The following is a 57,671-nucleotide window of genomic DNA, read 5'->3' as shown; positions in this document are numbered from 1 at the left end:
CCAGAAGAACAGACAATGAGCTGTTTATCGCGGAAAAAGATCTGACGCTTTTCACTACAGGTCTTTTACCGGTTCTTCAGGAATATATGAACGTGAGTTTTGACGGATTTGATCCATCAAGATATTCCCCTGATGTGCCTAAGTTCAGGGTATATGTGGATATGCCGGATCATCTCACTATTTCCTGTGATGTTCAGGCAGTATATAATTCCGATACCATAAATGAAGAGATCTATCATATATTTGCGACGGATTATCCGGAGAGTGCTTCAGATAAGGAATCAGAAAAAGAAATAAAGATAAAAAGAGACCTGTATCAGGAGAATCAGACAGCTAGGAGTATAAGCCCCTTCTTTGATGAGCTTGATAGCAAAAAGGGCCTTCTTTTACTAAAGGCTGATGATTACAGCGAAGATAAAATATATGGCTTTTTGACTGAGAGCCTTCCACAGCTTGAAAGGCTCTGCGAGGTATATCTTTCTGATGCCATCCACAAGATAAATATAAAAGCTGCGCCAAAGGTGAATTTCGGTGTTTCTTTTGTTTCAGATCTTTTGGAAGTATCTATAAATCCAGAGGATATTTCGGTAAAAGAACTGGATGAGATACTTCATAAGTATGACAGAAAAAGGAAGTTTTTTAAGCTTAAAAACGGAGATGTAATTGACCTTGCCAGCAAGGAAATGGGAGTTATTTATTCTCTTTCCGACGGCCTTATGCTATCCAAAAAGAATCTTGAGGAGGGCCATGTTGCCGTTCCGCGGTTCAGGGCACTGTTTTTGGAAGATCTATCTGAGCAGAGCAGAGACTTCGACTATAACTATATCAGTAAGAGCAGGGATTTTAAGGACCTCGTTAATTCGTTTGCCGGTGATTATGAAAAAGAATTTACGGTACCTGAAAGCCTTAAGGGGGTACTTAGAGACTATCAAAAGACAGGATTTTTCTGGCTTAAGGCTTTAAAAAGGAATGCCTTTGGCGGAATACTTGCCGATGATATGGGCCTGGGAAAGACTTTGCAGATATTGTCACTTCTTTTGTCCATAAAAGAAGATAAGGAAAAGAACGGCGACAAACATCGCTGCAGCCTTATAGTGTGCCCGGCATCCCTTGTCTATAACTGGCAGCATGAGATAAAAAAGTTCACACCACAGCTAAAATGCGAGCTTGCAGTAGGAATAAAGCCTGACAGGGAGAGAGTTACATCTGAGATTGATGAAGAAAAAACTGATATTATCATAACTTCCTATGACCTTCTAAGACGTGATGCAGAGCTTTATAAATACTTATCTTTTGAGTGCATGATAATTGATGAGGCTCAGTTCATCAAAAATCCAACCACCCAGGTGGCAAAGACTGTAAAAGGCATAAAGGCGTCATTTAAGGCGGCGCTTACCGGAACTCCTATCGAGAACAGATTGAGCGAACTTTGGAGCATATTTGATTATTGCATGCCGGGATATCTTTTTAACTATAAGAGCTTTAAGGAGCGCATTGAGATTCCGGTTACAGTTGATGGTGACAACGAAGAGATGGAACATCTAAAGAGGATGATATCTCCATTTGTTTTAAGGCGCCTTAAAAAAGACGTGCTGAAAGACCTTCCGGATAAGCTTGAGGAGACAATTGTTGCTCAGATGACAAAGCCTCAGGAAGAACTATACAGAGCCCATGTTCAGAGGGTGAAGCTTTTAGTTAATTCTAAAGATGAAAAAGAGGTTACAAGAGACAGGATTGCGATTTTGGCTGAGCTCACAAGACTCAGGCAGCTATGCTGCGACCCGGGACTTATCTATGACAACTACGATGGCGGCGCAGCTAAAGTGGATCTTGTGATCGAAATGATAAAGAGTGCGGCTGAAAGCGGACACAAAGTTCTTTTATTTTCACAGTTTACGTCAATGCTGGACAGATTGGTGCAGAGACTTGCAAAAGAGGATATAAAGCATTATCTTTTGACGGGGGCAACTAAAAAAGAAGACAGAATAAAGATGGTTGATGCATTCCAGGAAGATGATACGCCCGTGTTCTGCATATCGTTAAAGGCGGGTGGAACAGGACTTAATCTCACAGCAGCCGATATAGTTATCCACTATGACCACTGGTGGAATGTGGCAGTTCAGAATCAGGCCACGGACAGAGCCCATAGAATAGGGCAAAAGAATGTGGTTACTGTGTATAAGCTTGTTATGAAAGATACAATCGAAGAGAGGATCATAAATCTCCAGAACAGAAAGAAGGAACTTGCTGATCAGCTCCTTAATTCTGACGCTTTGAGTACGCCAAAACTTTCAAAAGAAGAGCTGCTTGAATTGCTTGGATGAAGGGCATGATTACAATACATTAATTGTAGAATTAATTGTTAAGATTTAGATTTTACAGTTTTTTATTAATGATATCAGTGGCGTTGCGTTATAATATAATTACTTTTTAGAGAAAAATGCAATCTTTTGAAACAGGAGGGGATATCGATGTCAGGAAGAGAAGATCTTATAAATCAGCTTGCAGCAAGCATGGGTGCTGGGGATTTTGCACAGACAAAATATAAAGAATCAAAATATGATGCTCAGACAGGAACGCTGTATTGCGATGGAATAATGATCACAAAACCTGTCATTGAGAAGGCTGAGCAGCATTTTAAAACTCTTAAGTCTAAATGCAGCTACAATGACCCTGCTTCCCGTGAGATGGCTATGATCTATCAGGTAGCCATAGAAGGAATCAATATGATCAGGAACAGTGGTCAGCAGACCATGAAGGAAGACAGAAGCGGAGAGTAATTGTTTTTTGTGGGGGAACGCATTAGATTCATGACTAGATTTAGACTACTCGTGGGGATTGCTTTATTCATAGCAGTAATAGGGGTGTGCCTTTTGCTTTTTAATACAAGGCAGGCGGATGAACCGGTGGCACAGGAACGACTTGTTGTGGTTTCACCCCATCCTACGGAATTCATTATCCCTCTTGTTCAGGAATTTGAGAATGAGACAGGGATTTCTGTTGAAATAATCAGTAGCGGCACTTCAGCTGCAATTTCAGATATTGTTTCCGGAGATGATATAGACCTTCTTTGGGGAGGGTCTATTCTTTCTGTTGGCCCATATAAAGATTTTTTTTATGCCTATAATACCCTGAATAAATCGGTGTTTTCTGAAGAGTGTAAGAACGTAAGCGATGAGTTTACGTGTTTTTCTGATGTTCCAAGCATCATAATGGTAAATAATGACATTATTGGAGACATTGAAGTTAATGGCTACGAAGATCTCTTAGACGAGAGACTTAAAGGGAAAATTGCCTTTGCTAATCCCTATAAATCCTCATCTTCCTTTGAACAGCTGGTAAATATGCTCTATGCCATGGGAAATGGAAATCCTGATGAAGGCTGGGACTATGTTAAAAAACTGATCGGACAGCTGGATGGAAACATGCTCGATAGCTCGTCTGAGGTGTATAAAGGTGTCGCAGATGGAAGGTTCCTTGTGGGACTTACCTTTGAGGAAGCAGCGGTAACCATGCTAAAAAGTGGAAAGCATATAGGGATCATATACATGAAGGAGGGCGTAGTTTCAACGCCTGACGGAATATACATAAATAAGGATTCAAAAAGAATCGAGCAGGCAAAGCGGCTTGTTGATTTTCTCACATCAAAAGATGCCCAGATGTTCATGGCTAAAAATCTGGGAAGACGCTCTGTCCGCAAGGATGTGGACCCGTCAAATATGGTCATTTCCTATGATGAGATGAAAAAGATAACCGTGGATAAGGAGAAGGTTATCGCAAATAAAGATATTTGGACAGATAAGTTTTTAGAGCTTTACGAGGAGGCTGCGAATGAGTAAGAATGTAGGCTCCTTTCAGGAAAACATAAGAAAGACTTTCATAAGATTTTCCATTGTTCCTGTAGCGGCAATAGTAATGGCTGTTTTTGTCCTGTTTGCAATAGTGTGGATACATTTCATGGAGGATTCCAATAAATCCGATAACGCTGCATCATGTAACGAGATAAAAAGAATCATGAATATTTACTATGAAATGATGGATGATGTAGATGACATTCTTGCGGAAGAAAGTTGGGATAGTATCTTTTCTGCGCTTTATAACAGGACTGCTTCATTTGGGGATATCGGAAATCTTATTATACTTTCCAGTGACAGAAAAGTTCTTTTTTCAAGCAAAAGAACTACTCCTAAGTTCTTGATTGCTGAAGAATACGCTAATTGGGGCGTTTGGAACAGCATAAAAAAGAATGAAGGGAAAACTGCAACCGTTTTATACGGTAAAAATCTCTGCATAGGAAAAGGTGTTTATGAAGGAAATACCTTGAAATATGCTATTTGCTATATTGTCCCAAATGAAGTTGTTTCAGGTGCAATAGTTGTCCAGGACAGATTTGTTATTTTAACTGACAATAGCGGATGGGTTTATGCCAGCAACACCAAGATGATGCAGGATGCGTACGGCCAGATAGACAGCTCTTTTTACAACAGGACAGGATATGTGAGGCAGGCCGGGAAACTGTATTATGTCTTCTCGAATAAAACGGACAAAGGCCTTGTGCTCTACACGATCAATGATATTTCAAAGAGCATTGAGCTTATCTGGGTAATGGTCGCCATAGTAATAATTATTTTTATTGCCATTGCTCTTATTACCATACGCAGTACATCCAAGAGTTCAAAGGAGTACACAAAGGACATAAAGAAGATTGAAGATGCCTTTGAAGAAGTGCAGAACGGCAATTTTGACGTGAGCCTTGATATAGACAGCAGCACAGAGTTCATGGTAATTGGAAATGACTTTAACAAGATGCTTCAGGGCCTTAAGGACCAGATAGAGCAAAACAAAGAACTGGCAGAAAACGCTGCTTTTTCCCAGGTTAAGCAGCTTGAAAGTCAGTTTAATCCGCATTTTCTTTTTAACACTTTGGATAATATCAGATTTATGGCAAGGATTGATGCAGCAGCTGCCGACAAGATGATCGTTTCTTTGTCAGGTCTTTTACGCTATAGTATCAGAGAGGTTCGTGAAGAGGTCACGGTAAAAGAAGATCTGGATAACCTCCAGTATTATCTGAATATCCTGCAGATAAGGTTTAACAAGCGCTTTGCATATGAGCTGGATGTGGCAGAGGATATAATGGAATGCCTTATTCCAAAGCTTCTCATACAGCCGCTTTTGGAGAATGCTGTTAAATACGGCTTTGGCACCAAGGAAAAGCTGTGCGTCAGCATAAGAGGCTATCAGATGCAGGAAATGCTGGTGTTTATATGTGAAGACGACGGCGCAGGAATAGAAGAAAAGCAGTTAAAAGAAATACGTGATAACCTAAAGGAAGACAACAACACAACGATGCATTATGGGCTTTACAATATCCACCGCAGGATACGCCTGATGTATAAAGGGGATTACGGCCTTGATATCTCTAGTGTTAAGGATAAGGGGACAATAGTAAGGCTCACTATTCCAAAGCACATCTGATGATAGGGGAAGGCTTTTGACGGAGTAAAAAACATAGAATGAGGGATTATGTATAGAGTATTGATTGTTGAGGATGAAGATATCATAAGAAAAGGCATAGCCTATACCATGGACTGGGTAGGCATGGGCTGTACCATAGTTGGCGAAGCTGCAAACGGCAGGGAAGGGCTTGAGAAGATAAAAGAGCTTGAGCCTGACATAGTGCTTGTTGATATCATGATGCCTGTAATGGATGGCATCGAGATGATAAGGCGGGCAGGGGAGGATGATGGTAATAGCGATCTTAAAACGATCATTCTTACCAGCTATGCGGATTTTGATTATGCCAAAAAAGCTATAAATCTTGGAGTTTCTGCCTATCTTATGAAGCCAGTAGACGAGGAAGAGTTAAAGGCCAGCATAGCCAAAGTGATATCTGAGATAGAGAAGGAGCATCGCCTTGAGCAGATAGAGCAAAAGAGCTCAGATGTATTCATAAAAACTGACAAAGAAAATGATTATATCCAGCAGATCCTTGATGAAACCAAGCTCCATTATTCGGAAAAGATCAGCATAGAAATCTTTTCCGACCGATTTGGAGTTTCTTCAAGCTATCTGTCACGCAAATTCAAGGAATCCACAGGGACCAGCTATCTTGATTTCCTGAATAAATACCGGGTTCAGCAGGCAGTAAAGCTTCTTGAAACCGGTAAATACAAAGTTTATGAAGTATCCGATCTTACGGGTTTTTCCGACTACAAACACTTCAATACAGTATTTAAGCGCTACACCGGCTCTTCGCCTTCAGAGTTTGTGAAGTGACACATGTGCCACCTCAGGCATCATTTATTGAGCTGCTTTATCTCGTTTTTGTTTTTGTACATTTCTTTGTCAGCACGCTCAAAAATCTGGGATAGTGTTTTGTCGCCTTTCGTATATTTAGAGAGACCGGCTGCGACTACAACATCGCCTTTGTACTGATTTTTGATGTTGTGCTTTTTAAAGTTGGTCATGATAGCTGAACAGTTAAGGTAATCAGGACCTTGGATTATTGCTACGAATTCATCACCACCAATTCTAAATACAGGGCTGCGCTTGAAAAAGCTACAAATGGTGGAGCAGCCTTTCCGGATGTATTCGTCACCAGCCTGATGACCCAGAGTGTCATTTATCTGTTTGAGACCATTTAAGTCAAATACCGCAAGGGCAAAATCTTCGATGGTGCCGTCTGAGATCATTTCATTCATCATGAGCTCTGTTTCGGCATATGCATGTTTGTTCTTTATGCCCGTAAGCTCGTCGATGATGGCTTTGCTTTCTGCAGCATAAAGATTTTCGTTGTATTCCTGCTCGCGTCGTACAACTTCATCAATATCAAGAACGCCGACGACCAGCTTTTCGTCTCCGCCTTTTTTATCCATAACAGCTCTCATAGCAACATATATAAAGGAATCACCATATAAAAGCCTGTGACGGTGTTCGAAAACACCGGCAGACCGTACATGTTTCATCACCTTTTTTTTGGTAAAAGCAGATAATATATCATCCACATCATCCGGATAGGCAATTTTAGGAGTGATTTTTATCATATCCCCAAAGAAATCATCGCCTTCTTCAGGAAGCTCTGAGGCAACACGTTTGTTTGTTGGAATATATTTCTTATAGTGACCTGTAACAGGATCAACGGAGAAAATGTATATGTAATTGCCTGAGAGAGCGCCGATCCTGGAGTATATTATTTCTTCTTCCTTGGCATGCTCAAGTACTTCACGGGCTTTTATCTGATTATCAACGTTGTTAATGCCGATAATTACATGATTTCCTTTTCCCTTAACTTTTACCGCTTTAACAGTGACAAAGGTCGGGACACCCTTAATAAGCATTCTTGTAACAACGGAATATACTCCATTCTTTTCAAGTTCGCTTGCTACTATTTCTTTTGTGAACAATTTTTTGAACTGTTCTTTATCCTCTTCAATGATCGGAGGATCAAAGTCGTCCTTGTCCAGGTCAAAGAAATAAGAACCTTTTCTTTCAAAAGATATATCGCGACTCTCGCCATGGGAAGAATACTCGGTAAAAGAATCGTTATCCAGATCCACAAAGAATAGTGTTATATAATCCTCGCTGAGTGCTCTTGCTATGTAGTTGTAAGTCAGTGAGTCCTTACTGTCGGGGTCAGAAACAGACAAAATTACTGTAGCAACAGCTGCGTCACCGGTAACAGGATTTACTGCAATCCTGAACATGAGCAGCTGAACGATTCTTCCGTCATTCATTCTGTCATCGATTATCACTCTTCTTCCATCCGCTGCGCACTGCCTGGCGGCATTAAAAGAGTAGTAACCAACTCCCGGATTTATTGAAGAGTAGTCAATCTCATTTATTTCTTTGAACTCAGGAAATTTTTTTAATATAAAATTTCGAAAGCTCTTATTGCATCTGACAAATGTTGCTTTATCCTTACCTATTGAAAAAATTACCATAGGAGTAGCATCGAAATAATCGGAAAGGGGCTTGTCATCATTCTGAGAAAGTGACAGGTCATAGAGGTTTATTTTTCCTACCTGTTCAAAGTAAGAGGACTCTTCGGGATTCTCAAAACCGATCTGTATGCCTTTTTCATTTCTTTCGACAATGTCTGATAGTGATACCGGATGAACATAGTAGAAGCCCTGAAGCTTGGTACATCCTATCTCTGTCAAAAAGTCTGCCTGTTCCTTTGTTTCAATTCCTTCAGCAACAGTATCTGTTCCAAGTGAAAGTGCAGTCTTTACAACCTCGGTGAGGAGTATTTGGCCGGCTTCGTCTTTGCCAATCAGATGAGTAAAAGCATCATTTATCTTAAGAAGGTCAAAATGAATCTTTAACAGGATCAAAAGAGATGCGTAGCCACTTCCGTAGTTATCCATCCAAACTTTGATGCCGGCTGACCTGAAGCGATCTATGATATCTTTGTAATAATCCATGTCTGAAGAAATATCTTTTTCAGACAGTTCAATGCAGAGTTTTTCCCTTGAAAGCCCTGACTTATCAACAAGTTTTATGATCTCAGATACCATGTCACAGCATTTAAAATCTGTCCCGGACAGATTTACTGATTCGGGAACAATAAAAAGATCATGTGATGCCTGGCTTTTTAACTTTTCCAAAACCCGGTTTACCATGTAAAGATCTAGTTTATAGGTCAGGTTATGCTTGTCAAGTATAGGGACAAATAGAGAAGCGGGATAGATATCACCATCTGGTGTTTCCCATCGTGCAAAGGCCTCTTCGTCGGAAACTCTGCCGTTTGCAGCGCGAATCAAGGGCTGATGGTAAGCTTTTATCCATTCTTCTTCCAAAGCCCTGTCCAGGTTATCCAAAATATATTTTTCAAAATCAGAATTATTGCCTTTACTTGATTCCAACGCGGTCTCCTGAATATTTTGAAAAACAAACATGTCACATAATACCAAATTAATTTTATCACAAAAATGACAACAACACAGAAAAAATGGTTCAGAAAATCGGATATTAAAACAGAAATTTAGGTATAGCTAAAAACTTAAATGATTTATGCTTTTTTTATCAAATGTTTATTTCATTTGGAAAGGAGAAGGAAAATGAAAAAGAAATTAGCGTTGGTATTGGCAGGACTTATGACGTTAGGCCTTATGGGCTGTGGCTCTCAGAGTCAGCCTGCAGCTACAGAGACTCCTGCAGCTGAGACAAAGACTGAGGAGACAGCTCCTGCAGAGACACAGGCAGAAGCACCTGTAGAAGAAGCAGGTGGCCTTGATGCGATCATTGAAGCTGCAAAGGCAGAGGGGGAACTTATTGTCTACGGTTCTTGTGAGGAAGAATATTTAGCAGCTGCATGTGAGCATTTCCAGGAACTTTATGGAATCAAAGTTCAGTATCAGAGATTATCAACAGGTGAAGTACAAAGCAAGATTGAAGAGGAAAACGGAAATCCTTCAGGAGATGTATGGTTTGGAGGAACAACAGATCCTTATAACGTAGCAGCTTCAGAAGGACTTTTGGAGCCATATGAGGCAGTAAATGCAAGCCATCTTTTGAGTGACAAATACCGCGATGCTCAGGGCCAGTGGTATGGAATCTACAAAGGAATCCTTGGATTCATGGTAAATAAGGATGAGCTTTCACGTATGGGTATTGATGAGCCGGCCGATTGGAAGGACCTTCTTGATGAGAAGTACAAAGGCCTTATCTGGCTTTCAAACTACAATACAGCAGGAACAGCAAAACTTGTTATCAATACTATGATCCAGAAATATGGACATGACGAGGGTATTCAGTATCTTGTTGATCTTGATAAGAATATCGAAGTTTATACAAAATCAGGTTCTGGCCCATCAAAGAACGTTGGTACAGGTGAGTGCGTTGTAGGTATTGGCTTCCTTCACGATGGAATCACACAGATCGTTGACAACGGATATGGCAATGTAGGACTTATCATTCCTTCATCAGGAACATCTTTCGAAGTTGGCGCAACAGCTATATTTAAGGGATGTGCACATCCAAATGCAGCTAAGCTTTGGATCGAATATGCACTCAGCCCTGACTGCGTAGAACTTGCTGCACAGAACGGCTCATATCAGTTCCTTGTAATTGATAATGCAAAACAGCCTGAAGTAGCAGCAGAGTTTGGTCTTGATCCTGAAAATGTTATGGATTACGACTTTGAAGATGCTAAACAGAATACAACTACTTATGTAGAAGAAGTTATGACTGCACTTGGAAGTGCTGCAGACGATCGTTTCAAGACAGAATAATGTGTTTATTTGGGGCGGATGTCATACATCCGCTCCATTTTTTGAGTTAACAAGGAGGACATAACAATGGCAAAAAGTCAAAGTGCCAGCCTTGACAGGAAAAAGCTTATGGCAGACCCAATTATGGTCTCAACCATCGTGCTTTTGATTGTTTTTTTGACTGTATTTATTTTGTATCCGCTGGCAATACTGCTTGTGGATAGCTTTATTTCTGAATCGGGATTTACCTTAGACACATTTAAAAGAGTTATGGAACTGGCAAATTTTAGAAGGGCCATAACCAATACTTTAAAAGTAGGATTTTTGGTGGGCATTGCATCTGCCCTTATCGGACTTTTATTTGCATATGTGGAGGTCTATGTAAAGCTCCGCACAAGATTCATGGAAGGACTCTTTAAGGTGGTATCAATGCTTCCTGTTGTTTCACCGCCATTTGTTCTTTCACTTTCAATGATCATGCTTTTTGGAAAAGCAGGAATCATAACACGATTTCTTTTGAAAATTTATGACAACAGCGTGTATGGCTTTTGGGGAATTGCGATAGTACAGACGCTTACCTTTTTCCCTGTCTGCTATATGATGCTGAAAGGTCTTTTGAAAAATATCGATCCATCCCTGGAAGAAGCTGCAAGAGACATGGGAGCTTCAAGATTTAAGGTATTCATGACAGTGACATTCCCTCTTATCCTTCCGGGTCTTGGAAATGCATTTTTAGTAACATTCATTGAGTCTATAGCAGATTTTGCCAACCCAATGATCATCGGCGGATCATATGATACTCTTGCAACAACCATATATCTTCAGATAACAGGTGCATATGATAAGCAGGGAGCTGCAGCGATGGCGGTAGTTCTTTTGGCAATAACACTTGTGATGTTCATTGTCCAGAAGTATTACCTTGAGGCTAAGAGTACCGCTACACTCTCAGGAAAGGCTTCAAGAGAAAGAATGCTCATCACTGATAAGAGTGTAACAGTTCCTTTGACAATCCTCTGCTCAGCACTGGCAATCTTCGTTATCATCATGTACATCTGTGTTCCTTTCGGAGCAATGTTCCGTACATGGGGATATGATTTCCATCTGACATTTAAGTGGTTTGGACTTGTCTTTACAAAGTATAAGGGCCTCAAGGCCTTTAAGGACAGCTTTATCCTGTCACTAATTTCTGCACCGATCACAGCTCTTTTGTCCATGATCATTTCTTATCTTGTTGTAAAAAGAAAATTCAAGGCAAAGGGCTTTATAGAAGCTGTTTCAATGCTTGCAATGGCTGTACCCGGTACTGTTCTTGGTATTGGATACATAAGAGGCTTCTCAGGCGGCCTCTTTGGAACCGGAATCCTTCAGGGACTTTACGGAACAGGTGCTATTCTTGTTATCGTATTTATTGTTCGTAGTCTTCCCACAGGAACGCGAAGCGGAATATCAGCCCTTCGCCAGATTGACAAGAGCATTGAAGAATCAGCTTATGACATGGGAGCAGACAGCTTCAAGGTGTTTATGACAGTGACACTTCCACTTATCAAGGATAGTTTCCTTAGCGGATTTGTTACATCATTTGTCCGTAGTATTACAGCTATCAGTGCGATCATACTTCTTGTTACACCGTCTTATCTGCTTATTACGGTTCAGATCAATGAGTTTGCAGAAAAAGGATCTTATGGCATCGCCTGTGCTTTCGCCACAATCCTTATCTGCATAACCTATGGAGCTGTTTTGATAATGAATATGATCATTAAGCGATTTGGAACAAGTAAAAGAGTGATGGAATGAACCCTGGTGGGGACGGGGTTCGTGGTCCATTTTTTGAAAACATAGATGGAGAGGAATATTATGGCAAAAGAGAAAAAAGGCGTACGCCTTGAACATATTTCAAAAATTTATAAAGATCCAAAGACAGGAAAAGATTTTTATGCAGTAAAGGATGCAAATATAGAGATAGAACCTGGAAGCTTTGTGACACTGCTTGGACCTTCAGGCTGTGGAAAAACTACAACCCTTCGAATGATCGCAGGATTTGAGAGCCCGGATGAGGGAGAGATTTATCTTGGAAATGAGGCTATCAATGCCTTAACACCCAATAAGAGAGATACTGCAATGGTTTTCCAAAGCTATGCGCTTCTTCCTCACTACAACATTTTTGACAACGTAGCTTATGGACTTAAGCTTCGCAAGATGGACAAAGATGTTATAAAGAAAAAAGTTACCGATATATTGGCGCTTGTTGGACTTGAAGGTATGGAAAACCGAATGACAAATCAGCTTTCAGGTGGACAGCAGCAGAGAGTTGCCCTTGCAAGAGCGCTTGTTATTGAACCGGGAGTTCTTTTGTTTGATGAGCCCTTATCAAACCTTGACGCCAAGCTTCGTGTATCCATGCGTACTGAAATCCGCAGGATCCAGCAGGAAGCAGGAATTACCGCTATCTACGTAACTCATGACCAGAGTGAGGCCATGGCTATTTCTGATAAAGTAATCATTATGAACAAAGGCCTTGTTGAGCAGATATCAACTCCTCAGGAGGCTTACTACTACCCAAATAACAAGTTTGTAGCTGATTTCATCGGCGAAGCTAATTTCATGAATGCTACCGTGAAAGCGCAGGATACAGTTGTTATTGATGGAGCAGAAGTCAAGTGCGCAACAGGAAATATGGAGATCGGAGCATCCTGCAGTGTTGTACTTAGACCTGAAGGAGCATATCTTGGCGATACAGGTGCTATTAAAGGAAAAGTTATGTATTCCTGCTTTATGGGCGCATACCAGGATTATCACATCCAGGTTGCGGATGCTCTTGTTAAGATCCAGGAGTACAACCCAAAGAACCGCAAGATCTATAATGTTGGCGATGAGGCTTTTCTTAATTTCCAGGAAAACACACTTTACGCACTGTAAAACAAAAAGTGAGAGTTATTATTATAAATACAGCAAGGAATGAAATAGATTCTGTCAATCCCCGAATGTATTATAATAATTATCACAATATCTTTTGGATATTATTTTATGGGGAATGGAGTGAGTTTTATGAACGGAATGACTATACTTGAGTTTTTAGAAGGAACCAGTGATATTGCTGTAGCAATAAGGCTTATTATGGCAACGCTCTTTGGATGTCTTGTGGGTTGGGAGAGAGTAGTCAAAAGACATAGCGCAGGCATTAAGACTTTTGCGCTTGTGAGCCTTGGAAGTGCAGTTACCACGGCGCTTAACATCTACCTTGCCATGATACCCGGGCTTTCAGCTGATACCAGCAGAATCCCGGCAGGCGTTGTAAGCGGCATCGGCTTTTTGGGAGCAGGAACTATCCTTGTTACAGGTCGTAAGCAGATCAAGGGACTTACAACTGCGGCAACCCTCTGGGTCACAGCCTGCATGGGAATGGCCATTGGTGGCGGATACCTGGTAGTTGGCACTGTCTGCTTCATACTGATAATGATAGCTAACGTTATCCTTATGCAGCTTAGCAAAGTGGTTGAAGAATACAGCAAGTACTTAAGTCTTTACATTGAGGTCAATAAGAACGCAGGTGTAAAAAAGCTGTCGAAATGGATATCAGATCAGGGCTTTGAAATCAGCAGTATGACAAAGAGCAAAGAAAAGACTCTTCTTTCATCTGATGCTGCACTTATCGTAGATATCGATTTAGATAAAAAGAGATCCCATCGGGAAGTTATAAATGCTCTGAATGAGCTTGATTTTGTAAGTTACGTGGAAGAAATCTGATCATCAGAATTGCTGGTAAAATAGCGAAAGATCAGGAAAAGGCTGTGATTGACACAGCCTTTTTCATTTTGTAAAATAATAACGCATGCTCTTTTAAATAACATAATTATTTTACTGTTGGGGAGGGATACCATGTCCAGAAAAGCAACCATAACGCAAAAAGAAATCGTAAATGCGGCATTTAAGATCACAAGGAAAGAGGGCTTTGAGCAGATCACATCGAGAAAACTTGCTGCGCAGGCAGGATGCTCTACACAGCCTATTTTCCGTATCTACGAGAATATGGATGCACTAAAGATAGATGTTTATAATAAAGCGGCAGCATATTATGAAGATTACTACAATGACAGTGCAAAGACCCATGAGACACCATTCGTTGATCTCGGACTTGCTTACATTGGTTTTGCACAGAAATATCCACATCTTTTCAGACTTCTTTTTCTCTCTGAAAAAGACAAGGATACAAAGAGTATGTATGATCTTGTAAATGGATCAGCTGAGAATGTTGTAAAGGAGATCAGCAAGGCTCAGAGCATGGGGGTAAAAAATGCACAGCAGCTGTTTATGCAGATGTGGGTATTTATCCACGGCGCGGGATGCATGGCTGTAACAGGTGATTTTGATCTTGATGAAGCTGCTTCAGTAGAGATGCTTGAGTCAGCTTATAAGGCATTTAGTCTATGAAGTTCGAAAATGATGTTGATGTTATCACCCGAATAAATGAATGCTATCCCAAGATGAGTAAAGGTAAGAAATCAATTGCGCTCTACATCTGCGATCACTATGAACAGGCAGTTTTTATGACGGCAGCAGAGGTTGGCAAGATTGTTGGCATGAGCGAATCTACAGTGGTAAGATTTGCCATGAGCCTTGGGTATGATGGATACCCTCAGTTTCAGAAGGCACTTTCTGTCTGGGTTAGCGACAAATTTGGTTCAGTTGAGAAGGTTGGACGTAAGTTTGGAAAAAGCAGTGACGGAGAAATCCTGCAGACTATCCTTAGATCTGATATGTCCAACATTGAGCAGACTATAAATAATATTGATGTTGCGGCATTTAAGACAGCGGTTGATATTATTTTAAAGGCTAAGACGGTTTATATCGTGGGACTTAGAAGCTGTGAGCCTTTGGCGGATTTTTTACATTTTTATCTGAATATGATCAGAGGCAACAACGTTCTTATAAAGACTACAAGTGTTTCTGAGATGTTCGAACAGATGATAAGGATCAACGATAGGGATTGTATAATAGGCATAAGTTTTCCAAGGTATTCCATGAGAACCTTAAAGTGCATGGAGTTTGCCAATGACAGAAATGCCAAGGTTATAACTATCACAGATTCTGTTCATTCACCGATGAATCTGTATTCTTCCTGCAATCTTTTGGCAAAAAGTGAGATGGCATCAATTGTTGACTCACTTGTGGCACCCCTTAGTGTTATAAACGCTTTGGTTGTCGCTCTTTGCATGAGAAGACCTGCTGATGTAAAGGCGGATCTTAAAATGTTAGAAGAGGCCTGGAACAATTATCAGGTATATTTAAACGATGAAATAGACTTTGCTTCTGATGCGCCAATGATAGGACTTCCGCTTCAGAACAGGCCTAAAGAGTCAGAGCAAGAGGATTTTTAATGAAGAAAATTGCAATAATTGGCTGCGGAGCAGCCGGTATGATGGCGGCGCTTTCTGCAGCTTCTGGCGGCAGCAGCGTCACTATTTTTGAAAAAAATGAAAAGCCCGGAAAAAAGATCTACATAACAGGAAAAGGCAGATGTAATGTGACAAATGCCTGTGCTGTAGAGGACTATTTTGGCTTTGTACGCAGAAATGCGAGATTTTTATACAGCGCTGTTTATGGTTTTGATAATAGTGCAGTTATGGACTTTTTTGAGAATAACAACTGTCATCTGAAAATAGAGAGAGGAGAGAGGGTTTTCCCTGTATCTGACCACTCTTCAGATATCATAAGGACCTTGTTTGATGCTGTTAAAAAGGCAGGAGTACAGGTGTTATTTGATACAACTGTTTTATCTGTCGAGGCATCAGGTGGAAGAGTGAGCGCCGTGACTTATTCATCAGGTGATGACCCGATCACAAGAGAAGAGTTTGACTCTGTGATCGTGTGCACCGGTGGAATGTCTTATCCTTCAACGGGTTCTACAGGCGATGGTTATAGATTTGCAAAAGACTTGGGACACAGCATCGTTACGCCTGCTCCTTCACTTGTACCTTTTGAGATAAAGGAAGGCTGGTGCAAGGACCTTCAGGGACTGTCACTTAAAAATGTCGGACTTAAGATGTTCACTTTTGGCAGCAGGTCTGCCAAAAGGAGAAAGCCTGTCTATGACGGCTTTGGCGAGATGCTCTTTACCCACTTTGGGATCAGTGGTCCACTTGTTCTTACAGCAAGCTGCTATTATGATAAAGAAAAACAGTATGAGCTCTTCCTTGACTTAAAGCCCGCTCTTAATGAAGAACAGCTTGATAAAAGAGTTTTGAGGGATTTTGAGGAAGGCCTTAATAAGAGCTTTAAAAATATTTTGGGAGGTCTTTTCCCTTCAAAAATGATTCCTGTTATGATAAAGTTGTCAGGAATTGATTCTGAAAAGAAGGTTAATGAGATCACCAAGGAGGAAAGGCTCACCTTTGTAAGGCTGATAAAGAGCGTTCCTATGACTATAACAGGAACAAGAGGCTTTAATGAAGCTATCATTACAAAGGGCGGAGTCAATGTAAAAGAGATAAATCCTTCCACTATGGAATCCAAGATTGTATCAGGCCTTTACTTTGCAGGAGAAGTTATAGATGTAGATACCGAGACCGGAGGCTACAATCTTCAGGTTGCCTGGTCTACGGGACATCTTGCGGGCGAAAGCGCAGCAATGTAAGATATTTTTATAAGGAGTTTTTAGATTTATGAGTAAGCAGATTGCAATAGACGGACCTGCAGGAGCAGGAAAAAGCACAATAGCCAAAAAAGTGGCTGCAGAGCTTGGTTTTATCTATGTTGATACAGGAGCTATGTACAGAGCCATGGCTTTATATATGATAAAAAACGGTATCAGAGCAGATGAGCCTGAGAAGATAAGTGCTACCTGTGACAGTGCTGATATTACCATAAGGCACGAGAACGGCGAGCAGGTTGTTTTGTTAAATGGCGAAAATGTTAATGGCCTTATCAGAACAGAGGAAGTTGGAAATATGGCTTCTGCAAGCTCTGTAAACGGTGATGTCAGAAGAAAACTTGTGGAGCTTCAGCAGAAACTTGCAAATGAAGCTGATGTTGTAATGGATGGCCGTGATATTGGAACAGTAGTGCTTCCAAATGCTGATGTTAAGGTGTATCTTACAGCAAGCTCTAAAGTAAGAGCTGAGCGCAGATTTAAAGAACTCACTGCAAAGGGAGAAACTTGCGACATCGATGTGATTGAAAAAGATATTATTGAGAGAGATTACAGAGACATGCACAGGGAGATATCACCGCTTAAACAGGCTGATGATGCGACACTTGTGGATTCTTCAGACATGACAATTGATGAAGTTGCAAAGACAATTGTTGACCTTTATAAAAATAGTCTCTGATTTTTGCGTAATGAACATAGGAAGGCAGTAAGTAGATGGAAGTAATAGTTGCTGAGCATGCCGGCTTTTGTTTTGGAGTTACAAAAGCTGTTGAAACAGTATACGATCAGATAAAAAACTCATCTGATGTGAATATTTATACGTATGGACCCATTATCCACAATGAGATAGTTGTCAGTGATCTTGAGAAAAAGGGCGTAAAAGTAATAAACTCAGTAGAGGAACTTGATGGCATTTCAGAGGGAACTATAGTAATAAGATCCCATGGTGTTACCAAGGAAGTTCATCAGAAAATTGAGGAAACCGGACTGAATATCATTGATGCAACCTGTCCTTTTGTAAAAAGAATCCATAAGATCGTGGATGAGGAGAGTAAAGCCGGAAAAAGTATCATAGTAGTAGGCAGTGCCAATCACCCTGAAGTCGAAGGAATCGTAAGTTATGCAAGAGGTCCTGTATTTGTGATCGACTCACCAAAAGAGGCAGAAAATTTCAACGAAAACAGGGAACTGGAATACACATTAGTGTCCCAGACTACATTTAACAGGAATAAATTTCAAGAAACCGTTGAAATCTTTGAAAATAACGGTTACAATATTAATATTGTGAATACTATATGCAATGCAACCGACGAACGTCAGTCAGAAGCTGAGGAAATTGCAACCAAAGCGGATGCCATGATAGTCATTGGTGGCGCCCACAGTTCCAATTCCAGGAAACTGTATGATATATGCAGTCAGAAATGTGAGCAGACATATTTTATTCAAACCCTGGAAGACTTGCATTTTAATAAAAATAATGACATCAAGCTTGTAGGGATTACCGCCGGGGCATCAACCCCAAAGAACATTATCGAGGAGGTTCAGAATTATGTCAGAACAAACTTTTGAACAGATGCTTAACGAATCGTTCAAAACAATTCACACAGGGGAGGTTGTTGAGGGAACTGTTATTGACGTTAAGCCTGACGAGATAATCCTTAACATTGGTTACAAGTCCGACGGTATCTTAACAAAGAGCGAATACAGCAACGACAACAGTATTGACCTTACAACCGCCGTTAAAGTTGGTGACACAATGGACGTTAAGGTCCTTAAGACCAACGACGCAGACGGACAGGTTATTCTTTCATACAAGAGACTTGCCATCGACAGAGGCAACAAGAGAATTGAGGAAGCCTACAATAACAAAGAAGTACTTACAGCTAAGGTTGTTCAGGTACTTGAGGGCGGACTTACAGTAGTAGTTGATGAAGTTAGAATCTTCATCCCTGCAAGCCTTGTTTCTGATAGCTATGAGAAAGATCTTTCAAAATATCAGGATCAGGAAATTCAGTTCGTTGTAACTGAGTACAATCCTAAGAGAAGAAGATATATCGGAAACAGAAGAATGCTTGTAACAGCTGAGAAGGCTGAAGCAGCTAAGAAGCTCTTTGATTCTATCAAAGCTGGCGATGTTGTTGACGGTATCGTTAAGAACGTTACAGATTTCGGTGCTTTCATCGATCTTGGTGGAGCAGACGGACTTCTTCATATTTCAGAAATGAGCTGGGGACGTGTTGAGAGCCCTAAGAAAGTATTCAAGGTTGGCGACACAGTTAAAGTTCTTGTAAAGTCAATTGATGGCAGCAAGATTGCTCTTTCAAGAAAGTTCGATAACGAGAATCCTTGGAAGGATGCTACAGAGAAATATGCTGTAGGCAACATTGTAAAGGGTAAAGTTGCAAGAATGACAGACTTCGGTGCTTTCGTAGAGCTTGAGCCTGGTATTGATGCACTTCTTCATGTTTCTCAGATTGCTAAAGAGCATGTTGAGAAGCCAGCTGATGTACTTAAAGTAGGTCAGGAAGTTGAAGCTAAGATCGTAGACTTCAATGAGGAAGAAAAGAAGATAAGCCTTTCAATCAAGGCTATGTTCGCTCCAGAGCCTAGCGAAGAAGTAGCTGAAGACGGAGACGTTGTTTCAGTTGATATCGACAAAGTAATCGCTGAGCAGAACGAAGAGAACTAATCAGATAAAATTTTTAAAGAGACTGTGGTTTATACCACAGTCTCTTTTTTTACTGTCTCTTTAGAATAATTTAATTTTACATAAAATTGTATCTAATATAGAATTTAATAAGAGACGTTATAACAAATATTTGTCTACTAAATGTTAGGAGGATATCTACCTATGGAATACGATTACGAGTGGTTTAAAAAGGGTGTCTATGATTTGACCAAGATCGACCTTAACGCATATAAAGAAAAGCAGATGAAGAGAAGAATTGATACTCTTATCGGAAAGTATGAGGTTAAGGGCTATGATGGTTTCCTGGCACTTATAAAGAAGGACAGAGAAGCGCTTGATTCTTTCGTTACTTACCTTACAATCAATGTTTCTGAGTTTTTCAGAAATATGGATCAGTGGAACCTGATGGACAAAGAAATGGTTCCTGAACTTATGGGTAAATTTGGTAAGAACTTAAAGATCTGGAGTGCTGCTTGTTCTACAGGTGATGAGCCATATACGATCGTTATGCTTCTTTCCAAGCATGTGCCTCTTAATCAGATCAATGTCTATGCAACTGACCTTGATGCTGTAGTTCTTGCAAAGGCTAAGGCTGCTATTTACGATAAAAAGGAAATTGCAAATGTACCTGAGGAGTTTAAGAAGAAATACTTTACAGAGACTCCTGACGGAAGAATGAAGGTTTCAAGTGAGATCACATCAAGAGTTACATTTAAGCAGGCAGATCTTTTAAGAGATCCATATCCAAAGGATTGTAACCTCATTGTATGTAGAAATGTTCTGATCTACTTCACAGAAGAAGCAAAGGATGACATTTTCAGAAAATATTATGCTAACCTTACACCGGGAGGAATCCTCTTTATCGGAAGTACAGAGCAGATCGTAAACTATAAGGATATCGGCTTTATCCGTAAGAACTCATTCTATTACGAAAAACCTAAAGCATAAAGATTCGATATTGCATACATAAATGTATAAGCTGCCCCTTGTCATACTTGCGTATGGCAGGGGGCAGCTTTTTTTGACATAGGGAAAAGAAATTGCTAATGTTTAAGAGTGAGAAAAACATGGTTATTGTTGCTGCTTGATGGCATGCATATAATAACTCTAAGGGAGTTGTAATGAATAATAAAAGCAAGATTCGCTATGACATAATACTTATTATTGGATTACTTGTAATTACCATGGCCATAGCCGTGGCTGTCAGATTTACGCAAAAGACAGGAAAAACTGTGGTGGTTTCAGTTGATGGAGTAGTAAAATATACATTTCCTTTGGATGAAGATATTGAGTTTAAGATAGAAGGGTATGAAGGTGGGACTAACTACCTTGTTATTAAAGACGGAGAGGCTTATCTTACTGAAGCTTCTTGTCCGGATCTTTTATGTGTTCACATGGGGAAAATAAGTAGTCAGGGTCAGTCAATCATATGCCTTCCAAATAGAGTTGTTGTGGAAATAAGGGATGATAATGAAAGTGATCCAAAAGAGTTCGATGCAATAGTTGGTTAAATCAGAGATTAAGTGTTGTTAGGGGATAAGGATGGACAAAACAAAAAAGATAGCTACATATGGAGTTATGGCTGCACTTGCAATGATACTAAGCTATGTAGAGATGCAACTTCCTGCCTTCGTGGCCATTCCCGGAGTTAAGATGGGGCTTACCAACATAGTTGTAATTGTTGCGCTTTACAAAATGGGAAACAAAAGCGCCATTTTCATCAATATTGTAAGAATCATTGCAGTTTCGCTATTATTTGGTACTCTTATGAGCTTCGCTTTTTCTTTTGCAGGAGGAATGCTCAGCACACTGGTAATGATACTCCTTAAAAAGACTGACAAATTCAGTACAGTAGGAGTGAGTGTGGCAGGCGGCATCACTCATAACATCGGCCAGATCCTTGCTGCGATGCTTCTTTTAAACACCAAAGCAATCATCTGGTACCTTCCCGTTCTATGGCTTTCAGGTATCATCAGCGGTCTAATTATAGGACTCATCGGCGCCATAATCGTCAAAAGAATAAAGGTTTCTGTATAAATTAAAAATGTTCTTGCATTCTGATATGATTTGTGTATAATGTTTCTTTGTCGGCATTCAGCTGACATAAATCACGGAAATTCTTCCGGTGATTTTCCACTTTTTTTATTAACGACGCTTGCATTGGGCGTATCTGTGCCTTTTTGCGAGCAATTTCAGAAAGGGACATTGTTATGAATTTTAGAGGAAAATGGGACAAACAAAACAATTCGGTTAAGCTTTTGCTAAAAAAGCTTAAGAGGCACGATACGCTTGTGGTGGCAATTGCGGTCATCATTGCGCTGGTGCTTTGTGGAGGCCTGATCTACATCAGTACCCCTGTGGCTATGGCTACAGCAAAAGAAGAGTTTGCTGAAAGCGAAAAAGAGAGCAAAGAAGCAACAAATGAAAAACTTGATGAACTCCATGAGTATTTGACAGAGCTTGATAAGAACATAGTTGATAGTAAAAATGGTCTTGATTCTTTTTATGAGCTTACGAAAGAAGATAAGACAAATGAGCATATAACTGAGAAAGTTACTACTCTTGGTGGTAACTTAAAAGAACTCCATAGCGAGGTGGTTCAGACAGATAGCCAGATTCAGAATATGAAAGAACTTATCGAGAAAAACGGAGGAGAGAATAAGGATAAGCTCAATCAGGAATTTAGCCAGGTTTCTGAAAGATTTAATCAGATAGAAAATAATTATTCCAAGGCCCAGTCTGACAATAAGGAGCTAATGGATTCTATTAAAAATCTTATAAAGAGCAATGATACGAAAATGACCGGAGAAAATCTCAAGCAGTACACTGATCTGGTCACAAAGCTTTCGAATCTTGATAAGAACTTTACAACGGACATGGGCAAGTCAGTAGATCTTTTGGAAAAAAACATAAAGGAGCTTAACGAGGCTACTGAGAAGAGACTGGCAGAGCTGGATAAGACAACAAGCACTAAGCTTAATGAGATGGATACATCCACTAAAAATAAGCTTGATGAGATGAATACCTCAACCAAAAACAAGCTTGATGAAATGGATACAACTACCAAGAATAAGCTTGATGAAATGGATACAACTACCAAGAATAAGCTTGATGAAATGAATTCAGCTACAAACAATAAGCTCAGTGAAATGGATGAATCAACAAATCGTAAGCTTGATGAGATGAATAATTCCACAAACAATAAGCTGGATGAGATGAACGCAGCTACAAGCAGTAAGCTCGATGAGATGAATGCATCTACTAACAGCAGACTTGATGAAATGGGCAATTCTACTAATAGTAAACTTGATGACCTGGATAAAAGAACCGGCAGTAAACTGGATGAACTTGGAAAAAACACGAGTAATAAGCTGGATGAGTTAAATAAAGCCACGAATGACAGACTAAATTCCATGGATAAATCAACCAGTGATAAGCTGGATTCCATGGATAAATCAACAAACAGCAAGATTGATGCAATGGGTAAGTCAACAAACAGCAAGCTTGATGCTATGGATAAGGCTACCAGCAGTAAACTTGATGGAATGAACAAGACAAACACAAATAAGTTTAATGAACTTAACACATCAATAAATAATAACTTTAAAAATATTACGAATACTTCTTTGAACAACACAAATGGTTTAAAGAGCTATATAACAACCGAACTTAATAAAACAAACGGAAAGATTGATAAGGTTTTTCAGCGTGTGAGTGATGGCAAAAAGCTATTGGCATCCACATTACTCACTAAGGGCGTTAAGGTCAGACAGGATGCCACATTTAAGGAACTTAGCGATGCGATAAATAAGATCCCGCAGCAGGTTGTCTTGGGAAATGGTGATGTTGCAGGTAAAGTTGAGTATGAGTACCACTATCACAAGGACGGAAAAGGCAAGGTATGCGATGAAGAATATGTTCCTGCCAGCCGAAAGGGCGGATGCTATAACGTTGCTGTAACCCATAAGCATACTGACAGCTGCTATAAGATCGAGTACTGGTATTCATATAGAACAAGAAAAGACTGCGATAATCTGTATCATGTGACAGACCGTGATAACGGCGATGACCCTATCTTCAGATGGCGTTGTAATTATTGTGGATCGGAATATGACTCTGATGACGGCTACCATTCAGAGTCTACTACAGATATCAATGTCTTCCGTGACAGAGGTAAGAGCGATCCTGAAGTGCATATGAATAAGATAAAAATATGTAAATATGAGGATGGACAGCTTTTGGGATACCGCCCATCCTGTGGTTATGTCCATGGACAGATACTGAAAGCGCATATTTCTTTTGGCCAGAATTATAAGGACTATAACAGCACAGTAAATGTGCCAAGCCCGAGAAATACGAATCTTAGAACTTCACATATTATGGCACCAAACAGCTCCTTGGATATCGAGAGCCTTTTAAAAGAATTTGAATTATCATTGGATGAAGAGGACGCCGCATCTTCAATATCTACAGAAGAAAGTGCTGCAAGTACTTCTATTTCTAAAGAATCTGACATTTCAGATATCGATAATGCTGATAAGCAATATGATTCCCAAACAGAAAATAGCAATGTGGCTTCAAGAAGCAATTCTATAATAGAGTCAGCTGCAGAAAGCTCATCAGAAATAACAGGAAACAATGGTACTTCAGAAAATGATGATCATTTGCAGAATGTAGCAGAAGAAAATATCACTCCTGATACTGGTGATGACAATTCGCAGAATGAAAATTCACAAGAAAATGAAACAGAAATGACAGATGACTCTACTGAAGGTTTGGCGGAAGAAAAATCAGAAATTGATTAGTTGCTTGTTCTCCATCCCATTGAGTATATGGTCTCTACTTTCTTGACATTCTTTTGTGGGCTGCTATAGAATAGACCTTGTTGTAGTAGTTATAGCACAGATAATGAATGTGCAGATTGGAGATATAATGACCAAGATAGATATTATTTCAGGATTTTTGGGAGCTGGTAAGACAACTCTTATAAAGAAGCTTTTAAAGGAAGCACTTGCAGGAACTAAGGTAGTTCTTATTGAAAATGAATTTGGTGAGATCGGAATTGACGGCGGATTTTTAAAGGAAGCCGGAATTGAGATCACAGAGATGAACTCAGGCTGTATCTGCTGTTCACTTGTAGGTGATTTTGAGACTTCACTTAAGCAGGTTATGGAGCAGTATGCACCTGAGAGAATTCTTATCGAGCCTTCAGGAGTAGGTAAGCTTTCAGATGTTATGAGAGCTATCCAGAATATTGCAGATACTTCAGATGAAATGGAACTTAACAGCGCTGTTACTGTTGTTGATGTTTCAAAGGCAAAGGTTTATATCAAGAACTTCGGTGAGTTCTTTATTAACCAGATTGAGAATGCCGGAACAATCATCCTTACAAGAACAGACAAGGCTGATCAGAAGAAGATCGAAGAGGCGGTAGAGCTTATTCGTAAGCACAACGAGAAGGCTACTATCATCACAACTCCACTTAATGAGATCACAGGAAAAGAAATCCTTGATACATTTGAGGGCAACAATGACCTCGAAGCAGAGCTTTTAAAGCTTGTAATGGAGCAGGAACAGGAACATCATCACCACCATCATCACCATGGAAGCCACAAGACTGTTGCTGAGGACGGCTCAGTAGTTTACAGTGCACACCACGATGATGACGACGATGACGAGTGCTGCTGTCACCATCACCATGACGACGATGAAGAGCATGAGTGCTGTCATCACCATGATCATGATGAGGATGAGCATGAACATGAGCATCATCACCACCACGATCATGACGAGGATGAGCATGAACATGAGCACCATCATCACCATGATGCAGCAGATGTATTTATCAGCTGGGGCATGGAGACACCTCTCAAATATACAGAGGATGAGATAAAGGGCATGCTGGCTCAGCTCGAGAATGATGAGAGATTTGGTATCGTTCTTCGTACAAAGGGCGTTGTTCCAAGCACAGACGGATCATGGATCGAGTTTGACTATGTACCTGGTGAAGCTGATGTTCGTAAGGGCGCAGCAGATGTAACAGGTAAGTTCTGCGTAATCGGATCTGAACTTAAAGAGGAGAACCTTGAGAAGCTCTTCCGTAGACTTTGATAGACAGAAGTTAAGCGATTATGATAAGGAGAAATGTTAAGCAACCTAAGATATTGACCAATGTGATTAAATGTGTTTAAATGTGTTTAAATGTGCTCGAAGGAGTAAGTTATTATGAACACATCAAATATCACAAATTACAAGCCAAAAGATTTTGCCGAACTATTGGGTGTTTCCGTTAAGACATTGCAGCGATGGGATAGGGAAGGAACTCTAAAGGCGAACCGAACTCCAACTGATAGGCGTTATTATACTTATGACCAATATCTTCAGTTTAAAGGTATAAACACAGAAAATGATAATCGTCAGATTGTTATTTATGCCAGAGTGTCTACAAGAAATCAAAAAGATGACTTACATAATCAGGTATCTTTTTTACGGCAGTTTTGCAATGCTAGAGGCATTATTGTAGACCAATGTATTGAAGATTATGGAAGTGGTCTAAATTACAACCGTAAAAAGTGGAATGAACTATTAGATGAAGTCATGGAACAAAAAATCAAAACTATCATAGTAACGCATAAAGACAGATTTATCCGTTTTGGCTATGATTGGTTTGCAAAATTCTGTATGAAGTTCAATACGACCATAGTGGTAGTAAACAATGAAGATCTATCACCACAAGAAGAACTAGTACAGGATATTGTTTCAATACTCCATGTGTTTTCTTGTAGGTTGTATGGACTTCGCAAGTATAAAAAACAAATAGAAAGGGATGAGGAAATTGCTAAAGAGCTTCAAAACGGAAATTAATCCGACAGCCGAGCAAAAAGTTAAAATCAGTAAGACTATTGGTACTTGTAGATATGTCTACAACTTCTATCTTGGTCATAACAAAAGCTTACATGACAAGGGTGAGAAGTTCATGACAGGCAAGAGTTTTAGTGTATGGCTTAATAATGAATATATTCCTAATAACCCTGACAAAGTATGGATTAAGGAAGCATATTCAAAAGCCGTAAAGAAATCTATTGAAGATGGATACACTGCTTTTACAAGGTTTTTCAAACATCAAAGTGCTTTTCCAAATTTCAAAAAGAAAGGCAAGTCAGATGTAAAAATGTATTTTGTAAAGAACAACCCAAAGGATTGTTGTTGCGAAAGACATAGACTAAACATACCGACTTTAGGTTGGGTACGTCTTAAAGAAAAGGGCTATTTACCTACAACTAAAGACGGATGGAAAATTAAAAGCGGTACAGTGTCCATTAGAGCAGGTAGATACTACGTATCAGTTCTTGTTGAAATTCCTAATGTCAAGATTGCCAATAATAGCAATGATGGCATAGGGATTGACTTAGGCTTAAAAGATTTGGCGATTGTTTCAAATGGGAAAACATACAAGAATATCAATAAGTCAGCAAGATTAAGAAAAATTGAAAAACAACTGCGTAGAGAACAAAGGTGTCTATCACGCAAGTATGAAAATTTTAAGAAAGGAAAGTCCACTCAGAAAAATATACAAAAACAAAAGCTTAAAGTACAGAAGCTTCATCATAGGATAGACAATATCCGTACTAATTACATCAATAAGACAATAGCTGAGATAGTGAAAACCAAGCCGTCTTATATAACTATTGAGGACTTGAATGTGTCGGGAATGATGAAGAACAGGCATCTTTCAAAAGCTGTTGCATCGCAGAAGTTTTATGAATTTAGAACTAAGTTAAAGACTAAATGTGATGATAACGGTATTGAACTTAGGATTGTAGACAGATGGTATCCATCATCAAAAATATGCCATTGCTGCGGTAATATAAAGAAAGATTTAAAACTTTCAGATAGAATTTATCGATGTGACTGCGGTTATGTTGAAGATAGAGATTTTAATGCAAGCCTAAATCTTAGAGATGCCAAAACTTACGAAATTGCATAACTAAAGCAAACGTAAGTATGTACTGTGGGCTATCGCAGGAATTTACGACTGTGGAGTGTACAAGAACTTGTGAGTAGCGTATTGCTTGCAATCGCCAAAGCATACACGTTGAAGCAGTAAGAAGTATCCGTGAGGACTTCAATTTCTCGATGTGTTAAGTATATTTAAACACATTTTGAGTGGCAGAATTAATTTGAAACCAGTATATATAATCAATGGCTTTCTCGACAGTGGAAAGACAGATTTCTTTAGATATACAATTGCACAGCCTTACTTCAGGACAAAAGGCAAGACTCTTTTGATCGTCTGTGAGGATGGAGAGAATGATTATGAGGAAAAGCTTCTTAAATCCACAAACACTGTTATTGAGAAAATAGAAGACGAGGAAGACTTTAATCCGGATGCGCTTATTGCACTTGATGCAAAGCACAATCCTGAGAGAATCCTTGTTGAGTATAACGGAATGTGGAACTTTAAGAACTTAAAGCTCCCTGTAATGTGGAATCTTGAGCAGCAGATAACAGTAATAGACGCTTCAAGTTTTGAACTGTATTTCAACAACATGAAGTCTCTTCTTGCAGAGCAGATCAGAAATTCTGACCTTATTTTATTCAACCGCTGCGATGGAATTGAGGACCTTGCTTCTTATAAAAGAAATGTTAAGGCTATCAACCAGAAGGCTGATATTATCTTTGAAGATAAAAATGGTGAAGTGGACGTAACTCTGGATGAGGATCTTCCTTTTGACCTTAATGCTAATCCTATCGATCTCAACAACTATGGTTATGGAATGTTCTATCTTGATGCTCTTGACCATGTTGACAGATATGAAGGTAAAACGGTCAGATTTAAAGGTATGGTGCTTAAGCCAACAGAGTTCCCTGAGAACCGCTTTGTTCCTGGAAGAATGGCAATGACATGCTGTGCGCAGGATATGCAGTTTTTGGGCTTTGCATGTGAGTATGACAAGGTGGCTGATCTTAATGAAAAGGATTGGGTCCTTGTTACTGCAAAGGTTGAGAAGCAGTATGTTGAGGAGTATCAGGGCGAAGGACCTGTTCTTAAGGCTATATCAGTCGAAAAGACAACAGAACCTGATAATCCGGTAATAGATTTTTCAAATCCGGAACAATAAGTAGTTTTTGGGGGATTGTCGTGTTTGATTATTTACCACATCAGTGGCTTTTTCTATTCTATCTATACAGCTTTTTTGGGTGGTGCTTTGAGTCCACTTATGTATCTATATTAAATAAAAGGTTTGTAAACAGGGGCTTTATGCGAGGCCCCTTTTTACCTTTATATGGCAGTGGTGGGATAATGATGCTTGTTGTATCAAAGCCCTTTTATTCCAATATACTTTTGGTCTATCTGGCAGGGTGCGTTGGAGCTACAGCCCTTGAATACGTTGTGGGCGTTTTGATGGAACTGCTTTTTAAGGTTAGATACTGGGACTATTCGGATAAGTTCCTTAATATCAATGGGTATATATGTCTTGAATCCACGCTTGTTTGGGGATTTTTCACTGTTGTTTTCACGCATTATCTTCAGATTCCTGTGGAAAACTTCATAATGTCCATACCTTACAATTTTCTCACTATTTTTACAACGGTGCTAACTGTTTATGTGAGCTGCGATTTTATGGTGGCGTTTAAGACAGCTATCGATCTTAGAGATTTCCTTGTGTATATGGAAAAAGCCAAAGAAGAAATGGGAAGAATGCAGAAGAGACTCGATGTTATCATTGCCTTTAAGGGCGAGGATGTTCGCGAGACCATTGGACAGAGAGTAGATGGCATAAGTTCCGGAATCGGCAGCAGAGTAGAAGTTTTGAGCTCCGGAATTGGCAGCAGAGTAGATGTACTTAGTGGAAAATTGGAAAAATCTTTCGCCGGTTTAAAAGAAAAGCTTTATCATGATCCTTCTCCAAGCATGTTAAATGTAAGAGAAGAGGTTGGCGAAATGTATGCAAAGTACCGTATCCTTATGGATAGGCTTGCTCCAAAACCAATAAGAGGCTTCTTTGAATGGTACAGAAACAGGACTATTCTTGGTAACCCCGGAATGGTTTCGGGTAAGTTTAAGACAAGCTTGGAAGAGATAAAAGAAAAAGCTGCAAGCTTTAGAAAGAAATGATCATTAGGATATTTGAAACTAAAAATATATTGACAGTTTGCGATATTTCATCTAATATATTGTAGAGTATGTGACAAAAGGCTTTCCGTGTCTAGCCTTAGTCATTATCATCACTAAAAATACAAATAGTTATAATATTCGGAGGTAATTATGGCAAATATTAAATCCGCCAAGAAGAGAGTTTTAGTTAATAAGAAAAAGGCTGAGAGAAATCAGATCATCAAATCAGCTGTAAAGACAGAAATCAAGAAGGTTCGTGCTGCTATCGAAGCTGGCAACAAGGACGAGGCTGCTAAGGCACTTCTTAACGCTACATCTGCAATTGACAAGGCTGAGTCAAAGGGTGTATTCAAGAAGAACACAGCATCAAGAAAAGTTTCTCGTCTTGCTCAGGCTGTAAACAAGATGGCTTAATCTTTTTTATAATGATATATAAATCAAAACCACGTGTCTTCTCACCGACATGTGGTTTTTTATTTTGTAAGAAAATGCTTTAATTCCTAAGGCTTGAGATTTTGGGCTTTAAGAGTTTTTTCGGGGGCTGAATTGTGGTATATTATGATGACAGGGTCAAATAGGGGCAAAAAATAATTTGGCCATTTCATCATCTATTTTTAGAAAGAGGATTTTTGCGTGGATCAGAGTAAGATTAGGAATTTTTGTATAGTAGCACATATAGACCATGGTAAGTCAACTCTTGCTGACAGAATGATCGAGAAAACCGGCGTTCTTACCAGCAGAGAGATGCAGAACCAGGTCCTTGATAATATGGATATAGAGCGTGAGAGAGGAATCACTATCAAGTCTCAGGCTGTAAGAATGATTTATAAGGCAAAAGATGGTGAGGAATACACCTTTAACATGATAGATACTCCAGGACATGTAGACTTTGGATATGAAGTATCAAGAAGTCTTGCAGCCTGTGATGGTGCTATTCTGGTTGTTGATGCAACACAGGGAGTTGAGGCCCAGACACTTGCCAACGTGTATATGGCTCTTGACCATGATCTGGATGTTTTCCCTGTTATTAATAAAATTGACCTTCCCAGTGCTCAGCCACAGGAGGTTAAGGACGAGATAGAGGATGTTATTGGAATTGAGGCGCAGGATGCACCTCTTATTTCAGCTAAAAACGGAATTGGAATTGAGGATGTATTAGAGGCAGTTGTTCACAAGATCCCTGCTCCAAATGGTGATTCCACCAAGCCTTTGACAGCCCTTATCTTTGATAGTATTTATGACTCTTACAGAGGCGTTATCGTATTTATTCGTGTAAGAGACGGTGTTATCAAAAAGGGCATGAAGGTGAAGTTCATGGCAACAGGTGCTGAGGCCGAGGTTGTAGAAGTAGGATATTTTGGCCCCGGAAGATTTATTGCCAGCGATGAACTTACTGCCGGAGATGTAGGTTACTTTACAGCATCCATCAAGAACATTAAGGATACACGTGTTGGTGATACAGTTACTGATTTTGTAAGTCCATGTGCAGAGGCACTTCCCGGATACAAAAAGGTTATGCCTATGGTGTACTGCGGACTTTATCCTGCAGATTCTGCGCATTATTCCGACCTTCGTGATGCCCTTGAAAAGCTCCAGCTTAATGATGCATCTCTTTTCTATGAACCGGAAACTTCTCAGGCTCTTGGATTTGGCTTCAGAGCAGGTTTTTTGGGACTCCTTCATTTGGAAGTTATTCAGGAAAGACTTGAAAGAGAGTATGATTTGAATCTTGTAACCACAGCCCCCGGCGTTGTTTACAAGGTTCATAAGACAGACGGAACAGTATTTGACCTCACTAACCCTACTAATCTTCCTGATCCATCTGAAATAGAATATATGGAAGAGCCTATCGTAAATGGCGAGATCATGGTTACAACTGATTATGTTGGTGCAATCATGCAGCTTTGCCAGGAGAGACGTGGTAAGTACCTCAGTACTGATTATATTGAGCAGACAAGAGCTATTCTTAAATACGAGCTTCCACTTAACGAGATTATCTATGATTTCTTTGATGCCCTCAAGTCAAGATCAAGAGGATATGCATCTTTTGACTACGAACTTAAAGGCTACGAGAGGTCTGAGCTTGTTAAGCTCGATATTCTGATCAACAGAGAAGAAGTCGATGCACTTTCATTTATCGTCCACAAAGACGGAGCCTATGAGAGAGGCCGTAAGATGTGCGAGAAGCTTAAAGAGGAGATTCCAAGGCATCTGTTCGAGATCCCTATCCAGGCAGCAGTTGGTGGCAAGATAATCGCAAGAGAAACTGTTAAGGCTTATCGTAAGGACGTTCTTGCCAAGTGCTATGGCGGTGATATAACACGTAAAAAGAAACTTCTTGAGAAGCAGAAGGAAGGTAAGAGAAAAATGCGCCAGATTGGTAATGTTGAAGTGCCACAGTCAGCTTTCCTTTCAGTTCTTAAGCTTGATAATACCGATTAAGATGAAAAATAATCTATCACTATATGTTCATATTCCTTTTTGTGTAAAAAAGTGCCTGTACTGCGACTTTTTATCTTTTCCTGCAAATGACGATCTGATAAAAAGCTACTTTGAGGCACTTAGGAGGGAAATTGTTATTTCTTCACCGGAATTTGTGGATTACGATGTCAGATCAATATTTTTTGGTGGAGGAACACCTTCATTTGTTGATGCAAAAGAGATATGTGACACGCTGTGCCTTATAAAACAACGCTTTAATGTGTCCGCGGACGCAGAAATAAGTATTGAAGCCAATCCTGCTTCTGCAATGAGGGAAAAGCTCTTTTCATACCGAGAGGCTGGATTTAACAGGCTTAGCATTGGAGCTCAGTCGCTGAATGATGATGAACTTAAAAAGCTCGGAAGGGTCCATGACAGCAGGATGTTCTATGAAACCTATGAAAATGCAAGAAAAGCCGGCTTTGATAATATCAACATCGACATTATGAGTGCGCTTCCTGACCAGAGCCTTGAGTCATACCTTGCTACAGTAAAAAAGGTGATCAGTTTAAAGCCTGAGCATATTTCAGCCTACAGCCTGATAGTAGAAGAAGGAACTCCATTTTATGATATGGAGCTCAGTCTTCCATCTGAAGAGCTGGACAGGGAAATGTACCATGAGACAAAGAGTCTTTTGGCTGAGAGCGGCTATCACAGGTATGAGATATCCAACTATGCTCTAAGTGAAAAGACAGAGTGTTTTCACAATAAGGTTTACTGGAAACGTGGCAATTACTTAGGCCTGGGCCTTGGAGCTTCCTCCATGGTAAAAAACACAAGGTGGAATAACATTACTGACATGGGTCAGTATAAAAGGACCTTTGAGAGCGATGCTGCTTTGGATTATAAGGAGAATGTGCAGGAACTCTCAAAAGAGGAACAGATGGAAGAGTTCATGTTCCTGGGACTAAGGCTTGTTGAAGGCGTGGACCTTGACCTCTTCAAAGATTGTTTTGATCGTGACATTTATGATGTGTATTCCGAGACGATTGAAAAGTATATTGGGATGGGACTATTGGAAACATATGATTCTCTTAATGAGAATGGAAACATGGCCCATAAACTGCGTCTGACTGACAGGGGACTTGACGTAAGCAATACAGTAATGGCGGATTTTTTACTGACTTAATTTTTTTTCAGAGGAGAATGTGGGATGAATTACAATTTTTTTGCACTTATATCCAGAATGAAATACATTGACAGATGGGCACTTATGCGAAATACAAGGGCAGAAAATCTCTGTGAGCATTCTATGGAGGTTGCGATCATAGCCCATGCTCTTTGCACCATTGGAAATGTACGTTACGGAAAGAACCTTGATGCTGACAAGGCTGCACTTATAGGTCTTTACCATGATGCGTCAGAAATCATTACAGGTGATATGCCTACTCCGGTAAAATATTTTAATGCAGATCTTAAAACTGCCTATAAGCAGGTAGAGACTATAGCAGATAATAAGCTTTTGGAAAAGCTTCCGGAAGATTTGAGACCTGTGTATGAAGAAATCTTCAAATCTTCTGAAGATGAGAATGAAGTTTATATGAGAAAGCTTGTAAAGGCAGCAGATAAGCTGTCTGCCCTTATCAAGTGTATAAATGAATTAAATGCAGGAAACAGCGAATTCAGGACTGCAAAAGAGAGTACCGGCAAAGCAATCAGAAGCTTATACCAGGACCTTCCTGAGGTTTTGGATTTTGTAAATGAGTTTTTGGCTTCCTACGGAAGTACGCTTGATGAACTCACATGATATGGATATTAATTGCTTTTTAGTTAAATTAGATTCATAATTATAGACATAACAATAATGAGGGGCTTTTTATATGTCAAAAATTGAGGATATCTTAAGAGAAGCAAAGGAAAATGGTGCATCTGACGTACATATTACTGTAGGTCTTCCTCCTAAGATGCGATTAAACGGCAAGCTTATCGCAATGGACAATTACGATAAGATGATGCCTGCAGATACTAAGCTTATTGCTGACGAAGTAATGAATGACAAGCAAAAAGAAAAGCTTGAAGAAAACGGTCAGCACGATATGTCTTTTTCTATTCCTGGAATAGGTCGCTACCGTTTAAATATTTTCAAACAGCGTGGTTCAATTGCTATGGCCTTTAGAGTTGTTGCGACTCAGATCCCCACAGCAGAGAGCCTTGGCATACCGGAAACTGTGGTAGACCTCTATCAGAAACAAAGAGGCCTTGTTCTTGTAACAGGCCCAACAGGAAGCGGTAAATCAACGACACTTGCTTCTATCATTGATATGATCAATAACAACAGAGAGGCGCATGTTATCACTCTTGAGGATCCTATCGAGTTTACCTATCAGCACAGAATGTCAATTGTAAACCAGAGGGAGATCGGAACTGATTCAAACAGCTATGCCAACGCACTTAGGGCAGCTCTTCGAGAAGATCCTGATGTAATCCTTGTGGGAGAGATGCGTGATCTTGAGACCATAAGTACTGCTATAACTGCAGCGGAGACAGGACATCTTGTTCTTTCTACAGTACATACAATAGGTGCGTCCAATACTGTTGACAGGCTCATAGATGTATTTCCTTCTCATCAGCAGCAACAGATACGTATTCAGCTGGCAGGAGTATTGGAAGCTGTTATTTCCCAGCAGCTCATTCCTACAACTGATGGCGTTTCTCGTGCAGCAGCCTTTGAAGTTCTCCATGTAAACAGCGCTGTCAGAAACCTCATCCGTGAAGGAAAGTCCCATCAGCTCATAACTTATATGCAAACATACCGCAAACAGGGCATGATGACCATGGATGACGCAATTCTTGAACTCTACCGCGCTCAAAAGATATCCCGTGAAAGCGCCCTTCAGTTCGCACAGGATCCTGACACCATGCAAAATAAAATGCTCAGATAAGAAAATGGCTACGTACGTAGCCATTTTTTTGCGTAGATTTTTGACTTGCGAATGGGGAGTTTTTGTTGTATAGTATGCAAGTTGGTTTAAATTGTTAATGCTCATTAAAGGTTTGCAAAGTTCTTTTGCAGGCTGATTACCCATATTTAATTTGATATTGAGAGAGGAAGTTTATGTTTAGTACGGTTACTTCGGGAGCTGTCAGGGGCATTTTGTCTTACCTTATTGAGGTTGAGGTGGATGTTTCGACGGGACTCCCTGGTTTTAGCATGGTTGGCTTTATGAGCGGCGATGTAAGAGAGGCTGGTGACAGAGTTAAGGTGGCGCTTAAAAATATAGGTGTTAAGATACCAGCTTCTAAGATCACGGTCAATCTGTCGCCTGCAGATATCAGAAAAGAAGGCATTGTGATAGATCTTCCAATGGCTGTTGCGATACTTATCGCCATGGGCGAGCTGGAAGAAAAATGCGTTAATGATATGGTTATCTTAGGTGAACTTGGTCTTGATGGAGAAGTTAAGCCGGTTAAGGGAATTCTTCCAATTGTTACTAAGGCAAAAGAGATGGGAATAAAGACAGTTCTTTTACCAAAAGATAATGCGATGGAGGGCGCAGTTGTCGATAATATCGGGATTATTGGGGTTGGGTCACTTCAGGAAGCAATCTGTTATCTTGCTGCGTCTGAAAATGAAAGGGATAGTCTCATAAAGCCCACAACTGTGAATGTCAGAGAAATATTTGAAAGGGATTTAGGCAAAGAAGAAGGCCTTGATTTTGCAGATATTAACGGTCAGGCTGCAGTTAAAAGAGCTGTAGAGGTTGCGGCAGCGGGCTTTCATCATCTACTTCTTGTGGGGCCGCCGGGATCAGGCAAGAGTATGGTAGCTAAAAGAATTCCGTCCATCATGCCAAAGCTTTCTTTGGAGGAGAGCCTTGAAGTGTCAACAATCTATTCTGTTGCCGGAGAACTTAAGGAAAATCAGGCGCTTATAACCAGAAGGCCCTTTATGAGTCCGCATCACTCCATAACTGAGACGGCTCTTACGGGAGGAGGCAATGTGCCACGCCCCGGCGTAATATCCCTGGCCCACAGAGGAGTTCTGTTTCTTGATGAAATGGCAGAATTTCCAAGGACTAAGCTTGATATGCTGCGCCAGCCAATGGAGGATAAGTTTATACATATAGCAAGAAGCAGAGGAACTTTTTCCTATCCTGCGGATTTTCAATTAGTTGGGGCGCTGAATCCTTGCCCCTGCGGGTATTATCCGGACAGAAACAAGTGTAAATGTACATCTAACGAGATCAAAAGATATCTTGGCCATATTTCAGGACCAATTCTTGACAGAATCGATATATGCGTAGAAGCGCCAAGGGTAGATATATCCGATCTTTCTCAGAAATCCAGAAGCTTAAATGAATCAAGTGAAACCATAAGACAAAGGGTGATGGCGGCCAGAAAAAGACAGGAAGAGCGATTTAGGGGAACAAATCTTAAGTTCAATTCTGAAATGTCACCCGGAGACATCCAAAAGTATTGTCCACTTGGGAATATTGAACAGTCGTATCTTGAGAGTGTCTTTTCTAAGATGGAGCTGAGCGCCAGAGCCTATCACAAAATTCTCAGGATTGCCAGAACCATTGCGGATCTTGAAAACAGCGAAAAGATAACAAGACTGCATATTATGGAGGCAGTAAGCTATCGAATGACAGATGGCAAATATTGGAGCCAAAGAGAGGAGTAAGCTAATGACAGAAAACGAATATGCCTATTTTTTATACAATATCCCGGGGCTGGGAAACAAGGGAATTTACAGCATTTTAGATAGTGGCATTACCTGCGGGGACATTTTTAACATGGATGAAAAGAGCTTAAGTCTCCTCGTAAAAGAAAAGACTTCAAAAACAAAGCCTGCAAAAGAAATAATCGAAAGAAGAAAGCTTTGGGACTTTGAAAAAGAGGCAGAAAAGCTTAAAACTCAGGGAATAAGTTTTATCTCTGCGTGCTCTGATGAATTTCCTGAGAGATTAAGGCATATCCCTGATCCGCCATTTGCCATATACGTAAAGGGAAGCCTTCCAAACCCGGAGATACCGTCGGTATCTATTGTTGGGGCGCGCATGTGCTCTGATTATGGGAGGTTTATGTCCAGAGAATTCGGAAAGGGACTTGCCCTTGCAGGAGTTCAGGTTATAAGCGGAATGGCAAGAGGAGTCGATGGCATAAGCCAGAAGGCAGCAATAGAAGCAGGAGGAAGTTCCTTTGGAATTCTGGGCTGCGGTGTAGACATTTGCTACCCTGAAGAAAACAGGGATGTATATAGCAGGATATGCGCAAATGGCGGCCTTATTTCAGAGTATCATCCAGGAACTGAGCCAAAACCTAATCTTTTTCCAATGCGCAACAGGATTATAAGCGCGCTGGCAGATATTGTTCTTGTGGTTGAGGCAAGGCAGAAGTCTGGAACTCAGATAACTGTAGATCAGGCTCTTGAACAGGGTAAAGAGGTCCTGGCAGTTCCTGGGAGAGTCACGGACAGGTTAAGCGATGGCTGCAACTTTTTGATCAGTCAGGGGGCAGGAGTTGCGCTTTCTGTGGGAGATGTGCTGGATAGGCTTTGGAGAGGCACAAACGGCAAAAGAACCAAAGATAACAATACAGATGACCCTGAAGAAAAGACACTTGAAAAATATCGGAACAATAATGAGGAGGACCTTGGCGTGGAGGAGCAAAGATCAATAGAAGATGAGATTGTAGATGTTGTAGATATCATCCCTGTTTCAGCCTCATCAATCATGGAGAGATTGTATGAAAAAGAAATAACTATTTCTGTTCCGGAACTTATGGGGAAATTAATGGATCTGACTTATAAAGGATTGATCATTCAGGACGGCGTTTATTACAGAAAACGCATGGGATGAGCATTTGTGACACCGATTGCGCAAAACGTTTCCGGCAACGATGCCGAAAACGTTTCCGATAAAAAAGTCAATGTGCAATATGTATAAAAGTATGAACGTTTTATCATAAAAAATGCTTTATTGACAAAAAAGTGCACAAGACCTAAACTTTTTTACAGAGCAACCGATTGCGCTTTTGTTACGCAATATGGAATGGTACGAAAAAAACGGAGGGAAAAAAATGAAAAAGAAATTGGTTTCTGTTTTATTGTCAGCAGCAATGGGCGCTACACTCCTTGCTGGATGTGGACAGCAGGCAGCTCAGGAGGCTGCAGAAACAGCTCAGGAAACAGCTCAGGAAACAGCTGAAACTGTAGCTGAGACATCTCAGGAAACAACTGAGGCAGTTCAGGAAGCTACAGAAGAGATTACAGATTATGGCACAGGCGAAGTTAAGGTTTGGGTTGCTGATGCTGTAGTTGATTTTACAAATCAGCAGATCGCTAAATTCCAGGAAGCACACCCTGAAATGTCAGGTTACACATTCACAGTTGAGGCAACTGGTGAAGGTGATGCTGCCGGAAACATGATCACAGACGTTGAAGCTGGTGCTGATGTATATGTATTTGCACAGGATCAGATCGCAAGACTTGTTTCTGCAGGTGCTCTTGAGGAAGTTGAGCCAGCTAACGCAGAGATGGTTAAGGCTCAGAACGATGCAGGTGCTGTTGGCGCTGCTACAGTAGGTAACACACTTTATGCTTATCCTCTTACATCAGATAACGGATATTTCCTTTACTATGATAAGAGCGTTATAACAGATCCTTCTTCTCTTGAGAAAATCGTTGCAGACTGCGAAGCAGCAGGAAAGAACTTCTACTTCGAGATCAACTCAGGTTGGTATCAGACAGCATTCTTCTTTGGAACAGGTGCAGAGCTTACTTATGACACAGATGATGCAGGTAACTTCACAAAGTGCAATTCAACATATGCAAGTGATGCTGGTGTAGTTGCTCTTAAAGAAATCATTGAACTTGCTCAGTCAAAGTCATTCCAGAATGGTTCATCAGTTTCTAACGCAACAAACTGCGCAGCAATCGTTGATGGAACATGGGATTCAGAAGCAGCAAAGGCTATGTTTGGTGACAACTATGCATGTGCTAAGCTTCCTTCATTCGAAGGTTCTGATGGAAAGACATATCAGATGAGCGGCTTCGGTGGATTCAAGCTTCTTGGTGTTAAGCCTCAGGAAGATGAGCGTAAGCTTGCTGTATGTGATGCTCTTGCTGCATACCTTTCAAGCGAGGAAGTTCAGCTTGCAAGATTCGAAGCAGTAGGCTGGGGTCCTTCAAACTTAAATGCACAGCAGTCAGATGCTGTTAAGGCTGACGAAGCACTTTCAGCTCTTGCTGATCAGCTTCAGTACACAATTCCTCAGGGTCAGTATCCTGGTGATTACTGGTCACTTGCTACATCACTTGGTGATTCTGTAATTTCTGGTGAGATTGCAGCAACTGCAAGCGATGAGGATATTTTAAAGGCTCTTACAGATTTCCAGACAACTTGCGAAAGCTATGCAAAATAATTAGCTGAAAATTGCATTAAAGCTATGATTTCAAGGCTCGGAATACCTATTATTCCGAGCCTATATTTTCAGTAGAGCACTTATTGTTAAGAAGGGAGGTCCAGGCATGGCAGGAAGTACTGGAAAAAAGAAAACTAAAAACGTGGGCTCTGGTCTTGAATCTGTTAAGCAGGTATTTAAGAATATTGGGGTGACATTTGTTGAGGGGGATTTTAAGACCAAATTATCATATTTGATCTTTGGTTTTGGCCCTATGCTTAGGGGACAAATTCTTATAGGAGCAGTACTTCTTTTACTGGAAGTTCTATTTTTCTGGTACATGACCGGATTTGGCTGGCAGTACCTTTCTAAAATTTCAACTCTTGGAACAGTGGCAACTCAAAAAGTAGGAAGAAAGACTGTTTACGGTGATAACAGCTTCCTTATCCTTTTGTTCGGTGTGCTGAGTGCATTCGCAGTGATCGCATTTTTTGTAGTGTGGTATCTGAACATCAGGGAGAACAGAAAAGAAGAGCTGCTGCTTAAGGCAGGAAAAAAACTTCCTTCAAACAAGGAGACATTCTTATCTCTTTTTGATAAAAACTTTGATAAGACACTTCTTTTATTACCTGTTACAGGAATATTTTTATTCACGGTTTTACCTATCGTTTTCATGATCTGTGTCGCTTTTACAAATTACGATGCAAATCATCAGGCACCATCCAATCTTTTTACATGGGTTGGACTTGAAAACTTTAAAAACCTTGTTTCATTCGGAACAGAGGGCTTTGGACCCACATTTTTACAGGTTCTTCTGTGGACACTTGTGTGGGCTTTTCTTGCTACATTTATAGACTATTTCCTTGGCCTTGGAGTAGCAATTCTTATCAATAAAAAGGGAGTCAGATTCAAAAAGCTCTGGAGAACCATCCTGGTTATGACAATTGCGGTTCCTCAGTTCGTATCACTCCTTTATATCATGAAAATGTTCGCTAATGACGGACTTATCAATGGATACCTTATAAAGTGGGGCATCATTAAAACAGCTATTCCTTTCTGGACTGATCCCTTACTTGCCAAGATAACGATCGTTGTTGTCAATATCTGGATTGGTATTCCATATCTTATGCTGATTGCAACAGGACTGCTCATGAACATTCCTGAGGACCTTTACGAAAGTGCCAGAATTGATGGTGCAAACGGATGGCAGATGTTTAAGAGTATCACCCTTCCATATATGTTATTTGTGACAGGACCATTTATCCTGACTCAGTTTACCGGAAACCTCAATAACTTTAATGTTATTTACCTTTTGACTCAGGGTAAACCTCAGTCAATGAATCTTGCCGGCAATGCCGGAAACACAGACCTTTTGGTAACGTGGCTTTACAAGATGACTGTAAATGACACTAACTACAAGATGGCAGCAGTAATAGGTATCATGGTATTTATCGTAACTGCTATATTCGCACTTGGTGTATATGGCCTGCTTCCATCAGTAAAGGATGAGGAGGGCTTCCAATAATGAATAAATCATATAAAACAAAAAGAACAATAGGAAATGTGATCGCATATATTGTTCTTATACTTATCAGTATTATTTGGCTGTTCCCTTTTGTGGGACTTGTTCTTCAGAGTTTTAGATCATATGCAACAGAATATGGCGGAATGGTAGATTACCTTCTTCCAAAAGCTTTTTCGCTTGATAATTACAAGTTCCTGTTTTCAGGTGAGACCAACTATGTAAGATGGTATAGCAATACCCTTATAATCGCCTTTTTTGTTACTGCTTTCCAGACTGTCATAATCCTCTGCGTAAGCTATGCACTTTCAAGAATGAGATTTGCAGGAAGAGAACTTCTTATGCGTTTTTGGCTTATATTAGGTCTTTTCCCGGGATTCCTTACTATGATCTGTCTGTACTTCCTGTTGAAACAGTTCGGACTTACTCAGGCAGGTGCTATCCCAGGACTTATCCTTGTATCAGTAGCAAGCTCAGGTATGGGCTACTACGTATGTAAAGGATATTTTGACACAATTCCTAAGGCCCTTGACGAAGCCGCAAGAATCGACGGTGCTACAAGAGCAAGAATATTCTTGACAATGATCATTCCTATGTCAAAGCCTATCATCATTTACACAGCACTTGTTGCCTTCATGGCACCATGGTGTGACTATGTATTTGCTTCTTATGTTGCTTTTGGCCACGATCAAAGTTACAATGTAGCAGTTGCCATGACCAGATGGGTATGGACAAATGACTACCAGGGCTACTTTACAAGGTTCTGTGCAGGCGGCGTTCTCATCGCCATCCCTGTAACATTACTGTTCATGTTCCTTCAGAAATATTACGTTGAAGGTGTAACCGGCGGAGCGGTGAAGGGCTGATTTTACTAGATTTTTAAAGCGCAAGCGCATAAAAATCTTAGTAAAATCGTGTTCTGGCGAGCGAAAGCGAGAGCAGAACTTCCTTGTAAAATCCTTTGCGGAAGAAATCGTGTTAAGGCTAGAAGAGAGTGTTATGAACAATCCAAAACTCACAATTGATGATGTTGCCAAAGCTCTTGGAATTTCCAAGACCACCGTATCCAGGGCTATTTCCGGAAAAGGCAGAGTTGGAAATTCCACCAAGAGCAAGGTAATGGAATATATTGAAAAGCATAATTACAGACCAAATGTCATGGCCAGGGCTCTGGCAAAACAGAGAACCTATAACATAGGCGTAGTATGGCCTGATGACTATAACGCTGTCGATCTGCCTTTTTTTCAGAGATGTATGGTCGGCATGAGTGAAATAACCTCATCCTTTGGCTATGACATTGTGGTTTCGCTTATTGCCGGCGATGACATTTCGGGTCTTAAAAGAGTTGTTGAGAACCATAAGGTAGATGGCATCATTCTTACCAGAACTTTAGTGAATGATAAGCCGGCTGCTTACCTCAAGGAATGCGGAATTCCTTTTGTGGCTATAGGCAGTTCAACGGATCCTGATATTGTTTGTGTTGATAATGCCAACTATGAAGCATGTAAGGAACTCACATCTGTTCTTATTGCCAAGGGCCTTAAAAAACTTGCACTTATCGGGGGTTCCACAGAGCATATCATCACAAGGACAAGGCATAATGGCTTTGCGTCTGCTTTTGTGGATGCGGGTCTTAAAATGGATCCGGCTCTTGTTTACCTTGATGTTGAAAAGACAGCTAAAGTGGGCGGAATATTAAAAGAACTGCTTAAGAAAAATATAGATGGAGTCATCTGTATGGACGACAATCTTGCAGGAGAGGTTATTGCAAGGTGCAGAGAAGAGCATATTCTTGTTCCGGAAAAGCTTAAAGTTGCTTCTTTTTACAACAGCTCCATTTTGGAAAGTTCAGTTCCTTCAGTTACGTCGCTTAATTTTGACGATAGAAATCTTGGAGCAACGGCGGCCAAAAAGCTGCTTGAGCTCATAGACGGACAGGATGTTTCAAATACTGTCCTTACCAACTACGAAGTAATACTCAAAGAAAGTACTAAATAAGAAACGGGGAGTTTTTATGAAGATATTGTCAGATTCAAAGGTTGGATTCGACCCGATCAGTCTGATTGTTGATGGGAAGAGAGTATTCCCTATGATGGGAGAGATGCACTTTAGCAGATATCCCCATCAGTACTGGGAAGAAGAACTCTGCAAAATGAAAGCGGGAGGAATTGATATAGTTTCTCTCTACGTCATCTGGATCCACCATGAGGAAATCCATGGCGATTTTGATTTTAGCGGAGACAGAAATATAAGACTGTTTTTGGAAACAGTTAAAAAATGTGGCTTATATGCAATATTGAGAATTGGCCCATGGGCACATGGAGAGGCAAGAAACGGTGGATTTCCTGACTGGCTTTTAAAAGATTCAGTGGATAATGGCTACGAAGTCAGGACTGATGCGCCACGCTATCTTGAACATGTAAGAAAATTCTATGAAAAGACATTTGAACAGGCGAAAGGTCTTTTGATAAAGGACGATGGTCCCGTGATCGGAGTGCAGATTGAAAATGAATACGGGCACTGCGGTGGAAAAAATGGCGAAGAGGGCGAGCAACACATGAGAACTCTTCTGGCCATGGCAAAAGAGATTGGCTTTGAAGTGCCGATTTACACAGCTACAGGCTGGGGCGGAGCAGTTACAGGCGGAATGATCCCTGTTATGGGCGGTTACTGCGAGGCTCCATGGGATCAGAGAACTACAGAGATCGAGCCAAGCGGCAACTACATTTTTACCAAAGAAAGAAATGATCACAATATTGGCTCAGATCATGGCCTGGGTGATGGAATTACCTTTGACATGAACAAGTTCCCGTTCCTTACTGCTGAACTTGGCGGAGGACTTCAGGTTACAAAGCATAGAAGACCAATAGCGACAGGGCTTGATACAGCGGCTATGACCATGACCAAGCTTGGAAGCGGAGCTAATCTTTTAGGCTATTACATGTACCACGGAGGGACCAATCCTGAGGGCAAGCTTACTACCCTTCAGGAGACAAAAGAGACAGGATACCCCAATGATCTTCCTGTATTGTCCTATGATTTTAATGCACCTCTTCGTGAATATGGACAGATGGAGGATACTTACAGACAGGTGCGCCTCCTTGCTTCATTTATTCACGATTTTGGAAGTGATCTTTGCGACATGGCTTATGTGGAGCAGCCTGGCAATCCATTAAAACCTGACAATTTTAATGACCTTAGAAGCGCTGTAAGATGCAAGGAAAGAATCCTTCCAAATGGGGAAAAAGTAAAGTCAGGATATCTCTTTGTTAATAACTATCAGCGCAGATATACCATGGCTGACCATAAAGATACTGCTCTGAAAGCCTATGATGAAGATGGCAGTGTTCTTGCAAGCTTTGAGAGCAGGGATGTTGCAAATGGAGACTTTTTCTTTTATCCATTTAATATGTGGGTTGGAAACAAGGCAGTTATCACAACTGATGCTACTCCTGTTTGCTGTATTGCTGACTTTGATGGAAATGGGCATGATGCTTACATTTTCTATAAAGATTCAGAAAAAGAGCCGTCTCTTTCAGTAAAAGGAGATCTCGACGGCAACAAAGTGGTATTTATTACCAGGGAAGAAGCTGTTCATGGAAGCAAGGTTATCAAAAACGGCAAAGAGTACTTTGTCATAAGCAGTGGCGATGTTGTAACAAATGCGGCTGGAAAGCCTGAGCTTTATTTTGAAGTTTCAGATAATGAGACAAAGCATGCTGTATTCAAGGCATTTCCGGAGTTGTGCGATGCACCGGATGGCTTTGATACATTAAAAAAAGATGACGAGATCTTTACGGTCTATAAGAGCAAAAACAGTTATGAAAACAAGGCTACAGCTCTTTTGACTAAAGATGAGCAGGACGGTGAGCTAAAAGCAGCATTAAAAGTAACAGATATGCCTTTGGACAGAAATGAAATGCTCCTTAGCATTGATTATGAGGGCGATACAGCTCAGATGTACCATGATGGCAAAATGATCGCAGACAGCTTCTACACAGGCCAGAAGTGGGAAGTTGGACTTAAGCGTTTTTGTGGTAATGAATCAGGTGAATTTGCCTGTGAAATAGCTGTTGATCCGCTAAAAGAAGATACAAAGCTGTATCTTCAGGAATGGCCGGCGATGAAAGACGGAAAAGCCTGCAGAATTAACGATGTTCATTTAATAGCGCAATTTAAAACTGAAATTTGAAAATATGTGTTAAAATAGTGTTATCGAGATTATAAAATTTCGATAACACTTTTTGTTTTTACTTATGGTGAATATATGTCTGATGAAGAGATGAGAATGACTTATTCTGCAATTGTTGCCGGAAAAGATAACAAGAAGATGGTAAGGGTTTCATTTGAACGAAATGGTAAAAACGGGAAAGAGATTGCAGAAGGCGTTATTCCTGGTGGTAAGATAGTTAAAAATAACGGGTATTCTCAGGATGAAATTGCAGGCCTTGAGGTATATCTTAAAGCTAATGCCGATGACATTATTTCTAAAGCAAAAGTCATCAGCAATCCGCTTAAATGGTTATAAAACAAAGCTGGAGTTGTAGATGCAATATAATATTTATTTTGATATTTGCGCATTATTTATATTGATCACTATCGCTGTTACTTCTATGTCTAGGAGAGGTGTGCCTTCTTATAGACAGAGAGCTTACAGCGCGCTTTATTTTGCCGTTTTCATGGCGACTTTGTGTGAAAGAATAGAAACATATCTGCAGATGCATCCTCTGACCTTTTCTGAGTACGGCATTCTTGAAAAAATAGCTGGAAGTGCTTTTTTCTTTTTCCATCTTGGGTCAGCAGTTTTTTATCTTTTATATATCATGTCTGTATTGGATATTTATGTGCCTATAACCACCTGGAAAGGCTTTTGGTATCTCTGGTTTGGGTATATTATCTGCATAGTTCTTTTAGTGGTCAACTGGTTTGCACCGATTTTGTTCAGCTACTCTGCAGATGGCATCTATCACAGGGGTAAATACCTTTTCCTCTTTTATATCATCGCAACGTACTATCTTGTTGTCAGTCTTGTTTTGCTGTTAAGGTATAACAATCTCATGCGCAGAAGGACAAAGGTGGTTGTGGCATCATATGCTCTTTTTGTTCTTGCAGGAATACTGATCCAGTACTTTTATCCAACTCTGCTTGTCGAGAATTTCTGTAATACCATCAGTGTGACCTTTATTTATATAACCCTTCAAAATCCCAGTGAGATGGTAGATGAAGTACTTGATATCCTCAATAAGAAAGCCTTTATTGAGGGGCATGATCTTAAGACAAAAAGAAAAGGAGAGCACTTTACAATCTTCCTTACCATAAAAAATATCCGCACTCTCAGCGATGAGATCGGCTATGGAAATGGACAGGATGCGCTTAAGACCATAGCAAAGTATTTAAAGAATGTAGGCCGCAAGGAACTACATCTTATTACCTATGCTTACAGGTATTCTGAATATGTATTTGCACTGACTGTTCATACAGATGATGCAGATAAAGCAAAGGCTTTGATGTACAAGATCTCTTACAGGATGCGCGAGCCCTGGAGCTTTGGCAACATGAAACTCAAAGTAGACGGACAGCTCTTTTTACTTCATTATCCTGTACATTACAAGACTACAGCTGATCTCATAAATAAGATAGAGATGATGGTTGAGCACGCAAATAATGACCATAATCTTATCATTGATGTGGATAAGGTCGACTTTGAGGCTATCAGAAGAGAGAGCGACTATGATAATTTTGCGAGGGTCAATCTCGACAGCAAATTGGCAACGATCAAGTTCCAGCCATTTTTATCCAAGATCTATAAGATCAATTACTGTGCCGATGTACTATGTTTCCTTCAGGATGCAGCAGGAAACGAGATCGATATGAGGGGAAAGATTCCTGATATTAAAGTTTCGCAGGCACTTATGGATGCAGATGAGTTTGTTTTCAGAAGGGCTTGCAGGGCACTTTCATTCTGGAATGCCGGCGATAAAAACGGAAAATACAGGGCTGTTGTCGCAATGTCCCAGGGTGAAATATCAAAGAATGATTTTATTAAGCGTATTAAGAAAATATTGCGAGAAGAGAACGCGGTAGCATCATGGATCAGCATCAAACTCACCGAGACCACAATATCTACCATGAACTCAATTGCTGAGCGAAATATAAAAATGCTTGGCGATTTAAAGAGCTCTATCATTGTTGATAAATTTGGAAGCGGCTATGGAGACCTTAACAGAGTGCTTTCACTCCCTGTTTCTCAGGTTAACATAGACAGCTCGATCCTTCACTCCGCCATGGAGTCTGATAAGATGATGCTGGTGGTTCAGGGAATAGTCAATCTTTTCCACGATATCAGCATATTTGTCTGCGCCACTGATATAGAGAATGAGACAGACAAAAAACTGGCTGAAGATCTTGGATGTGACTATCTTATCGGAGATTATATGGGAGCACCTATGAAGGATAGTTCTTACGTAAAGTTTATTGATGCATATTTTGAGGAAAATTGATTATGAGTCTTTTAACAAATCCACAAAACTACGAAATATGCTTTGCAATATGCTCAATGGTGGTTTTGCTTATCACTGTTTTTGTGCATCTTTTTGGAGAGCATTACTACAGCAGGCAAAATGACATATTTGGAGGGCTGCTTTTTAATGCATTTTGCATGAATTTATTGGGACTCATACACAAAGTGTGGATCCAGTCTGATTTTTTGAAAATGTCCCTTAGCTATCAGGCAGCCTGCGTCCTTGTAATGCTTGAAAAAGTGTGCATTTATGTAATGCCTCTTTTATCGGTTCTCTATGGAATGGCTATTTTCCACATTGAGTTCCAGAGCTTTGTCAAAAAGATCCTTATTGGTATTCCTACTATCTGCTCGCAGGTTGTTATCTTCAGCGTTATTTTTACCGGATTCTTTTACAGGTTTGATGAAAATGCTGATATCAGGTACATATATCCGCAGGCTGTCACCATATATCTAAGTGTATGGTTCTATCTCATTGTTGCAGCTTACATGATAATTAAGTACAAAAAGTCTTTGAGCACTGAGAAGCAGATGGCCCTTGTGGTCTATTATCTTTTGATGGCAGCAGGGGTTCCTATCAGAATACTGACAAGGTCCAGCTCAATCTTTGAGTTTTCGGTTTCAATAGCTCTTTTGCTGTGCGTCTATACATTCCAGAATCCAAGTGAGTTTGTGGACTTAACTTCCGGTGCGGGAACAAAGAAAGCTCTGGAATTCACCATTTCTACCAATCTTTTACAGAAAAAGACATTTTCACTTCTGGGAATATATGTGGATAAGCTTGATGTGTTCATGAGCGAAGAAGCCATTGAGAACTCCTCAGAGCTCCTTAGACACATATCGGATTATCTAAAGAAAATGTGTCCGGAAGGAGGATTGTTTTATCCGTTTGACAGCACGTTCATTTTAATGTTTCCCGGGGCAGGCCCAGATGAAGCAGTGATAGAAAAAACTGTAGAACAGATAAAGATAAGGTTTAAAGATCCGTGGGTACTAAAAAATGAGGAAATAAAATTATTCCAGAGCCCGTGTGTTTTGGGCTTCCCTACAGAAGTAGATTCTCTTGAGAGATTTAATGAGATATGGAATGTAATGCAGAAGGCTTTTCTGAGGCACAACAGGGATGTTTTAAGGCTTTCTGATCTGAATCTTAAATATGTTGAACATGACAAGAAGATTGATGGGATAGTGAAAAGAGCTCTCGAAGACGGGCTTTTGGATGTTTACTATCAACCGATATATTCTCCGGCTGACGGCAAATATACATCCTGTGAAGCCCTTGTGCGTCTAAAGGACCCTAAGCTTGGATTTATCTCGCCTGCAGTATTCATGCCTGTTGCCGAGAGGAACGGAAGTGTTCTTGAAATAGACAGATATGTGCTGGACAGGGTGTGCGAGATGATATCTTCATCGCAGATCATGGACTATGGAATAGAATACGTGGAGGTTAATCTTTCTATAGTAGATTGCATACAGACCAATTTCGCAGAGAATATACTTGGGACTCTTGAAAAATATAACGTCGACCCCAAGCTGATAAATCTGGAGATAACAGAGACCTGGGAAAAGAATATTACTGATGTAATGGACATGAATCTGGGAAGATTGTTAAAATCAGGAATTACCTTTTCTATGGATGACTTTGGAACAGGGTATTCCAATCTTGCAAGGATTGCTATGCTTCCTTTAAAGCTCTTTAAACTTGACAAGAGCATTGTCCAGTCCGTATTTGATTCAGAGACATCCTATATGGTAATGCTCAATATGATCAGGATAATCAAGTCCCTTGGAAAAGAAATTGTTGCAGAAGGCGTGGAAACTGCAGAGCAGGCAAAGCAGATCATAAGACTTGGCTGTGATCATGTTCAGGGCTTCTTTTACGCAAGACCCATGTCAAGAGAAAGCTTTATAGAGTTCATTAAAGAGCACAACGCTTAAAGCCATTGCAAAGAAAATGCGGTAAGTGTAAAATATTTCGTGTTTATTATTTATTTCAAGAATTAAGGATGGTTATTTATGGCACTTATTAAGAAACCCGTTACCGGAATGAAGGATATTCTGCCTTCAGAAATGCAGCTTAGAGATTACTGCATCGGAGTTATTAAAAAGACATATGCAGAATTTGGTTTTACTTCTATAGAAACACCTTGTGTTGAATCACTCGCCAATCTTAACAGCAAGCAGGGTGGAGAAAATGAAAAGCTTATCTTCAAAGTTATGAAAAGAGGAGAAAAGCTGAATTTGGAAACTGCCAAAGAGGAGAACGATCTTACAGATTCAGGTCTTCGCTATGACCTTACAGTTCCCCTTGTTCGTTTTTATGCAAATCATGCAAGCGAGCTTCCTTCTCCATTTAAGGCGCTTCAGATGGGCAATGTGTGGAGAGCTGACAGACCACAGAAGGGCAGATATCGTCAGTTCATGCAGTGCGATATCGATATTCTCGGAGAAGCAACCAATCTCGCAGAGATAGAGCTTATCCTTGCAACAACAACGACTCTTGGAAGACTTGGATTCAAGGATTTTAAGATAAGAATAAACGAGCGCCGAATTCTTAAGGCTATGGCAGCTTACAGTGGATTCCCAGAAGAGAGCTACGATGATGTGTTCATAACTCTCGACAAAATGGACAAGATCGGCATCGATGGTGTTTCTGAAGAGCTTGAAAAAGAGGGCTTTGAAAGATCATCAATAGACAAGTATCTTGACCTCTTCAGAAGTGTTGAAGGCAAAACTGATATTTCAGGTCTTAAGATAATCGCTGATAAATTGGGCGACTTCCTTGACACAGAGGTAAGAGAGAGCCTTGAAGAGATCATCACAAGTGTTGATGCAACCAAGACAGCTCAGTTTGAAATGGTATTTGATCCTACACTTGTAAGAGGAATGTCATATTATACAGGTACTATTTTCGAAGTATCAATGCCTCAGTACGGCGGAAGCTGCGGGGGCGGCGGACGTTATGACAAGATGGTTGGAAAGTTCCTTGGACAGGACACTCCAGCATGTGGATTCTCAATCGGTTTTGAGCGTATCATCATGATTATGATGGATGAAGGCTTTAAGATCCCTGGGGAGGGAAAGAGAAAGGCTTACCTCATCGAGAAAGGAATCAAGGGAGAGAGACTTTCAGAGATCATCTCAGAAGCTCAGAAAGAGAGACTTGAAGGCAATCAGGTTCTTGTTGTTCGCATGAACAAGAATAAAAAGTTCCAGAAACAGCAGCTTTCAGAGCAGGGTTACGAAGATGTTAAGGAGTTCTATCTCAATCCGCTTAACTGACAGGTCTTTTGCTAAAAACAGCCATTGGCTGTGTGAATAAAAGAATAAAAGGGGAGTAAGAAGGTATGATAAGAAAAGGTTTTAAAATGAAGCTTTATAAGGGGATGGAAAAGGAGTATGAGAAGAGACACAATGAGTTGTGGCCTGAGATGCAGGAAATGATCCACGAGCATGGCGGACGCAACTACAGCATATTCCTTGATGAAGAGACAGATGTTCTCTATGGCTATATCGAAATAGAGGATGAAGAGCTTTGGGCTAAAGGAGCTGATACAGCTATTAACCGCAAGTGGTGGGATTTTATGGCCGACATTATGGAGACCAATCCGGACAATAGCCCTGTAGCTATCGATCTTCACCCGGTATTTCATTTGGATTGATAGGAGGAAGTTTTGGACACTCACGCGATACAGCTCGCAGTATTAATTGTACTTGTTTTGTTATCTGCGTTTTTTTCATCTGCTGAAACAGCCTTTATGACTGTTAACAAGGTGAAAATGAAATCCCTTTCTGATGAAGGGAACAAGCGGGCAAAAAGAGTTCTTTCAATTTGCGAAGATACTCAGAAAATTTTGTCTGCGATCCTGATCGGTAACAATATTGTCAATCTTAGTGCATCTGCTTTGATGACAGTTTATGTTACGGATGTGTTTGGAAGCTTTGCGATAGGCATTGGTACCGGTGTACTTACTTTAATCGTTCTTATATTTGGAGAGATCATTCCCAAAACAGTAGCGACTGCCTATGCAGAGAAAATGTCACTGTGGTATGTGAATGTTATCTTGTTTATCATGGCCATAATACATCCTATAAGCTTTATCATAAACGGTATTGCAACACTGATCCTCAGGCTCTTTCGTGTTGATACCAAGAATAAGCAGACTATGACTGAGACAGAACTTAAGACTTATGTGGATGTCAGCCATGAGGATGGCGTTATCGAGAGCGGAGAAAAAGAGATCATTTACAACGTATTTGATTTCAGCGATGCTCATGCAAAAGACATCATGATACCAAGGATCGATATGTGTTGTGTCAGCTCTGATGCTGATTACAATGAGGTCATGAGAGTTTTTCGCGAGGATATGTACACAAGAATTCCTGTTTATGAAGGCGGAGAGCAGGACAATATCATTGGTCTTATAAATGTAAAAGACCTGGTGCTTATTCAGGACAAAGACAATTTCAAGATAAAGGACTGTCTCAGAAAAGCTTATTATACCTATGAGTATAAAAAGACTGCCGATCTTCTCATGGAAATGAGAGAAAGAAGCCAGAATGTTGCTTTCGTTTTATCAGAATACGGAACTACAGTCGGAATGATCACGCTTGAGGACCTTCTTGAAGAAATCGTAGGCGAGATTAGAGATGAGTATGATTCCGATGAGGAAGAACTCATAAGGCATGTAGGCGGCAATAAGTATCTCGTTGAAGGAAACATGAAGCTGGACGACATAAATGATGCTCTTGGAACAGAACTTGATTCAGAGGATTATGATTCCATAGGCGGACTTATGATCGAAAAACTTGACAGACTGCCGGGATATGGCGAGACCGTTACGCTTGATAATGGAATCACGCTAACAGCCCGTGGCATAAAGCGAAACAGAATTACCAAAGTTCTGTTAACTGCTAATACTGTCGCAAAAGAGGATGAAAAAGAAACACTTTAATAATTTACCAATATATGGTATACTAGGTCGATGTAAAAACTCGAAAGTGGAACAGTTCACATTTCAAGTAGGAGGCAATTTATGAAGCACGTAAAGTCATTAGTAACAAGAAATCTTAAAGAGTCAATGAAAAAGGGCGGATGTGGCGAGTGCCAGACATCATGCCAGTCAGCATGCAAGACATCTTGCACAGTAGGAAACCAGAGTTGCGAGCAGCTTAGCAAGTAATCTAACTGGAAGAATATTGGTTTTGTAGGATTAAGTTATCGGGCAGCGGCCGAGGCCGCTGCCTAGTTTTTGCACAACTCGCAGAGTTTAGTTTTAGGAGATTTTATGATTCACGCTTATAAGAACAACGGTTATAACATTGTTCTGGATGTTAACAGCGGTTCAGTACACGTTGTTGATGATGTTGTTTTTGATTTAGTAAATATTGTAGAGGAGAAGCTTGCTGCTAAATATGGTACTGCAGCAGTTTCAGATGGACAGGAAGAAGCTTCAAAAGAGGATTTTGGATGGCTGTTTGATGAAGTTAAAAAGCTTTCAGAGATAACAGACAAGTACTCTGTAGAAGATATCAAAGAGGCAGTTGAGGAGCTTTTAGAGCTCAGAGCTGCACAGGTTCTTTATACTGATGATGTATATGAGAACTATGTAGATGAATTCCAGAACAGAGAGACAGTTATCAAGGCTCTTTGTCTTAACATAGCACATGACTGTAATCTCAGATGTAAGTATTGCTTTGCCGATGAGGGAGAGTATCACGGAAGAAGAGCTCTCATGACAGAAGAGGTCGGTAAGGCAGCACTTGATTTCCTTGTTAAGAATTCAGGAAATCGCAGAAATCTCGAAGTAGATTTCTTTGGCGGTGAGCCACTTATGAACTGGGAGGTCGTTAAAAAGATCGTTGAGTACGGCCGCCAGATTGAAAAAGAACACAATAAGAATTTCCGTTTCACAATAACAACAAACGGAACTCTTTTAAACGATGAGATCCTTGAGTATGTAAATAAGGAAATGGGCAATATTGTCCTTTCTATTGACGGACGTAAGGAAGTTCATGATGCTATGCGTCCTAAGCGCGGCGGACAGGGAAGCTATGATGAGATAGTTCCTAAGTTCCAGAAAGTTGCAGAAAGTCGTCATCAGCTCAGATACTTTGTAAGAGGTACATTTACTCACAATAATCTCGATTTCTCAGAGGATGTTAAGCATCTTGCAGATCTTGGATTCAAGCAGATCTCAGTTGAGCCTGTAGTTGCCAAGCCTGAGGACTGGTACTCATTAAAGGATGAGGATATTCCAAAGCTTTGCGAGGAGTATGACAAGCTTGCCAAGTTCTATCTCGAGAGACAGAAAGAGGGAAGAGGCTTTAATTTCTTCCACTTCAACATCGATCTTGAGGGTGGCCCTTGCGTAGCTAAGAGGCTTTCCGGATGTGGTTCAGGATGTGAGTATTTGGGAGTTACACCTTGGGGTGATCTTTATCCTTGCCATCAGTTCGTTGGTAATGAAGATTTCATCATGGGTAACGTATTCGAAGGTATTACAAGACCTGACATTCAGGAAACATTCAAAAAAAGCAATGTTTATTCAAGACCTGAATGTGAGAAATGTTTCGCCAGATATTATTGCAGCGGCGGATGTGCTGCAAACGCCTATAATTTCAACGGCAATATCAATACGACATATAAGCACGGTTGTGAGCTTCAGAGAAAGCGTATCGAGTGTGCGATTATGATAAAGGCGGCTATGGCCGAATAAGTTAATAAGCTATATGGGAGGATGTATTACAATGAAACGCTTAAAGTCAGTTTTAGCGCTTATCATCGTTCTGTTACTGCTGGGGGGAGTTGGATATTCAGCAGTGTACGGACTTGGTGAAGACAAGTCAGGTTCTTTATCCAGTATCAATTTAGGACTTGATCTTGCAGGTGGTGTTAGCATCACTTATGAAGTTGTTGGAGATGAGAATCCTGATAAGGAGGATATGTCTGATACAATTTACAAGCTTCAGCAGCGTGTAGATCAGTACAGCACAGAGGCTCTTGTTTATCAGGAAGGTTCTAACAGAATCAATATAGAGATTCCCGGTGTCTCAGATGCCAATGCAATCTTAGAGGATCTTGGACAGCCCGGTAACCTTTACTTTATTGCCCAGACTGATTCAGAAGGCAATGAAAACTACACATACCACTCAGGATTTACAGCAGAAGGTAGTCTTGAGACTGATGAAGATGGCAACATTCTTTTTGGTTATGTTCTCAACAAGACACTTGAAGAGCTTCAGGCAGATGGTTCTATAGTTCTTTCAGGAGACCAGGTATCAGTTGCTCAGGCTGCAGCTCAGCAGGATTCATATGGTTCACAGGAACCTGTTGTTTCTCTTGAGTTTACAGAAGAGGGCAAGACAGCATTTGCTGAGGCTACCAAGAAGGCATATGCAGATGGTGAGACAATCGGTATCTATTATGATGGCCAGTTCATTTCTGTTCCTAAGGTTCAGGCCGAGATCACAGACGGTAAGGCTGTAATCACAGGAATGAGCTCATATGAAGAGGCTCAGAATCTTGCTTCTATGATCAGAATCGGTGGACTTAAGCTTCAGCTTAACGAACTTAGATCAAATGTTGTAGGTGCTCAACTTGGTTCAGATGCTATCAGAACATCACTTATTGCAGCAGCTGTTGGTTTTGCTCTTATAGCAGTTCTGATGATCGTATTCTTCAGACTCCTTGGTTTTTCAGCTACACTTGCACTTGCTTTCTACTGCGGACTTATGGTATTCCTTCTTTCCGCATTTGATATGACACTTACTCTTCCTGGTATAGCAGGTATCATTCTTTCAATCGGTATGGCGGTTGATGCTAACGTACTTGTTTTCTCCAGAATCAAAGAAGAGCTTGCTGTTGGCAAGACAGTTGATGAGGCTAGAAAGAACGGTTACAACAAGGCTCTTTCATCAATCCTTGACGGTAACATCACAACTCTTATCGTAGCTATCGTTCTTAGAATTGGTGGAACTGGTTCAATCAAAGGATTTGCTGAGACTCTTATGCTTGGTATCATCCTTTCAATGTTCACAGCTCTTGTAGTTACAAGACTTATCACTTCTATACTTTATGGCCTCGGACTTGAGAACCCTGTTCTCTATGGTAAGGCTAAGGCAGTTAAGAAATTTGATTTCGTTGGAAAGAGAAGAATATTCTATCTCGTTTCATGTGCAGTACTTGTAGTTGGTATCATTACAATGGCAGTTAACGCATCAGCAGGAAAGGGTGCATTCAATTACAGTCTTGATTTCGTAGGTGGTACATCTACAACAGTTACTTTTGACAGAGCTTATGAGCTTTCAGAGCTTGAGAGCACTGTTGCATCTGATATCAAGAAAGCAGCTGGAGTTAACGAGATTCAGATTCAGACAGTTTCTGGTACAAATCAGGTAATCTTTAAGACATCAACTCTTAATGTTTCTCAGAGAGAAGCAGTAGAGGATGTACTTGAGAGCAATTACGGAGTATCTGCTGATAATGTTGCTGCTGAGACAATCAGTTCAACAATCAGTGGCGAGATGAGATCAAGCGCCATCAAGGCTCTCCTTGTAGCACTTATCCTTATGCTTATCTACATTTGGATCAGATTCAAGGATATCAAGTTTGGTGCAGCTGCTATCATCGCCCTTGCACACGATACACTTATTGTAATTACAGCTTATGCACTTACAAGACTTTCAGTTGGTAATACATTCATCGCTGTAATCCTTACAATCATCGGTTACTCAATCAACGATACAATCGTTACATTCGATCGTATCCGTGAGAACCTTCACAATGCAACAAACAGAAAAGAAGAAGCAGAGCTTGTTAATAGCAGTGTAGCTCAGACAGTTACAAGAAGTATCTTTACTTCAGCAACAACATTCTTCACTGTAGCTGCCCTTTATGTATTTGGTGTAGCAGACATTAAGGCATTTGCACTTCCACTTATGGTTGGTGTTATCTGCGGTACATATTCATCAATCTTTATTGCATCACCAATGTGGTATGATCTTAAGACAAAGTTCAAAACATTGTTTGCAAAGTAATTTTCATAGTATAAAATGTTGGAGATATGGTTTATCCATATCTCCATTTTTTTATTTAATAGGAAAATGAATGCTAAAATATTCGCGCATGGCGCGAGAGTGTCGCAAGCGACATTCTAGTTAAATCAGAAAGGATTTCAGGTTATGAAAGAGGCATTTTTTGCAGGGGGATGTTTTTGGTGTGTGACACCTATTTATAAGATGTACGGCGTTGATAAGGTTATTTGCGGCTACGCAGGTGGTGATGAAGAGAATCCAACCTACGAGCAGGTTAAACATCAGGAGACTGGCCATCGTGAGACCATAAAGCTTGTATATGATCCTGAGAAGGTATCATATGATAAGTTACTGGATATCTATTTTGCTAATGTAGATCCATTTGATGCTGAGGGACAGTTTATCGACAAGGGATTTTCTTATACTCTGGCAATCTTCTATGGCGATGAAGAGGAAAAGGCTCTTGCCCAATCTAAACTCGATAAAATAGCAGCAGATTCAGGCAAGGAAACATTTGTTGAACTGTTGCCTTATAAAAACTTCTATGAAGCAGAAGAGTATCACCAGGATTACTACTTAAAAAATCCTGAGGCCTTTGAAAAGGAACTCATCGAATCCGGAAGAAAGAAGTAACAATGGGCTGATTTGAAAGAAGAGAGTATCCTGGTATAAGCTTTATGATTATGCCAAAATATTCTCCCTTTGTATATGCGTAAGTGATTGGATGGTTCTAATGACTTGTTTTTATAAGTCATTAGAACCATCCCTTTTTTCTATGTATAGGCTTAAGAAATTGGTAATTGATTGGTAAGTAATTGGCATCGTCCGCCACCATTGACTGAGCCTGAGGAAAACGCCTTGGCCTGCGAGCCGACGGTGAGGATGATGGGAACAGTAGATTATCTCGCACCGTCGGATTCAGCATTGTAGCGTTTTCCGCAGAACCCGTCAATGGCAAGCACCTTCGGTGTGGCTTGGTTAAGGTGCCTCAGGATCCAATTCCGAGAACAGTAGGGGTGGCTACAGGGTAAGAAATGAAATAATCAATATTTTACCCGAGAAAAAGTGGAAAGACAGGGTAAGAAATGAAATAATCAAT

General features: G+C 40.3%; 47 protein-coding genes (1 of these 47 running past the window's edge). 46 read left to right on the top strand and 1 reads right to left on the bottom strand.

The genetic code is table 11. The features are described 5' to 3' along the window. The 5 genes from E7303_RS07545 to E7303_RS07525 form a co-directional block, all read left to right on the top strand. On the top strand, window positions 1-2,324 hold the 3' portion of the coding sequence (locus E7303_RS07545; RefSeq protein WP_292144586.1) for a DEAD/DEAH box helicase. 751 nt of this gene lie to the left of the window's left edge; the window shows 2,324 of its 3,075 coding nt (coding positions 752-3,075); the start codon falls outside the window, past its left edge; the stop codon is at window positions 2,322-2,324. A gap of 147 nt (window positions 2,325-2,471) precedes the next feature. Next, complete coding sequence (locus tag E7303_RS07540; protein ID WP_103869130.1) at window positions 2,472-2,780, top strand: hypothetical protein; 309 nt, start codon at window positions 2,472-2,474, stop codon at window positions 2,778-2,780. Between the two features lie 30 nt (window positions 2,781-2,810). Then, window positions 2,811-3,839: an extracellular solute-binding protein gene (locus E7303_RS07535; protein ID WP_292144585.1), complete on the top strand. Its 1,029-nt coding sequence runs from the start codon at window positions 2,811-2,813 to the stop codon at window positions 3,837-3,839. Further along, window positions 3,832-5,478, top strand: coding sequence for a sensor histidine kinase (locus E7303_RS07530; protein ID WP_292144584.1), 1,647 nt, complete (start codon window positions 3,832-3,834; stop codon window positions 5,476-5,478). The genes E7303_RS07535 and E7303_RS07530 overlap by 8 nt, the downstream gene beginning before the upstream one ends. 48 nt (window positions 5,479-5,526) lie before the next feature. Beyond that, window positions 5,527-6,279 (top strand): response regulator transcription factor, encoded by a 753-nt coding sequence (locus E7303_RS07525; protein WP_292144583.1) that lies wholly within the window; start codon window positions 5,527-5,529, stop codon window positions 6,277-6,279. A gap of 20 nt (window positions 6,280-6,299) precedes the next feature. Here E7303_RS07525 and E7303_RS07520 read toward each other — a convergent pair whose 3' ends face one another. After that, the gene (locus E7303_RS07520; protein WP_292144582.1) at window positions 6,300-8,867 is read right to left on the bottom strand and encodes a bifunctional diguanylate cyclase/phosphodiesterase; all 2,568 of its coding nucleotides are present in this window, start codon (window positions 8,865-8,867) and stop codon (window positions 6,300-6,302) included. A 195-nt stretch (window positions 8,868-9,062) separates the two neighbouring features. On the opposite strand from E7303_RS07520, the gene E7303_RS07515 reads away from it, so the two are divergent. The 41 genes from E7303_RS07515 to msrA all read left to right on the top strand — a co-directional run bounded on the left by E7303_RS07515 (window position 9,063) and on the right by msrA (window position 57,205). Beyond that, entirely contained in the window at window positions 9,063-10,235 is a 1,173-nt protein-coding gene (locus E7303_RS07515) for an ABC transporter substrate-binding protein (protein WP_292144581.1), read from the top strand. Between the two features lie 66 nt (window positions 10,236-10,301). After that, window positions 10,302-12,008, top strand: a complete 1,707-nt coding sequence (locus tag E7303_RS07510) for an ABC transporter permease (RefSeq protein WP_292144580.1) — start codon at window positions 10,302-10,304, stop codon at window positions 12,006-12,008. 60 nt (window positions 12,009-12,068) lie between these two features. Beyond that, complete coding sequence (locus E7303_RS07505; protein WP_292144579.1) at window positions 12,069-13,130, top strand: ABC transporter ATP-binding protein; 1,062 nt, start codon at window positions 12,069-12,071, stop codon at window positions 13,128-13,130. Between the two features lie 129 nt (window positions 13,131-13,259). Further along, window positions 13,260-13,958, top strand: a complete 699-nt coding sequence (locus E7303_RS07500) for an MgtC/SapB family protein (RefSeq protein ID WP_292144578.1) — start codon at window positions 13,260-13,262, stop codon at window positions 13,956-13,958. 132 nt (window positions 13,959-14,090) lie between these two features. Further along, the gene (locus E7303_RS07495) at window positions 14,091-14,642 is read left to right on the top strand and encodes a TetR/AcrR family transcriptional regulator (RefSeq protein WP_103869139.1); all 552 of its coding nucleotides are present in this window, start codon (window positions 14,091-14,093) and stop codon (window positions 14,640-14,642) included. Next, the gene (locus tag E7303_RS07490; RefSeq protein WP_292144577.1) at window positions 14,639-15,589 is read left to right on the top strand and encodes a MurR/RpiR family transcriptional regulator; all 951 of its coding nucleotides are present in this window, start codon (window positions 14,639-14,641) and stop codon (window positions 15,587-15,589) included. Before E7303_RS07495 ends, E7303_RS07490 begins: the two co-directional genes overlap by 4 nt. Beyond that, on the top strand, window positions 15,589-16,845 hold the full coding sequence (locus E7303_RS07485; RefSeq protein WP_292144575.1) for an NAD(P)/FAD-dependent oxidoreductase: 1,257 nt from the start codon (window positions 15,589-15,591) through the stop codon (window positions 16,843-16,845). The genes E7303_RS07490 and E7303_RS07485 overlap by 1 nt, the downstream gene beginning before the upstream one ends. Before the next feature lie 28 nt (window positions 16,846-16,873). Next, on the top strand, window positions 16,874-17,539 hold the full coding sequence (gene cmk, locus E7303_RS07480; protein WP_292144574.1) for a (d)CMP kinase: 666 nt from the start codon (window positions 16,874-16,876) through the stop codon (window positions 17,537-17,539). A gap of 35 nt (window positions 17,540-17,574) precedes the next feature. After that, the gene (gene ispH, locus E7303_RS07475; RefSeq protein ID WP_292144573.1) at window positions 17,575-18,429 is read left to right on the top strand and encodes a 4-hydroxy-3-methylbut-2-enyl diphosphate reductase; all 855 of its coding nucleotides are present in this window, start codon (window positions 17,575-17,577) and stop codon (window positions 18,427-18,429) included. Continuing rightward, complete coding sequence (gene rpsA, locus E7303_RS07470; protein WP_292144572.1) at window positions 18,410-19,549, top strand: 30S ribosomal protein S1; 1,140 nt, start codon at window positions 18,410-18,412, stop codon at window positions 19,547-19,549. The genes ispH and rpsA overlap by 20 nt, the downstream gene beginning before the upstream one ends. Before the next feature lie 162 nt (window positions 19,550-19,711). After that, window positions 19,712-20,497: a CheR family methyltransferase gene (locus tag E7303_RS07465; RefSeq protein ID WP_292144571.1), complete on the top strand. Its 786-nt coding sequence runs from the start codon at window positions 19,712-19,714 to the stop codon at window positions 20,495-20,497. Window positions 20,498-20,670: 173 nt separating this feature from the next. After that, window positions 20,671-21,060 (top strand): NusG domain II-containing protein, encoded by a 390-nt coding sequence (locus E7303_RS07460; protein WP_292144570.1) that lies wholly within the window; start codon window positions 20,671-20,673, stop codon window positions 21,058-21,060. A 31-nt stretch (window positions 21,061-21,091) separates the two neighbouring features. Then, a complete protein-coding gene (locus tag E7303_RS07455) occupies window positions 21,092-21,586 on the top strand; it encodes a Gx transporter family protein (RefSeq protein ID WP_292144569.1) in 495 nt (164 codons plus the stop codon). A 173-nt stretch (window positions 21,587-21,759) separates the two neighbouring features. Further along, window positions 21,760-24,354: a hypothetical protein gene (locus tag E7303_RS07450; protein WP_292144568.1), complete on the top strand. Its 2,595-nt coding sequence runs from the start codon at window positions 21,760-21,762 to the stop codon at window positions 24,352-24,354. A gap of 127 nt (window positions 24,355-24,481) precedes the next feature. After that, window positions 24,482-25,660, top strand: a complete 1,179-nt coding sequence (locus E7303_RS07445; RefSeq protein ID WP_292144567.1) for a GTP-binding protein — start codon at window positions 24,482-24,484, stop codon at window positions 25,658-25,660. 129 nt (window positions 25,661-25,789) lie between these two features. Then, a complete protein-coding gene (locus tag E7303_RS07440; protein ID WP_292144602.1) occupies window positions 25,790-26,413 on the top strand; it encodes an IS607 family transposase in 624 nt (207 codons plus the stop codon). Next, window positions 26,376-27,536 carry an RNA-guided endonuclease InsQ/TnpB family protein gene (locus E7303_RS07435; protein ID WP_292144566.1) on the top strand — a complete coding sequence of 387 codons (1,161 nt, stop codon included), beginning with the start codon at window positions 26,376-26,378 and terminating at the stop codon, window positions 27,534-27,536. The genes E7303_RS07440 and E7303_RS07435 overlap by 38 nt, the downstream gene beginning before the upstream one ends. Window positions 27,537-27,729: 193 nt before the next feature. Then, the gene (locus tag E7303_RS07430) at window positions 27,730-28,671 is read left to right on the top strand and encodes a TIGR03943 family putative permease subunit (protein ID WP_292144565.1); all 942 of its coding nucleotides are present in this window, start codon (window positions 27,730-27,732) and stop codon (window positions 28,669-28,671) included. A 20-nt stretch (window positions 28,672-28,691) separates the two neighbouring features. Continuing rightward, the gene (locus E7303_RS07425; protein ID WP_292144564.1) at window positions 28,692-29,669 is read left to right on the top strand and encodes a putative ABC transporter permease; all 978 of its coding nucleotides are present in this window, start codon (window positions 28,692-28,694) and stop codon (window positions 29,667-29,669) included. Window positions 29,670-29,819: 150 nt separating this feature from the next. Beyond that, on the top strand, window positions 29,820-30,083 hold the full coding sequence (gene rpsT / locus E7303_RS07420; RefSeq protein ID WP_022773104.1) for a 30S ribosomal protein S20: 264 nt from the start codon (window positions 29,820-29,822) through the stop codon (window positions 30,081-30,083). 219 nt (window positions 30,084-30,302) lie between these two features. Then, window positions 30,303-32,111, top strand: coding sequence for a translation elongation factor 4 (gene lepA / locus E7303_RS07415; RefSeq protein ID WP_292144563.1), 1,809 nt, complete (start codon window positions 30,303-30,305; stop codon window positions 32,109-32,111). Between the two features lies 1 nt (window position 32,112). Further along, window positions 32,113-33,279, top strand: coding sequence for a radical SAM family heme chaperone HemW (gene hemW / locus E7303_RS07410; RefSeq protein ID WP_292144562.1), 1,167 nt, complete (start codon window positions 32,113-32,115; stop codon window positions 33,277-33,279). A gap of 24 nt (window positions 33,280-33,303) precedes the next feature. After that, complete coding sequence (yfbR, locus tag E7303_RS07405; protein ID WP_292144561.1) at window positions 33,304-33,897, top strand: 5'-deoxynucleotidase; 594 nt, start codon at window positions 33,304-33,306, stop codon at window positions 33,895-33,897. 73 nt (window positions 33,898-33,970) lie between these two features. Then, a complete protein-coding gene (locus E7303_RS07400; RefSeq protein WP_292144560.1) occupies window positions 33,971-35,032 on the top strand; it encodes a type IV pilus twitching motility protein PilT in 1,062 nt (353 codons plus the stop codon). A gap of 173 nt (window positions 35,033-35,205) precedes the next feature. After that, window positions 35,206-36,774, top strand: coding sequence for a YifB family Mg chelatase-like AAA ATPase (locus E7303_RS07395; protein ID WP_292144559.1), 1,569 nt, complete (start codon window positions 35,206-35,208; stop codon window positions 36,772-36,774). 4 nt (window positions 36,775-36,778) lie between these two features. Beyond that, window positions 36,779-37,951 (top strand): DNA-processing protein DprA, encoded by a 1,173-nt coding sequence (dprA, locus tag E7303_RS07390; protein WP_292144558.1) that lies wholly within the window; start codon window positions 36,779-36,781, stop codon window positions 37,949-37,951. 220 nt (window positions 37,952-38,171) lie between these two features. After that, a complete protein-coding gene (locus E7303_RS07385; protein WP_292144557.1) occupies window positions 38,172-39,515 on the top strand; it encodes an extracellular solute-binding protein in 1,344 nt (447 codons plus the stop codon). Window positions 39,516-39,621: 106 nt separating this feature from the next. Then, complete coding sequence (locus tag E7303_RS07380) at window positions 39,622-41,019, top strand: carbohydrate ABC transporter permease (RefSeq protein WP_292144556.1); 1,398 nt, start codon at window positions 39,622-39,624, stop codon at window positions 41,017-41,019. Then, window positions 41,019-41,882 (top strand): sugar ABC transporter permease, encoded by an 864-nt coding sequence (locus tag E7303_RS07375; protein ID WP_292144555.1) that lies wholly within the window; start codon window positions 41,019-41,021, stop codon window positions 41,880-41,882. The genes E7303_RS07380 and E7303_RS07375 overlap by 1 nt, the downstream gene beginning before the upstream one ends. Before the next feature lie 133 nt (window positions 41,883-42,015). Further along, window positions 42,016-43,014: a LacI family DNA-binding transcriptional regulator gene (locus E7303_RS07370; protein WP_292144554.1), complete on the top strand. Its 999-nt coding sequence runs from the start codon at window positions 42,016-42,018 to the stop codon at window positions 43,012-43,014. Between the two features lie 16 nt (window positions 43,015-43,030). Beyond that, window positions 43,031-45,208, top strand: coding sequence for a beta-galactosidase (locus E7303_RS07365; RefSeq protein WP_292144553.1), 2,178 nt, complete (start codon window positions 43,031-43,033; stop codon window positions 45,206-45,208). Window positions 45,209-45,283: 75 nt separating this feature from the next. Continuing rightward, on the top strand, window positions 45,284-45,544 hold the full coding sequence (locus E7303_RS07360; protein WP_292144552.1) for a hypothetical protein: 261 nt from the start codon (window positions 45,284-45,286) through the stop codon (window positions 45,542-45,544). A 19-nt stretch (window positions 45,545-45,563) separates the two neighbouring features. Continuing rightward, window positions 45,564-47,516, top strand: coding sequence for an EAL domain-containing protein (locus E7303_RS07355; protein ID WP_292144551.1), 1,953 nt, complete (start codon window positions 45,564-45,566; stop codon window positions 47,514-47,516). A gap of 2 nt (window positions 47,517-47,518) precedes the next feature. Continuing rightward, on the top strand, window positions 47,519-49,474 hold the full coding sequence (locus E7303_RS07350) for an EAL domain-containing protein (RefSeq protein WP_292144550.1): 1,956 nt from the start codon (window positions 47,519-47,521) through the stop codon (window positions 49,472-49,474). A gap of 78 nt (window positions 49,475-49,552) precedes the next feature. Further along, window positions 49,553-50,818: a histidine--tRNA ligase gene (gene hisS, locus E7303_RS07345; RefSeq protein WP_292144549.1), complete on the top strand. Its 1,266-nt coding sequence runs from the start codon at window positions 49,553-49,555 to the stop codon at window positions 50,816-50,818. Window positions 50,819-50,883: 65 nt separating this feature from the next. Continuing rightward, window positions 50,884-51,198 carry an L-rhamnose mutarotase gene (gene rhaM / locus E7303_RS07340; protein WP_022773127.1) on the top strand — a complete coding sequence of 105 codons (315 nt, stop codon included), beginning with the start codon at window positions 50,884-50,886 and terminating at the stop codon, window positions 51,196-51,198. Between the two features lie 12 nt (window positions 51,199-51,210). Beyond that, window positions 51,211-52,491, top strand: a complete 1,281-nt coding sequence (locus tag E7303_RS07335; RefSeq protein WP_292144547.1) for an HlyC/CorC family transporter — start codon at window positions 51,211-51,213, stop codon at window positions 52,489-52,491. Window positions 52,492-52,572: 81 nt separating this feature from the next. Continuing rightward, window positions 52,573-52,719, top strand: a complete 147-nt coding sequence (gene scfA, locus E7303_RS07330; RefSeq protein WP_013281386.1) for a six-cysteine ranthipeptide SCIFF — start codon at window positions 52,573-52,575, stop codon at window positions 52,717-52,719. Between the two features lie 105 nt (window positions 52,720-52,824). Beyond that, window positions 52,825-54,255 carry a thioether cross-link-forming SCIFF peptide maturase gene (gene scfB, locus E7303_RS07325; protein ID WP_074884519.1) on the top strand — a complete coding sequence of 477 codons (1,431 nt, stop codon included), beginning with the start codon at window positions 52,825-52,827 and terminating at the stop codon, window positions 54,253-54,255. A gap of 31 nt (window positions 54,256-54,286) precedes the next feature. After that, on the top strand, window positions 54,287-56,575 hold the full coding sequence (secD, locus tag E7303_RS07320; RefSeq protein WP_292144546.1) for a protein translocase subunit SecD: 2,289 nt from the start codon (window positions 54,287-54,289) through the stop codon (window positions 56,573-56,575). Between the two features lie 144 nt (window positions 56,576-56,719). Further along, window positions 56,720-57,205 carry a peptide-methionine (S)-S-oxide reductase MsrA gene (msrA, locus tag E7303_RS07315; protein ID WP_292144545.1) on the top strand — a complete coding sequence of 162 codons (486 nt, stop codon included), beginning with the start codon at window positions 56,720-56,722 and terminating at the stop codon, window positions 57,203-57,205. Window positions 57,206-57,671: the final 466 nt, after the last annotated feature.

It is taken from the genome of Butyrivibrio sp. (assembly GCF_015056685.1).
In the GTDB taxonomy this organism is placed as follows: domain Bacteria; phylum Bacillota; class Clostridia; order Lachnospirales; family Lachnospiraceae; genus Butyrivibrio.
This window is presented reverse-complemented; position numbering and strand designations above follow the sequence as displayed.

Coding starts and splice junctions, on each gene's coding strand:
- rpsA (WP_292144572.1), top strand. CDS start 18,410: ATGTCAGAACAAACTTTTGAACAGATGCTTAACGAATCGTTCAAAACA.
- secD (WP_292144546.1), top strand. CDS start 54,287: ATGAAACGCTTAAAGTCAGTTTTAGCGCTTATCATCGTTCTGTTACTG.
- scfB (WP_074884519.1), top strand. CDS start 52,825: ATGATTCACGCTTATAAGAACAACGGTTATAACATTGTTCTGGATGTT.
- hemW (WP_292144562.1), top strand. CDS start 32,113: ATGAAAAATAATCTATCACTATATGTTCATATTCCTTTTTGTGTAAAA.
- rhaM (WP_022773127.1), top strand. CDS start 50,884: ATGATAAGAAAAGGTTTTAAAATGAAGCTTTATAAGGGGATGGAAAAG.
- hisS (WP_292144549.1), top strand. CDS start 49,553: ATGGCACTTATTAAGAAACCCGTTACCGGAATGAAGGATATTCTGCCT.
- yfbR (WP_292144561.1), top strand. CDS start 33,304: ATGAATTACAATTTTTTTGCACTTATATCCAGAATGAAATACATTGAC.
- E7303_RS07400 (WP_292144560.1), top strand. CDS start 33,971: ATGTCAAAAATTGAGGATATCTTAAGAGAAGCAAAGGAAAATGGTGCA.
- E7303_RS07435 (WP_292144566.1), top strand. CDS start 26,376: ATGAGGAAATTGCTAAAGAGCTTCAAAACGGAAATTAATCCGACAGCC.
- E7303_RS07360 (WP_292144552.1), top strand. CDS start 45,284: ATGTCTGATGAAGAGATGAGAATGACTTATTCTGCAATTGTTGCCGGA.
- E7303_RS07395 (WP_292144559.1), top strand. CDS start 35,206: ATGTTTAGTACGGTTACTTCGGGAGCTGTCAGGGGCATTTTGTCTTAC.
- rpsT (WP_022773104.1), top strand. CDS start 29,820: ATGGCAAATATTAAATCCGCCAAGAAGAGAGTTTTAGTTAATAAGAAA.
- E7303_RS07490 (WP_292144577.1), top strand. CDS start 14,639: ATGAAGTTCGAAAATGATGTTGATGTTATCACCCGAATAAATGAATGC.
- E7303_RS07485 (WP_292144575.1), top strand. CDS start 15,589: ATGAAGAAAATTGCAATAATTGGCTGCGGAGCAGCCGGTATGATGGCG.
- E7303_RS07365 (WP_292144553.1), top strand. CDS start 43,031: ATGAAGATATTGTCAGATTCAAAGGTTGGATTCGACCCGATCAGTCTG.
- E7303_RS07530 (WP_292144584.1), top strand. CDS start 3,832: ATGAGTAAGAATGTAGGCTCCTTTCAGGAAAACATAAGAAAGACTTTC.
- E7303_RS07500 (WP_292144578.1), top strand. CDS start 13,260: ATGAACGGAATGACTATACTTGAGTTTTTAGAAGGAACCAGTGATATT.
- E7303_RS07455 (WP_292144569.1), top strand. CDS start 21,092: ATGGACAAAACAAAAAAGATAGCTACATATGGAGTTATGGCTGCACTT.
- E7303_RS07370 (WP_292144554.1), top strand. CDS start 42,016: ATGAACAATCCAAAACTCACAATTGATGATGTTGCCAAAGCTCTTGGA.
- scfA (WP_013281386.1), top strand. CDS start 52,573: ATGAAGCACGTAAAGTCATTAGTAACAAGAAATCTTAAAGAGTCAATG.
- E7303_RS07460 (WP_292144570.1), top strand. CDS start 20,671: ATGAATAATAAAAGCAAGATTCGCTATGACATAATACTTATTATTGGA.
- E7303_RS07450 (WP_292144568.1), top strand. CDS start 21,760: ATGAATTTTAGAGGAAAATGGGACAAACAAAACAATTCGGTTAAGCTT.
- cmk (WP_292144574.1), top strand. CDS start 16,874: ATGAGTAAGCAGATTGCAATAGACGGACCTGCAGGAGCAGGAAAAAGC.
- E7303_RS07350 (WP_292144550.1), top strand. CDS start 47,519: ATGAGTCTTTTAACAAATCCACAAAACTACGAAATATGCTTTGCAATA.
- E7303_RS07515 (WP_292144581.1), top strand. CDS start 9,063: ATGAAAAAGAAATTAGCGTTGGTATTGGCAGGACTTATGACGTTAGGC.
- E7303_RS07385 (WP_292144557.1), top strand. CDS start 38,172: ATGAAAAAGAAATTGGTTTCTGTTTTATTGTCAGCAGCAATGGGCGCT.
- E7303_RS07355 (WP_292144551.1), top strand. CDS start 45,564: ATGCAATATAATATTTATTTTGATATTTGCGCATTATTTATATTGATC.
- msrA (WP_292144545.1), top strand. CDS start 56,720: ATGAAAGAGGCATTTTTTGCAGGGGGATGTTTTTGGTGTGTGACACCT.
- E7303_RS07510 (WP_292144580.1), top strand. CDS start 10,302: ATGGCAAAAAGTCAAAGTGCCAGCCTTGACAGGAAAAAGCTTATGGCA.
- E7303_RS07465 (WP_292144571.1), top strand. CDS start 19,712: ATGGAATACGATTACGAGTGGTTTAAAAAGGGTGTCTATGATTTGACC.
- E7303_RS07375 (WP_292144555.1), top strand. CDS start 41,019: ATGAATAAATCATATAAAACAAAAAGAACAATAGGAAATGTGATCGCA.
- E7303_RS07540 (WP_103869130.1), top strand. CDS start 2,472: ATGTCAGGAAGAGAAGATCTTATAAATCAGCTTGCAGCAAGCATGGGT.
- E7303_RS07535 (WP_292144585.1), top strand. CDS start 2,811: ATGACTAGATTTAGACTACTCGTGGGGATTGCTTTATTCATAGCAGTA.
- E7303_RS07505 (WP_292144579.1), top strand. CDS start 12,069: ATGGCAAAAGAGAAAAAAGGCGTACGCCTTGAACATATTTCAAAAATT.
- E7303_RS07525 (WP_292144583.1), top strand. CDS start 5,527: ATGTATAGAGTATTGATTGTTGAGGATGAAGATATCATAAGAAAAGGC.
- E7303_RS07380 (WP_292144556.1), top strand. CDS start 39,622: ATGGCAGGAAGTACTGGAAAAAAGAAAACTAAAAACGTGGGCTCTGGT.
- E7303_RS07495 (WP_103869139.1), top strand. CDS start 14,091: ATGTCCAGAAAAGCAACCATAACGCAAAAAGAAATCGTAAATGCGGCA.
- ispH (WP_292144573.1), top strand. CDS start 17,575: ATGGAAGTAATAGTTGCTGAGCATGCCGGCTTTTGTTTTGGAGTTACA.
- E7303_RS07445 (WP_292144567.1), top strand. CDS start 24,482: ATGACCAAGATAGATATTATTTCAGGATTTTTGGGAGCTGGTAAGACA.
- dprA (WP_292144558.1), top strand. CDS start 36,779: ATGACAGAAAACGAATATGCCTATTTTTTATACAATATCCCGGGGCTG.